Consider the following 55,892-nt stretch of genomic DNA (forward strand, 5'->3'; position numbering starts at 1 on the left):
CCCGATCCGGCGTCGGTGGGCCTCCAGGGCTGTTCGCTCGACGTATGCATCGGAGCGCCCCGGCGTACCCGGCCCGGATCTCGTCGAAGCCGGGGAAGCGCCCAGCCGGCCCGGGGCCGGTAGACGGCGCCCCGGCACAACGTGCCCAGCGCGACCACCCCGCAGAGCAACCGCAGCACGAGCTCCACCTCCACCAGACCGAGCCGCCCCGACGACCACCCGCCGCCAGGAAGACGCCGGCCAGCAGCAGGCCCTCGGCAGCGATCCGGTCCCGGCCCGTCGCCCCCTCCCTCTCAGTCTCGGCCGAGCGGGCTCGCCGGGGAGCATGCCCGCGTCTTGCCCGTCGACGAACCACCCACCAGCACCACAGCCCCGATACGGCCGCTCGCGGCCTGCTCCACCAGGGCAGCCAGTGCTTGGTCGTGTTCGCGCCGCACGTACCCGGGCAGCATCCGGCCTGCGGACTGTCCGGGCCCGGAGACGGTGGTGGCGAGGCTGGCCGGGTGGACCTCCAGGTCGTGCGGATCCCACTCACCGGAGCCGGCTGCGCCGGCGAGAGGGCCTGCGACACGGTCGTGCGCCCCAGCCCGGCACGTACCGCGAGAGCTGTCTGACTCAGCCGCATGTGGGTGGCGGTGCACGTCCGCCCAGGCCTTCCCCAGCGACCCCGACATGCGGTGTGCTTCGTCGACCACGACCAGGTCGAAGGGCTCCATCGCCAGGCCGTACGCCCCGCGGCAGGCTTCGGCGATGACGGGAGGGACGCGTACGTGCCGTACATCGTGACCGGGCCGCGGCCGTGCCACAGGCCCAGTTGCGGTGCCGACGTTGTGGCCCGCAGACCCAGCCGGTGCAGGTGCGCGCCGTCCTCGAGGGAGCAGACGGCGACCGCCGGCCCGTGATGGCCGGCGACCCGCCACTGGCGCGCGGTTTGGGTCAGCAGGTCCAGGGTCGGCAGCAGCACTAGGACCCGGCCGCCCCGTGCGATCCGGTGCGCGGCCGCGGCCGCCATGTGGGTCTTCCCGGTCCCGCAAGCCGCCACGACGGTGGCCCGCAGGCCCGCCCGAGGGAACTGCCGCCCGGGCCGAGGCTCCAGACCACGGACGATCGCCCGGCGGTGGTCGTGTTTGCCGTCCCCGGTGGTGGAGCGGGAAAGGGTCTCCGTTCAGCGCCCGACAGCTACTTGCACACGAGGCAGATCACACCAATGCCGATGAACAGCATCAGCGTGAACACGATGGATCTCACGTCGCTGCCGAGGCGGCCCGACGAGACGAAGCTCCAAGAAGTGGGGGAGAGCTGTCTTGTCTTACATGGGCGAGGTTGCTCCGGGTCGTGAGGGTGTCGGGGTGGTCTTCGCCCAGCACCCGCGTCTGGTCGGCTGGACTCGTACGGTCTGGTGGGGGGTGGTGGGTTGGTGGTCGATGAGGCTGAGCCGGTCGAGGGCGCGCAGGGTGCGGGTCGCGTCGGCGGGGGAGACGGCAGCTAGCTCCGGGCTGGCCTCGGCTGCAGCTCTGTGTGCGGCGAGGTGGTCCCGGACGGCTTGGCTGGTGAGGACGGTTTGGGGGATGCCGTTGGGGTCGAGGAGGGAGGCGAGGTGGAGCATGGGGCGGGCCAGGCCGATGGGTCGGAGGGTGTCGGCACGGTCGATGGACAGGGACCAGGCCGCGGCCAGACCCGTGGCTTGCTCGTCAGGCAGCGTGTCGGGGGCCAAGTGGTCGAGTGTGGTGGCGCGGTCGGCCAGCAGCACCCGGTACGAGGCCACACTCTCGCCCGCGTCAACGAGGTAGGCGACCGCCTGGGCCAGCGCCAAGGGCAGATGCCCGAGGTCGTGAGCAAGCGAAGCGAGCTGGTCAGCGGGCTCGACGCGGCCCTGGGCATCCAGCACGGCAGTGAGGTACGCGAAGGACTCCTCCGGGGTGAAGAGCCCGACGTCGATCCGACGCCGGCCCTCCCCGAACAGAGCCGCGTCCCGGCAACGGGTGGTGACCAGCACCCGCCCGCTCGAGCTCGCCGGCGGCCACAGGTGTCGGCGTACAAGTGAACGTTCACGTGTACGCCGACAGCCGGCGTCTTTCTGGCGGCGGGTTGGCGGGTGGGAGTGCTGGGCTTGGTGGAGGTGGAGCTTGTGTTGCGCTCGCTGAGTGGGGGTGGCCGCGTTGGTCACGTTGTATCGGGGCACTGTGTCCGGCCTGCGGCCGCCCCGCTCCAGTCCGGGCCTCCGGTGGCCCCGTCGGAGGGAGTCCGCCGGCACGCCGCCCGCGAAGCAGGGACCGACACCACCCCGTCCTGACGGGCTCGGGCCCGGTGCCGGATGGGCACCGGGCCCGGCCCGCTTCCTGGCACCTGCCGCTCGGGCCCGCGCTTCGGCCGGTCTCTGGCTCTGGCCCGCCCCGGTGTTGGCCTGGTCGGCGTTCGTTCAGGCCCCGGCCCCGGCCTCGGCCCGCCCCGCGGCCTCGGCCCGCCCCGCGGCCTCGGCCCGGTCCCGGCCTCGCCCCGCGGCCCCGGCCCGGTCCGCGGTGTGCCAGGCAGGCGAGGTTCGCGACGGTTGGGCCACCGACCTTTCAGCTGCTAGTGGACCTTGCCGCGTCTGCGATCGATGTGCCGGCGCGGTCGCCGGTGCCCGGCAGGTCCTTGGCGAGTCGGCCTGTGAGCGCGTTCACCGGGCATCGACCGGGTGAGGACGCCGAGTGTGAGCAGAGCGAGTGCCGGCAGCACGGCGACGATGATTCCCATCGGCAAGGCGTCGGTGGCGCCACCTGCGCCGGCCAGCGGAGCGAGTGCCCCGCCGATCATGAACTGGCTGAAGCCGAGTAGAGCGGCGGCCGAGCCGGCGTGTCCGCCGTGGTCGGCCAGGGCCTGGGCTGCGGCGTTCGGCATGACGAGGCCCACGCTGGAGACCAGGACGAACAGGCCGATCAGGAGCGCGGGCAGGGGTGCCCGTGTCAGCACGGCGCCCAGGACCGTGGTGCCACCGGCTGTCGCGCCCAGCAGACCGGCGAGCAGCAGCACGCGGGCGCCGGCCCGGGCCACCAGCCGGCCGCTGATCTGGGCGGCCGCGATGAGTCCGGCGGCGTTGACGGCGAACACGGCGCTGTACTGCTGCGGTGACAGGCCGTGGATGTCCTGCAGGACGAACGGCGAGCCGGAGATGTAGGCGAACATCGCCGCGAAGACCAGGCCGTTGGCCAGGACATACCCGGTGAAGACCCGGTCGCTGAGCAGCTGCCGGACGACGGCCGGCAGCGGTTGGCGTGACGTAGAGGACCGGGTCTCCGGCAGTCCTGCGGCGGAGGCCGCCAGCATCACGGCGCCGAGTACGGCCAGGGCCACGAAGATTCCAGGCCAGGCCGTGACGCGCAGTAGCTGGCCGCCGAGGATCGGCGCGAACACCGGTGCCAGGCCGGTGATCAAGGTCAGTGCGGAGAAGAGACGTGCGGTGCGGGTTCCGGAGGTTCGGTCGCGGACCATGGCGTTGGCGATGACGATGCCGAACGCCCCACCGATGCCCTGGACCAGGCGTAGGCCGACGAAGGTCCGGACGTCGGGCGCCACCGCGCAGAGCGCGCTGGCGATCGTGTAGAGGGCGAGGCCCGCCAGCAACGGACGCCGCCGGCCGTAGGTGTCGCTCAGCGGCCCGGCGATCAGCTGCCCGATGGCCAGCCCGGCCAGGCAGGCGGTGATGGTGAGCTGGGTGGCCGCGGTGCTGGCGCGCAGGTCGCCGGCGAGGTCCGGCAGTGCGGGCAGGTAGCCGTCGATGGACAGTGGTCCCAGGGCCACGAGCGCTGCGAGCAGGACGATGAATCGGGTCTGCCGGCCGGCGGCGTCGTCGCTCATGGCTCAGTACGCCACGGTGATGCGGCGGCGGATGGCGGTGCCGCTCTCGATCGTGTCGGCCAGGGCGATCGCGTAGTCGGCGTACGAGATGCGGCTGTTGCCGTCGTCGTCGGTGAGCAGGGTGTCCCCGGCGCTGCGGTAGGCCCCGGTCCGCTCGCCCGCTGCGATGACCGCGGCGGGCGACACGTACGTCCAATCGAGGTCGTGCACGCCGCGGTAGAGGTCGAGCGCTTCGGACTGGGCCTCGGCGTTGGCCTTCCACAGCGCGGGGAAGGCCGGGTCGTCCATGACCCGGGCGCCGGTCGGCGTGCGCAGGCTACCGGCACCGCCGATGGTGACCAGGCGGGTGACGCCGGCTCGGCGGAGTCCGTCGATCAGCGCACGGGCGGCACCGACGATCGTGGCGCGGTCGTTCTCCTGACCGATCCGGGGGCCGACGGCCGACAGTACGGCGTCGTGGGAGGCGGCGAGACCGGCGACCGCGGCGGCGTCCGTGACGTCACCGGTGGTCACGGTCAGGGCCTCGTGCCCCAGTCCGTCGATGTGGCCGGCTCGGGTGACCGCGGTGACGGTGTGGCCGCGACGCAGTAGTTCCTCGGTGGTGGGCCGGCCGATGTTGCCGCTGGCACCGAACAGGACGATCTTCATGTGGTGCTCCTTGTTTCTGATGGTCACAGGACGGGCTGGCCGTCGGCGACGATGGCCGCGGTGATGCCGCGCTCGTCGGCGGCGTGCTGGAAACGCTGCTCGATGTCGGGTTGTTCGGTGTAGAACGGCGGGTTGTGGAACAGGCCGTAGTGCATGGCGCAGACGGTGCCGGCGCCGAGTGCGACGGCGGCCTCGACGCCCTGCTCGGGGGTCATGGTCGCCGGGACGTTGGCCGCGTAGCCCTCGAAGTGGGCGATGACGCCGTTGACCGGGACGAACGCGACGTCGAACGGGCCGTGGTCGCGGGCGATCTGCCACCAGCTGCCGTGCCACTGGGTGTCGCCGCAGTGGATGACCCGCCGGCCGGCGCCTTCGACGACCCAGGCGACCTGGTCACAGTCGTTGCCGCGCCAGTCCAGCGAGGTCACCGGGGTGACGGTCAGCTCTCCGATGCGGCGTGAGCGGCCCAGGTCCTGGGCGACGGGGGTGATGCCCGCCTCGTGCAGCGCCGCCGCGCTCGGGGTGTGGCAGCCGATCGTGCCGGTGGCCGCGATCCGGGCGATCAGGTCGTGGTCGTAGTGGTCGGGGTGCAGGTGGGTGATGAGGGCGTGGGTGCCGGGCGGGGTGTCGACCGGGTCGACCGGCCGGTGCGGCGGCCCCATCACCGGCGCCAGCGGAGCGACGTTCTCGAGCGGGTCGATCAGCAGGCGGGTGTCGCCGAGACGGATCTCGACGCCGGCCCAGGCCAGCCGACGCACGGAAAGGGTGGAGGTCATGGGCAGCGACGCTAGACCGACGTTGTTGAGAAAGTCAACAAGAAAGTTTTGAATCTCAACAACGATGTAGGGTGGTGGCATGCGCACCTACGGGCAGTACTGCGGCATCGCGAAAGCACTGGACACCATCGGCGACCGATGGACCCTGCTGATCGTCCGTGAACTGCTCGCCCTGGGTCCTTGCCGGCACACCGACCTGCGCAACGGGCTGCCCGGGATCGCCAGCAACCTGCTGGTCGACCGGCTCCGCGAACTCGAGGAAGCCGGCCTGATCCACCGCGGGGCCGCCCCGCCGCCGGTGGCCACCACCCTGTTCTCCCTCACCGAGCGTGGCCGTGCGCTGGAGCCGGTGCTGCAGGAGCTGAGCCGGTGGGGCGTGCCGCTGTTGCGTGAGCCGGGCGGCAACGACACCTTCCGCACCCACTGGCTGGACTTGCCCGCCCGGGCACTGACCGACCACCGCCCCGACCAGCCGGCAATCGCCCTGCAACTGCACGCCGACGGCAACGAAGACCTGGTCATCGAAGTCAAGGACGGCTCCGTGCACACCCACGCCGGCCGGGTCGACCACCCCACCGCGTCACTGACCGGACCGCCGCACCTGCTGGCTGCGACTCTGCTCGGCGACCTCGATCTGAGCGCCGCAGTAGAGCAAGGCCTTCGGCTCAGCGGCGAACGCGAGGCAGTGCTGCGCATCCTGCCCCGCTGATCGACCGGCCGCTCGCGGGCCTGCGATCTCAAGCTCTACCGAGTCTGCGCCGGTCTCAAAACGGTCAGTTGTGAGAGTGCTGCGAGGCCCCCGGATCGAGTCCGGTTTGCCCGGGTCTCCGTTGCCTGGCTTTGTTCACGGGTAGCGGTTCCGGCTCAGTTTCCGTGGAGCGTGCACGCTGAGTGACGGTTGTCGAGCGGGCGAGCTCTGGGGAAGTTGCCCGGAATTGAGCCGTACCGGGTGTCGTATGGCTAACAGTTCGGCCCGTGGAAGAAGTGGTCCTCCGGCTGGAGGAGTTGCTGTTCCCGTCGATCGCCGATGTCGCGGTGCTGTCGGTCGACGTGAACGACGAGGCGGTGCGCATAGAGGCCCGAAGCACGGTTGCGGGGGCCGTCTGTCCCGACTGTGGGAGCTGGTCACGGCGGATTCACAGCTCCTACCTGCGCTTTCCCGCTGATGTGCCCAGCGGGGGCCGGCGGGTCGCGCTCTGTTTACGCGTCCGCAGGTTCATCTGCCCGGTCATCTCGTGCGGACGGCGGACCTTCGTGGAACAGCTGTCAGGGTTGACCCGTGGTTACGGGAGGCGGACCGAGCGGCTGCGGTCGACGTTGGCCTGCTCCCGGCCGGTCGGCTGGTTGCGCCGTCGGAGGAAGTCCGCCGGCACGCCGCCCGTGAAGCCGGTACCGACATCACCCCGCCCTGACCAACCCCGGCACCGCGCCGTCCCCGCACCGTCCTGGGGCGGGCGCGGGCCCGGTCCTGCTCTCGCGCCGGCTCTGCTTCGGGGATGGCACCGGCCCGGGCCCTGGGCCGGTACGGGTTCTGTACCGGCCCGGCGCGGCCCGAGCTGTGGCTGTGGCCCGTTCCCGAGTTGGCCCGGCCGGCCTCCGGTCCGGCCCCGGCTCTGCGCCGGTCTGGGTCCGGCTCGGGTGCTGGGTGGCCTGTGCCGATCTGGCGTGCGCGGGCAAGGCCCGGTGTGCGGCAGCGCCGGGGTTCTGGCGGTCCTTGCAACACTCGTGATCGCTGCTGCCGGTCCCGAGTCGAGCGCCCTGCTCGTTAGCCGGGGCGCTGATGATTACGTGCTCCGCTGGTCATGGGTGTTCTGACGAAGCTGCTCGGTGTGGTGGGTGAGGGTGTCGATGCGTTCGGCGAGGTGGGCGTCCTGGGGTCGTAGGTGTGCCCGGGTGGCGGCCAGGGGTTGCACCAGGCGGGCGGCGTCGTTGTCGGCGAGGGCCTGGTTCAGCTCGCCGACTGCGTGGTCGGCGCTGGCGGGGAGGCCGGTGAGGGCGGTGATCTGTCCGGCGAGGCTGCGCAGGTCGGCTGCGTTGTCGCGGGCCCAGGCGGTGACGGTGCGGTCTGCGGCGCGGGCGTCGCGGGTGGCTTGGACGCGTTCCTCGCCGGTGCTTCCGTCCGGGCCGGGGCGCAGGCGCAGGCGCAGGTAGCGGCGTTCGGCTGCCTGCCGGCTGGCGACGCCGAGGGGGCCGGCGAGGTCGGCCCAGCTGGCTCCTTGCCCGCGGGCGGTTTCGATCAGTCCGCTCTCCCAGCCGGCGAGCTGCTCGCGAACCACGCGCAGCATCAGCAGCGCGGCCAGCGCCGGGTGCGGGCCGGAGGCCGCGGCGGTCGGGGCTGCTGATGTGGGCTGCTGCGCCTGCTCCATTGACCGGTTGATCGCTTCCAGGGCCGCTGCGGCGGCGTGGAAGGACACGGGTGCGGGGGGTGTATCTGCTGGGGTCAAGGCACACTCCGTCGTCTTGTCATCCTCCAGATGACTCCTTGCTTGTCATCGTTTCGATGACATGTTCAACGGAGGCACGTTGAAGCGCATTGGCAGTTTCTGCCTGAACCAACTGGAGGTGTTTCGTGATGTTGATGCGCACCGACCCGTTCCGCGAGATGGACCGGATCGTCCAGCAGCTGTCGGGTACGTCGGGGACCTGGTCGAAGCCGTCGGTCATGCCGATGGACGCCTACCGTGACGGCGACGCGTACGTGATCGCCTTCGACCTGCCCGGGGTGAGCACCGAGGCGATCGACATCGATGTCGAGCGGAACATGCTGACCGTGAAGGCGGAGCGCCGCCCGGTCCTGAAGGCCGACTCGGTGAAGATGGAACTGGCCGAGCGGCCGCTGGGTGTCTTCTCCCGCCAGATCGTGCTGGCCGACACCCTCGACACCGAGCACATCGAGGCGGACTACGACGCGGGTGTCCTGACCCTGCGTATCCCGATCGCCGAGCGCGCCAAGCCGCGCAAGATCAGCATCCGCGCCGACGCCGGCCCCAAGCAGATCTCCGCCTGAGGTCTCCGCACCAGCGGCCAGCGGAGGGCGGGCACGAGCCGATCCCCCTCCGGCACCCGTCCTCCGCCCCGTTCTTTGACCTGCTTCACCCCTCTGTCCGGAGGTGATGTCGATGTCGATGCGCAGGGAGTCGTTCCTGGCCCATGTCCAGGATGGCTTTGTCGGCGAGAGGCGAGAGCAGATGTTGGTGGTGCCGGAGAGCACCCGGCCGGATCGGCGAAGCCCGCCTCATCACCCCGCTCCGCTCCATCGGCGGACACCGCCGCTACTCCCGCTATCAGCTGCGGATCGCCGCCCGGACGCGGGAGCTCGTCGACCAGGGCACCCCGATCGGGGCCGCCTGCCGGATCGTCATCCTCGAGGACCAGCTAGAAGAGGCTCAACGGCTCAACGGCTCAGCGCCGAATACCGCCGCGCCGCCGAAGAAGCGAGGCCACCGGCCGCCTCCTGAACCGGCCCGCTGCTGTCAGAGCCCGGTGCGGGGGCGCTGCCATGACGCGACAACTCTGGCCTGGTGGCGAGGGCCAGAAAGCCGGCCGCTCCTTCCGCCCACCGGTGCGGGTCAGAAATCTGACCCGCGCACCACTGCTCTGGCCTGCCGCCGGGCGGCCCACCCGCTCCTGCGGCGGTGGGTTCTCGTTCGGGTGACCTTCGGCTGTTGTACGTCCTCGCGGCTGCCCGGGCTGCCCGCCGACGGCTTCGGCGCCGCCGGCGGTCATGTCGGATCCCGGAAGGCTGTTGTCGACCTGGGTCGGTCTATCCAAAGGTGAAGGCGAAGGCTTGGAGACCTGGCGTGAGGCGGAGTTCGAGCTGGGCTTGGCGGGCTGTGGCGTCGTTGGTGAGTTGGTAGAGGGTGGGGGCTCCGTGGATCGGGAGGGTCGTGGTCTGTTTGCCGTCGATGAGGACGGTGACGGTGCCTTCGCCCGCGAGGACGAGGTTGGCGTTCTTGGCCCGGTAGGTGAAGGCGAGGCGGGCGTCGGGTCCGGCGGTGAACTGTTCGTAGGTGGTGGTCCAGGTGCCGGCGAGGGCAATCCGGTTCAGAGGGATACCGCCGGTGGGGAAGGCGTAGGTGGTGGCCTTGTCCTTGCTGAGTTCGGGGGTGCCGACGTACCCGTTGATGCGGCTGGTGCTGAGGTAGGTCTCGGGGGTGCGGTCGGCGGTGAGCTTGTCGTTGTCCTGGCCCGTGGAGGGAGGTAGCTGGACGGTGGGGTCGACTTGCTTCAGGAGGTCGCGGATGAGCGTCTCGGTCTGGGCGTAGCGGCCTTCACCGAAGGTGAAGTAGCGGACGGTGCCGTTGGCGTCGATGAGGTATTTGGCGGGCCAGAAGCGGTTGCGGTAGTTGTTCCAGGTGTCGAGGTTGTTGTCGAGGGCGACGGGGTAGGTGACGCCGAGCTTGCGGCTCTGGTCGGCGACGTTGCCGGGGTCTTTCTCGAAGGCGAATTCGGGTGAGTGGACGCCGATGACGGTCAGGCCCTTGTCGCGGTAGGCGCGGTCCCAGGCTTCGATGTGGGGCAGGCTGCGCTGGCAGTTGATGCAGGAGTAGGTCCAGAAGTCGATCAGAACCACTTTTCCGCGCAGGGCTGCGAGGTCCAGCGGTGCTCCGCCCGGGGTGTTGAGCCACTTGGTGATGCCTGCGAGGGGCGGGGCGGCCCCGCAGGAGCGGAGTTCGTTGATGCCGTCCTCGCAGCGGGCGAGGTCCTTGTTGGAGTCGTCGTAGAGGCCGGAGAGCGTCTGGCGGGCGGTGTCGTTGTCCTCGACCTGCTTCTGCGCGGCCGCCGTGTAGTTGGGCAGGGCCTTCTGCAGGGTGGTGGTGATGTCGAAGGCGAGGGCGAAGGCCAGCACGATCATCAGGAGGCCGGCGGTGATACGGAGCTTGCGGGCGCGGGTGCGGAAGGCGGCGATGCGTTCGGAGACGCGGCGGCCGGCGAGGGCGAAGGCGAGGAGGGGGATCGCGGTGCCGACGGCGAAGGAGAGGGTCAGTGCGATGATGTCGGCGTTGATCTCCCCGCGGGCCCCCGCGACGGTGATCGCGGCGAGGACCGGCCCGGCGCAGGGGACGTAGAGAAGTCCGAGTCCCAGTCCGAGGACGAAGGCGCTGCCTTCCTTGTTGACCTGGCGCTGGGGGATGCGCGCGAAGGGTTTCTCCAGCAGCCGCTCGACGGGCGGGAAGATCAGGCCGAGGCCGATGAGGACCAGGAGCGAGAGGCCGATGTAGCGCAGGATGTCCTGGGGCAGCCCGAGCGCTGAGATGATCGTGACCCCGAGCAGTGTGAAGAAGCTGAAGCTGAGGACCAACCCGGCGACGACGGCGTACGGGCGGCGGTTGCGGACACGGGGTGGGGCCGGGGCCGGGGCCTGGGGCAGGACCTCGACGGTCGCACCACCCTGGGACTGGGATCCGGCCTGCTTGTCCCACCCGGCGGCGGCGGTCGTACGGGGTGGGGGTGGTGGGTTGCCGGGGCCGCCGGCCAGGAAGACCACGGGAAGGACGGGCAGGATGCACGGCGAGACTGCGGTGATCAGCCCTCCGAGCAAGCCGATGAGGACGAGAGTGAGCATGTTGACCGCCTCTGCCGGTGGAACGCCGTCTGCGTCCTCTTGACAGGGGTTCGGATCACCGGCCGATCGGGATTGGCCTCTTGCCCCGGTAGCGGAGCGGGAGGGCCGCGGCCGCGGGATCCGTTGCCCCGGCGGGCACGGGTCGGAGCCGGCGTCCACCAATCCGGTCGCGAGCGCGCCACGAATCGACCGCAGGGGGTTATGTGAGGCGAGAGCGATGACTGACGAAGAGTTCGCAGAGCTCGTGGAGCGGGTACGTGCCGAGGCACGCAGGATCTCCTTCTCCGCTCCGCCCTCAGGCGACGACGCGGAGTACGCCTTCCATACCCAGCACGCGGAATTCGGGGCACCTGCCCACTGACGCGCCCATGCGTGAGGGGAGCGAGAGCGCGCGGCGACAGTGCTCCTCGCTGAGGGAAGAACCGCCGGTACAGGGCCGGTGACCGGGGGTGGCGGCTGCCGGATCTGATCCCGTGGTGCTGAGGAACCGGGACACTGGTGCGGACCAGCACCGGTGCGGCCGTCTTGGTCGTCACCTCTGCTGCCTGAACCAGGCAGCCTTCTTCACCACGGGTCTCCCGGCTGCCCCGGCGGGACGGATCTGTCAGCTGTGATGTGACAACTCAAGGCTGCCGGATTGGTGCGACATGTGAACTTCTTGAAGGGGCGTGGGTGTGGAGGTCAGATGCTGGCGACGGCGCGGGCGATGAGGCCGATCCCGACCAAGAGGACCAGGGTCGAGGTCGCGGCCGGTCCGATGCGTGCGAGGGCTTTCAGCCGGGCGGAGGCACGGCCCGCTGTGCGGGCACTGATCCGGTCGCGTAGCCGTACGAGGAGGAGCCCGGCGAGGGTGAGGGTGCTGGCCATGCCGAGGCCGTAGCCGATGACGAGGAGGATCCCGAAGGCGGTTCGGCCGAGTGCGACGGCTCCGAGGAGGACGACCAGGGCCGAGGGGCTGGGCACGAGACCGCCTGCGATGCCGACGCCGACCAGGGTCCAGCGCCGGCGCGGGGCAGGGGTGTAGTGGTGGTCGGCTTCGCCGTGACGGGTGTGGTGGTGGTCGTGCTGAGTATGAGGCGCCGTGCCGGTCTTGGTCAGTACGACGGTGGTGCCGATGGCCGGCGCGGTGCCGGGTGCGGGGCGTGAGGACGGCAGTGCGGGCGGTGGGGTGTGAGTGTGCCCACGGCCGGCGGCGTGAGAGTGGTCCCCGTGATCGTGCTGGTGATCGCCATGATCGTGATGCGCATGCCCGCGCGCGTGCCCGTGCCCGCGCGCGTGCCCGTGCCCGCGCGCGTGCCTGTGACCGCCATGGTCGTGATCGCCATGGTGGTGGTGTCCGTGGTGGCTGTGCTGGTGCCCTCGTCCGCGGAGGGCGGAGTGCAGGAGCTGGAGGCCGATGGCGGTGACGAGGAGGCCGCTTGCGAGGCCGAGCCAGGTCAGGACGGTTTCCCCGGCGAGGTGGGTGGCGAGGGGGAGGGCGAGACCGAGGGCGAGGACGCCGGCAGTGTGTGTGAGGGTGACGGTGGCGCCGACGGTGACGGCGTCGCGGCGGGTGCCACGGCGGCCGGCCAGGTAGGCGGCCATGATGGTTTTTCCGTGGCCGGGCATCGCGGCGTGGGAAGCGCCGAGGACGATGGCCAGGAGCAGGGCCAGGGATCCGACGGGGACGGTCAGTTCGCGGCTTCCCACGAGATCGTTGAAGAGGCTGGAGATCCGGTTCAGCAGCGCGGTGACGGGCCCGGCGCCGGGCAGGCCGGGCGGAATGATTCTGGCAGCGGGGCCTCGCCCTGGCGTGGTCCGCAGTTCGGCGGTGCGCTGGTCGAGTGGGCCGGAGAGCGGGTCCTGCGGGTAGTGGCGTAGTCGGTTGGTGGTGGAGGCTGCCGGGACGGTGGAGTGGGTGAGGGCGAGGCCTTCGCCGCGCGCGGTGATCTCGTGCCAGCCGATGCGCTGGACGTCGTAGTGCGTGGCGATACGGACGTCGGACGGCGAGGCGAGGTGCGCGGCGGCTGTGAGGCGGCAGGTGAGGCGGCTGGTGTTGAGCCCGGCCTCGCCGGTGTGGAAGGTCAGCCTGCTGGCGCGCTGCTTCCACCGCAAGCTCAGGTTGCCTGCCTCGGCGGCCAGTTGCCCGGCGAGTGTGGTGCATGCCGCGTCCGCGTATGCGTCCTGTTCGTCGGCGGTGAGGGTTGCGTTGTGGTCCCGGTCGATGAGTGGGCGCTCCTGCGCTGCGGCGATCTCGGCGCGGTCGACCACGATCTCGGCCTCGACGGCGTCGGGGTGCAGGGTCAGGTTGGTTGCGTAGTTGACGGTGAAGTTGCCCAGCGGGTGCGCGGCCGCGGGTGCGGCTGCGGCGAGGATGGCGAGGAGGGCGGCTCCGAGTGGGGCGGCCGCGGTGCGCCGGCGGGTGGTGGGGTTCATGGGGTGTCGTCGATTCGCCGGAGTGCCGCATGCGCCGCGGGGGCATGCAGCGGGTGGAAGGAGGGGTCGAGGGCCAGGGCCTTGGTGAGGTCCTGGCGGGCGGCGTCGTCGTTGCCGAGGGCCTGGTGGATTGCGCCGCGGTGGTAGAGGAACAGAGCGCTGCGGGTGCCGAGGGTGAGGGCCTGCTCGGCCTGCTCGAGGGCCTCGTCATCGCGTCCGGCGCGGTGGAGGGCCCATGCGTAGGCGTCGTGGACGGCGAGGAACGGCCGCTCGCGTACGGCTGCTGCGGCCGTGGTCACGGCGTGGCGGGGATCGCCGTGGTCTGCCTCGAAGAGGATCGCGTCGACATCGGCGGGATTACCCGCGGCCCGGCGGAGTGTCTCCTGGGCGCGCAGGACCGCGTACTGGGCCTCGGCCCGGTCCTGGTGGCCGAGGGACTGCTGGAGTTCACCGAGTCCGAGAAGGTACTGCGGGAGCGGTGCCACGGCGATGGCCGCGGTGTAGTCGGCGACCGCCTGCTCGCGGTCGTCGGTGGCCGCATGCGCACGGGCGCGGGCCTCGAGTAGGCCTGCGTCGCGCGGCGCGATGGTCAGGCCGGTCTGCGCCCGGCGCAGCGCGGTCGTCGGATCGCCGTTGTCCAGGGCGAGGGAGGAGAGGTGGGTCAGGGCGAATGCCCGCTCGCCCGGAGTACCGGCCGCCCGCAGCGAGCGCTCCATCAGTGTCGTGGCCCGGTCGGTGTCGCCGCGGAGCTCGAAGGTGTAGGAGGCGCGGGCCAGGGATGAGCTGTCCGGGCGGAGGTCAGCCATCTTCTGGACCGCTTCCTCTGCTTCCTCGTACTGGCCGAGCTGGGTGTGGGCGTCGGCCAGGACCCCGTAGGAGGCGGGAGTGGCCGGGCTGGTCGCGACTGCTTTGCGGGCCCACGCCAGGGCGTCCCGGAAGCGGTGGCGGGCCGCCGCGAGGGCGCCCATGCCGATCTCGGCGTGCAGGTTCTCGGCCGGCTGGAGGACGAGCGAACGGCGCAGGGCCGTCTCAGCCTGGGTGTAGGTGGCCTGGTCGGCGGTGGAGCGGGCCTCCTGGACGAGAGCCATGCCGAGGTCCGCCCAGCCCACGAGATCCTTCGGCAGGCGTTTGACGCGCTCGCGCAACGCCTCGACACCAGAGGCCGGGCCCGCGGAAGACGCAACGGGTACGACGGTGTCCGGTGCGCCGGACCCGGTCGGGGAGAGACCGACGGCGCCGCCGCTGAACATGACCACGCCCAGGGCGATGGTGACCGCGGTGGCACGCAGGTGTCTGCGGCGCCGGTCCGTAGGGGCAGGCGTCTGTTCGGGCCGGTGCACGGGTTCCTCCCCGGTGGAATGAGTGACGGGTGGTCCGGGCGGGACCGGAGGACCGACCTCGGCCCCGCCCGGAGTGGTGGGGTCAGCTGGACTTGCGGAGGCGGCGAAGTCGGAATCCGCCCGCACCGAGGAGCAGGGCGCCGAAGCCGCCGAGGGCCGCCGCGTTCTTGGCGCCGGAGCGCTCGGGAGCGTTGGGGCCGCTGTTGACGGACTTGGTGTGCGGGAGGGCGAGGTAGGGGAACGAGGCGCCGAAGGGCACCTCGTTGGCGTTGACCTTGTCGCCGTCGGCGAGGGCCGGGACGAGCTGGCCGCTCTGGGCGGCGCCCTCGACGGCCTGCAGGGAGATGTCGATGACGTCGTCCGTCAGGCGACGGCCGTTGGGGAAGCCCGCAAGGTCACCGGCAAGAACGCCGTACCGGTTGGGGTTGGCGGCCGGCGGCACGTTCATGTTCAGGCGCAGTTCCTCCGCGGGCACGATGCGGCGGGGCTTGGCGTCCTTGTTGAGGCTGTGCGCGTTGAGGTCGGCCTGGATGGGACCGCAGGCCTTGCAGATACCCGTCAGGTAGATCTCGAACAGGTCCTTGCGCGGGGCCGTGGGGGCCGGGACACCGTAGACCTGCTGGATCAACTTGGGCAGGGTCGGGTCCAGGACCTTGTCCACGACCGGCTGCACCGTGCGGTCCTGGTCGGGGTTGAGGGTGTTGAAGGCGTCCTTGTACTTCAGCGGGACGACGACCTCGTTGACGAGCGGGTTGCCCAGTCGCGAGACCTGCTTCCACTTGTCGCCGTGCTGCCCGTCGCGGGAGTCGAAGATCTGCACCCCCCGACGGTCCGTGGTGGACCACACCCCGATGACCGGGTTGCGCCCGGGGTTCCCCTTCAGCGCGAGCTGAGACTTGGGGATCTGCAGTGCGATGGAGTTGACGTTGTAGCCTGCGAGGGTGTCCTGGCCGCGCTCGGACAGGTTGCCGCCGTAGAGGAGGTCGAAGACCCGCAGGTCGGCGAAGAACGGGTCCTCGGCCTGCCCGGCGAAGGTCTTGCCACCGCCGGGGACGTTGAAGATCGCCTGGTTGCGCAGGGCGGCGTAGTCCGGCATGGACGCCGGCCCCACGCGGGAGGGGGCCGCGGGCACGTTCGAGAGCAGGACCTTGCTCTCGTGGCCATGGGAGAGCACCAGGTCGTAGACCTGCCGGAAGTTGAGATCCGGATCGGCGAGCGACGTCACCGGGCCGGTGTTGTAGAGGAACTGGTTGGCGGAGTCGCGGTAGCTGTTGTGGAACCGCCAGGTGTAGGTGAGGTCAGAGACGCCGTCACCGGTGTTGTCGATCTTGATGTTGTAGCGGAGGTCGTCACCGAACGCGTAGAAGTTCGGGCCGCCGTTGGGCTCCTCGAACGGGATCCAGTTCGCCAGGAACGTCACCGAGTCGGGGCGGTCGAGGCTGGTGTACGCGTACACGTCGGTGTTGTCCGCACGGGGGTCGCCCGCGATCAGCGGCGCCTCGCGGTGGCTGGAGGCCGAGCTGACCCCCGGAGCGAGGGTGAGGACGGCGAGGCTGGTCGCGAGCGCGCCGGCGCCCAGGACGAGGAGGGACTGGTCGAGCACACGCCGCGAACGAGGCCGTGCGGAGGTGGACTTCAAGGGTGTTCCTCTCGACTGCGGTCCCTGTCGCACCACGCACACGGCGCGGCCGCACAAGGACTGGGAGATGGGGTGACCACTGGGTCGGACAACGCGCCCGAAAGACATCAGCAGGAGCCGGGCCCGCCGACCCTGGCCAGCGCCGCTGCATTCCGGCCGCGCAGACGGAAGGAAACCATGTCCAGTCGGCAGTGCGTGACCCTAATTCCCGGCGCCCTGAATGCTGTCGCGTTGAAGCCGTCGTAAATGGCCTGACCACAGCCGCGCGGAGGGGTAGTGAGAGTCCAATTAATTTGTTGCAACACGCGGTAGAACTGCTAGGCCGATCGGGGAGTGTAGTGTTATTGCGACCCATGTGCAATAAGAATGCGTTGAAGGGCTGAAGGGGCGCTGAAATGCGTCAACGAAGGAGCGGGAGGCTTGGGAGGGGGACGTGAAGCGGCATGGTCATTGTGTGTAGCGAATGCGCTGGGCGGGATGGGCCGATCCGTAGATGGCCATGAAGGTCGTAAAGAATCGAATCGAAGAAACGTTTCCGTAATCTGTAAACGGAAATGGCGAAATGGGCTGCCATGCGGCTCTCGGTGGTGCTTGGAATTGGACCGGCCGCCGGCTTGCGATATCGCTCCTACGCTCCCCGTCCTCAGGTGTTTGCTCGCGTTGATCCGGAGTTGGCCACGCGGTTCGGCTGCTGGCTGCGATCAAGCGCTGTGCCGGATACGGGGTGGTGATCCTGCCGTTTCACCACCCCGCGAGTTCCCCTCCGGTCGGACATCAGAGGGACGGTCCACGGCGGGGAGACCCATCTGGACCGGAGGAGAACTAACCGGCGCGTCCCAGAGGTCCTGTTGGCGGTGCGGGACGAACCGGGGGCAGGGTCTTAGCTGTTGATGCAGGTGTTGCCGAAGGCCGGGTTGAGCAGGCCGATCACGCTGACACTGTTGCCGCAGGCGTTGACCGGGATGTGGATCGGGACCTGGATCAGGTTCCCCGACAGCACGCCGGGGGATCCGATGGCGGCGCCGGATGCTCCGGCGTCGGCTGATGCCGCGGACGCGCCGCCGACGACGGCCATACCCACGGCAAGGGCGAGACCTGCACTCTTCAGAAGACGGGACATCGGGCTCTCCTTCATGAACCAGCAGCGCTCACGCGCTGGCGGGCCCGCAGCAGGCCCGCACGGTCCCTTCGTTGGTCTCCCACGGGCCGGCTTGGCCTCGATGTCCGGCTTCCCTCGAAGGAGTGACCTCGTCTCCTGCACCTGGCCGAACTCGCTCCCGCACCGGGCGCGGCTGGCGGGCCCAGTCGATGCAGGTCGGCGAGTGCGGTCAGCTCCGTGGTGTCGAGCCGGGCGCGGCGTTCGCGCATGGGCCAGCCACAGGCGGGCGCAGGTGTCCGCGCCGTCCTGGGCGCCTGACCACCGTGCTGCAGCCGTGCAGGGTGCCGCCGGCTACGGCCCCTGGGCCGCACCAGTCCGCTTCGCCCTGAGCCGGCTGGCCAGGTCGCCGGGCATCTGACCGCCGCCGGCACGGATCAGCGCGGACCGGGCGGTCGACCCGGGCGGGGTGTTCCGGTCGACCACCCTGTTCGCGGGGCGGGGTGTTCCGACATCTGCTGCGGTTCGAGCGGATCTGGGTTCGAACCGGACGGGGGAGCAGCTTCGCAGCGGCCCGGCGGCCGGCTTGGAGGAGATCCACGGGCGGTGGGGACGGCTGGTTGCGGGAGGGGGTGTTCAGGGGGCGAGTCGGGCGAACTGCTTGTGGCTGTCGACGCCCTGGGGGCTGGGGCCCCACACACCGGCTCCAGCCGACTGGAGGTGGTCCAGGCCGTCGGAGCAGGAGCACAGCTGTGCGGTGCACCCGGGGGTGTCGTCGCCGGGGTAGAAGGCGAGGACGAGGGGTGTGCCGTGCTGCTCGCACAGGGTGTAGTCGCGGCGGTGGAAGGTTTCGCCGTTCAGGTGCCCGGCGGGCCGGTAGAAGTCGCCGAGGGGTTCCCCGATCTTCGGGTGGGGGCCATGGAACCTCGTTTCAAGGGGGTGGCGCCCACCGGCCCGGCTGCCGGGTCAGGCGGGAAGGGGCATCAGGAGCAGCGGGTCGGTGGTGGGCTGGGGGGAGCCTCCGGTGGGTTCGAGGGTGAGGCCGACGGCGCCTGCGTCGGCGGAATCGCCGGTGAGGATGACGGTGCCGTCGTGGTCGAGGAGTCCGGCCGGGCGCATGGTGCCGTCGTGGTCGAGCCACAACTGGTAGGTCTTGCCCGCCCCGGGTGCGGGCAGGTGCGCTGCGGAGAAGACGGCCCTGTTCTGCCGGTTGGAGGCGACCACGGTGGTCAGCGCACCGTTGGCAGCCTTGCCGTGGACGGTGCGGGCATCGGGGGCGGCCAGGACAGCCCCGACCGCGTCGAGTTCCTGCCGGGCCTGGTGGGCCTGCTGCTTCATCTCCTGCCCGTGCTGTGTCTGCCAGACGGCTACGCCGCCGAGGACGGCCGCTGCAACGCTGGCGGCCAGCGCCAGCGGCACAGCCCGCCGGCGAACCATGCCGCTGAGAGCGGGCGCCGCGGCGGGGGCGGGCACGCGCGGCGGAAGCTGGCGGACCCCGTCGATGGCGGCCAGGACCTGCCCCTTGACGGCAGCGGGTGGCGGCTGGGAGGCAGCTGCAGCCAGGCGGGCGGCGGTCGCCTCGAACTCGGCGGCTTCCTGCCGGCAAGCCTCGCAGGCTTGAAGGTGGGCGTCGAAGGCCTGGCGTTCGCCGTCCTCGAGCGCGCCCAGCGTGTAGGCGGCGGCGAGAGTGTGGGCGTCGGTGGCGTGGTGTCTCACGTGGTCACCCCCATGCAGTCGCGGAGCCGGATGAGCCCGTCGCGCATGCGTGTCTTGATGGTGGGAAGAGGAGTGCGCAGGGCTTCGGCGACCTCACGGTAGGTCAGCCCCCGGTAGTAGGCCAGAGTGACGGCCTGACGCTGGAGTTCGGTCAGACCGCGCAGGCAGCGGCGGACCTGCTCGGACTCCAGGCGGGTCTCCACCTGTTCGGCGACCTCGTCGAAGGCCGTGGTGTGTTCGCGGGTGGCCTGGGCGTGCTCGCGGTCGGCGGCCGCTTGGGCGGAGCGGACCCGGTCCACGGCCCGCCGGTGGGCGATCGTGGCCGCCCACGTCTGCACGCTGCCGGCATCGGGCTGGTAGCGGGCGGCCTGCCGCCACAGGTCGATCATGACCTCCTGAGCGACCTCCTCGGACTGCGCCCGGTCACGCACGACCTTTACCACGATCCCGAACACTAGGGGCGCCAGAGCGTCGTAGAGGGCGGAGAAGGCCTGTTTGTCTCCGTGGGCGACCTTCTGCATGACATCGCTCAGATGGCCGCGGGCGAGGTCCGCGGGGCGGCCGGTCGGGAAGGGGATCGGTTGAATCACCTGCGGGGCTCCGGCCGTGGAGAGAAGGCGAAGCGACGGCCTGGGCGGGCCGTTGGGGAGTATGGCGTCCATTGCATGCCGGTCCTTGTCCTCGCTCGTGCCGGGCCGGACCGCCCCCAAGGGACGGTCCGGCCCGGCGGAACCTGGGCGTGTGTCGTCTCTTCTTCGTAGCCGACCGGCCTGCGGATGGGAGGCTGCTCCGTCACCCTCACACGCCGGGATTGACCGTTGGAGGGAAGCCGGGACCTTCGGGCAAGCCGGATGGGCGGGCGGCGGCGCAGAGCCGGTGTAAGGGACCCCGCAAGCGTTCACGGGGCTTTCTCACCGGCCTCGCGCCACCCACGCGCGGCTGCCCACCTTTGACGGAGGCACCTGAAGACATGGTCGATGTACGACGAGGTCCGGCCGTGGTACTGGCGGCCGGGGCGTCAGCGACGTCCGCCGACGCAGGCACGCAGGACGTCGTTTGCTCGCCTGGCTTAGGCTCGGACAACCTGAACCAGGTGCCCCTCCACATCCCGGTCAACGCCTGCGGCAACACCGTCAGCGTCGTCGGACTGCACAACCCGTCCTTCACCAACACCTGCATCAACGCCTGACCACCGGCGGGGGCGAGAGCCCCGGTCAGGCGACCTCACGGCGGGGAGGCGCCGTCCGGTGACCCGACCTGATGCGGGACGCAACGCGGCCTGGGTACACGTCGCACGCGCCCGCTGCCCGGAGGGTCGGCTGCGGGCGGCTGTCGGCACAGCCACCGCAGCACCCCACTACGAGAGCGCGGCCTACCAGATGAGGACCGCGATGACCTGCTTGCCGAGGCCCGTGTGGCTGACTACGAGGTCCGCGCCGAGAGCCCGGACGATCTCCAGCCCGCGGCCGCCCGGCTTGATCCGCAGCCCGCCGCGCGCACCGCGGTGCCTGTACAGGCCCGGGGTGCCGTCGCTGACAGCGATGCACGCCCGCTCCGGGTCCAGGCCGATCGTGAGCGCGTAGGGGCCCTGGGCGTGCAGAACCGCGTTGGTGACCAGCTCCGACACGATCAGCAGGAGATCCTCGGCGACCGTGCGTGGGCAGACTGAGGGCTGACGGGCCAGTAGCTCGGCCACGGCCCGCCGAGCGTGCCCGGCTGCCTGCGCACCCGGCGACAGTGCAAGGTGCAGCCCCGCCTGACACCCGCAGGACCCGATGACGCTATCCATGATCATTCCTCGTGACGGGCGGCACCCGCGTCCGCGGGCGGCGCAGAACGCCGGAACGGCAGTGGGACCCCGGTAGTCCCCGGAACCCACGACGGCCCTGCCGGTGCTACCACTTGCCGTGGCAGTTCCAACGGCTCACGTAGTGGTCGGGAACCCAGCGCTGCTTCCCGTAGCCCTTGCCCCACCAGACGTTGTGCCACTTCCCGTGGTGGTCCCGGTAGCCCTCATGCAGCTGCCCTGGTGCCCAGTAGCCCTTGACCCACTTCCTGGCCCGCTGCCCGCTCGCCCTTCGCCCAGCGGCACCACTGGTGGCAGTCCCACCGCTCGTGCCGGTGGCGGGATCTCCGCGCACCGCCGCAGCCACACTGGCCGGTGTGGCGCTCGCCGCGGCGGCCGAGCCCAGCACGGACGCTTCGGCCACCAGCCGTCGCACGTTCACGGATGCGGTCATCGCACTCACCTCCTTGAAGCCGGTAGATCCTGCTGTGCAGCGGCCCCTGCCGGTGCCTCACGCAAGGCATTCGGGGCCGACAACCACCCGGATTGCATCTATCGGCCAGGTCCCCGCGCCTGGTGGCCCACCCGCCTGTCCGGCGACCGCACCCCCACAGGCCCTGGAATCGGCCCCGCCCCGTACTGACCCCGGCCGGCGCGGGGCCCGTGCGCAGACGCGGTGAAGGCAACATCGCCGCAGGGTTCACTCGTTCGGAGGCGAGACCAATCCACCGGATGAGGGCCGCCGAATGGGGGGTGTGAGCAGCTTTCGCAGCATCCTCTCCCGTGCCGACCTTGCCGGCGTTCTGGCCGCGTTCACGGCTCTGGCCGTGGCCGAGCTGGTCGCCGGACTGGTGCGCCCGGCGGCCGGTCCGGTGACGGTCGTAGGAGGAGCGGTGATCGACCGGACGCCCGCCACGGTGAAGGACTTCGCGATTCGCACGCTCGGCGAGAACGACAGGATCGTCCTGCAGCTCGGGATCCTTGCGACTCTCGCCGTCCTCGTGATCGGTCTGGGCATCGTTGCTCTCTCGCACCGGCGAGCCGGCGCCGCCGGCGTCCTCCTGTTCGGGATCGTCGGCAGCGCAGCCGCCCTCAGCCGCCCCGACTCCACCGGCATCGGCGACGCCCTTCCCCCCTTCGCCCGCCTTACCACCGGCACGCTTACCATCGCCGGGTCGCCTGGGCCCAGCACCGCGGCATCACGCGCGTCGAGGTCCGCATCGACGACGGCCTCTGGCAGGACGCCGACCTCGCCCCCAGGCCACCGTGGACGCCTGGCGTCAGTGGTCCCACCCCTGGAAGACCGCACCAGGCGGACACACCATCACCGTCCGCGCCACCGACGGCAGCGGACAGGTGCAGACCGAACAGCGCACCTGCACCATCCCCGACGGAGCGAGCGCTGGCACAGCGTCTTCGTCACCGTCCCTTGAGCCACCCGGTTCGGCCTCACGGCCGAGTGCTGGGCAGCACGACCACCAGTGTCAACAACCCCCAGACAGATCCTTCAAGGAGAAATCGATCATGAACAGCATGAAGATCCGCCGCACCGCGATCGCCGTAGCCGCAGCCGCGCTTCTGCCCTTCGCCCTGGCCGCCTGTTCCGATTCCGACAGCGACACCAAGGCCGCTCCGACCGCGGCCGCAGGCGACGCGGCGCAGACGGCCGCCGTCACCCCCTCGGGCGACTCCATGACCGGCGACCAGCCCTTTGGCCCGGCCTGCGCAGGCGTCCCGAAGGACGGTGCGGGTTCCTTCGACGGCATGGCCAAGGACCCGGTCGCCACGGCCGCCTCCAACAACCCCGCCCTGTCCACCCTCGTCGCAGCCGTCAAGCAGGCCGGCCTGGTCGACACCCTCAACAACGCCAAGGACATCACCGTATTCGCGCCCACGAACGACGCCTTCGCTAAGATCCCGAAGGCCGACCTCGACAAGGTCCTCGCCGACAAGGCCACCCTCACCAAGATCCTCACCTACCACGTCGTCGCCCAGAAGCTCACCCCCAAGCAGCTGGAGAACGGCTCCTTCGAAACCCTTGAAAAGGGCATGGTGACCACAAAGGGCTCCGGCGAGGCGTACAAGGTCAACGACACCTCGAACGTGGTCTGCGGCAACGTGAAGACCGCCAACGCCAACGTCTACATCGTCGACACCGTCCTGATGCCGAAGTAGCCATCGGCTGGAGCACTCGTCTGTCAACGACCGGTGGCCTCGCCTCCTTCCCGAAGAGGGCGGCCACCGGTCGTGGGGCGTAACTGAACGGCGTTGTATCTAGAAGGCGACAGACTCGGAGGCGGCCCTGGGGCGGCTGGCCGGTGACGAACATCAGGTAAGTCCGTCTGCAATGTGGTGAGGCGGACGAGCCGTTGGTAGCAGCAGATGGCGGTGGCGAGGCCCAGGCGTGCCCTGGAGTTGCAGGAGTGGCGTTCGTAGCAGTGGCTGAGATGGCGGTGGCCGGTGAGTTAGGGCATCGTGCGCTCGATCACCCAGCGGCGGCGACCGAGTCGCTCCGAGGACCCGATGCCCCGTACGGGCGGTCCGGTCGCCGTTGCGCTGCTCCCCGAGTCATGTCCGCAGCTCGGGGATCTCGTAGGCCTTGTCCGCGTGGAGCTTGCGGGGCTTGAGGCGAGGACCCCGGTGGGGGCGTGTCTCGTCTGGTTACCCATGATCATGGACTTGAGAGCGTGGCAGGATCCTGGGTGAACGCCAGGCTGGCGAAGGCTCGCCGGCCAGAATCCTCTGCCCGCGCCGACGTATGAAGGGGCCACAGGCGGAGTGCCGTCGGATACCCCTGAGCATGTTGCTGGCCCGTTGCCTGGATGCTGCTGGTCTCAGGCGGAGTTGTCTGGTCAGACGACTTTCGCGGTGATGAGCAGGGTGCCCAGGTTGCCGTCGGGCGAGGGGATGACGTCGGTTTGGACGTCGGTGAATCCGTGGCGCTTGAGTGCGTCTGTCCACTATTTGGGGGGGATGTATTGCCACCGCAGCACCGTCAGTGCGCTCTCGCGGCCTTCCAGCCATGTGCCACCCATTTTCTGCGCGCCGTACTGGCCGGCGATGGGCTCGCGGTGGGAGAAGGCGAAGAGGCCGGTGGAGGTGAGGCGGCGGGCGATGCGGGGGAGTAGTTCGTCGGGGTCTGTGAACCACACAGCACCCCACGTCGAGTAGATCGCTTCCCACAGTCGCATGTCCTGGTCGAGGAAGGCGCAGGCCTCGGCGTGGACGAACTCCAGGCCGGGGGTGTCATGCCAGAAGTCGCGGGCGCGGTCTACCTGGACGGCGGAGAAGTCGACACCCCGGGCCGGCTTGGCGCCGGCTCTGCTTCGGGACGGTGCCGGGCCGGGTCCTGGGCTGGTACGGGTTGTTTATCGGCCCAGGGCCGGAGCGGTACGGCCCGTGCGCCGGTTCGGTCCCGGGACCGCGCCGCCGTGGCCCGTGCTCTGGCCCGTCCCCGAGTTGGCCCGGTCGTCGTCCGGCCCGGCCCCGGCCCTGCGCAGCTCCGGCTCTACCGTGCGGAATGCGCAGGTCGGGTGGGGGCTTCACCAGCTGGACGGGGGTATCACCGCGCCGGCCACGGTGGCGGTCTAGCTGGGGATGCTGCTGCGCGGAAGCGTCGGGGTGGGTGTGGGGCACCAGGGTCTGGTGGAGGCCGGGTTCGTCCTGCGGTCTCTGGGCGGGCCGGCCCGGGTGGTGGCGTGCGCGGGCCGGCCGGCGCTTGGGGGAAGGCGGCTACCAGGTGATGGTGCGGGCGTAGCGGACGGGGGTGGGGCGGAGGGTGAAGAGGTGGCGGGTGCCGGTGAGGTCGAGGACGTGGAGGGCTTGGTGGGGGAGGCCGGCGAGGTGGAGGGTGCCGCCTTCGGTGTCGGCGCGGTGTTGCAGGTGTAGGAAGAGCTCCGCTGGAGTCCATGAAGGCCAGGCCGCTGAGGTCGAGGGTCAGGGTCTGTCCGGCCAGTGGTATCGGGTCGGTGACGGCGTGGACCTGGGCGCGGGTGTCGATGTCGAGTTCCCCGGCGATGGTCACAAGGACCTGTCCGGGGCGGGTGGCGACGTGGATGGTCAGGGCGGGGGACATGGTTCTCCGCCGTTCGTGGAGGGAGCCCGAAACGGTCGGCTCCCCGTTCTCGGGGCGGAGGGGGCCGTCAGGTGCGCGGCATCTTGCCGCGGCGTAGCCGAATAAGACCACCCGCACCTGCCGGTGACCACGTGCTGTGATCGTGTGGTGGCGCGAGGTCTCTCACCAGACCAGGCTGGTTAAGCCCTGCGTCTGCCCCGCCCTGTGATCACTACGCGCCCGGGACTCCGCCGCCCCGTCTCGACAGGCTGGGTGCCCGCTATCCCGCTGCCGTCGGGGTCCAGGCCGTGGCCGAGCGGTCTGCGTGCTCGGCCGGGAGCCGCATCTCCGTGCCGCCCTGTCCACGGTCAGCGGCCGACCCGCCGATACGCTCCCTGAAGACGGCCGCCTGGAGCACGACTTCGGGATCGACAGCCTCGCCCTGGCCGAACTGGTCACCATCCTCGAAGGCCGGCTGGCCATCACCATCCCGGACGAGGAGACCGGCCGCCTGGACACGATCGCGGACCTCCGCAGGCTCCTTGACCGACTCGCCCCGACCGGAACGGAACCCGCCGTGACCCCACGCACCATCGACCCCAAGCAGCGCGGCTTCCTGATCGTCAACTCCCACCCCACCGGCGCCGCCGCCACCGTCGAGCAGATGTGGGAGCAGATCCCCCCGCGCCCCGACGGCAACGCCCCCGTCGTGCTGCTCCTGGGCCACAGCGCCGGCTACGGGCTGGCCACCCTCTTGACCGGGCTTCGCCAGCACGGCATCCGCGGCGTCGGCGTCGCCTACGAGGCCGCCGCCACCGACCGGCGCTCCGCGAGCGCCGGCTGGTACCGCACCGCGGCCACGGCCCGCCTCGCCCACGCGGCCGGCCACGACTTCCACTTCATCAACGCCGACGCATTCACCACGGCGGCCAAGGACGAGGTCCTGAACCTGGTCGAGGACCGGTACGGCAAGGTCGACTACCTGATCTACAGCCTCGCCGCCCCCCGCCGCACCGACCCGGACACCGGCGAGGTCCACCACTCCGTCATCAAGCCGCTCCACACCCCCTACACCGCCCCCGCGCTCGCCTTCACCGACGACCTGCCGCACGTCACCGGCATGCACCTGGAGCCGGCCACCGACGCCGAGAAGGCCGCCACCGAAGCCGTCATGGGCGGCGACGACTGGCGCCTGTGGGTCAACGCCCTGACCGACCGCAAGCTCTTGGCCGAGGGCTTCACCACCGTCGCCCTGACCTACATCGGCTCCGACATCACCGCGCCCGTCTACCGCCACGGCACCATCGGCGCCGCCAAGGAACACCTGGAGCGCACTGCCCACGAGCTCGACACCCAGCTGATCGGCACCGGCCAGGCCTTCACCGCGGTGGCGGGCGCCGCCGTCACCCAGGCCTCCAGCGCCATCCCCGCCATCGCTCTGTACACGACCTTCCTGCGCAGCATCCTCGGCGAGCAGGGCTTCCGCTCCACGCACCAGCAGGCGCAGGACCTGTGGGACCAGCTCACCGGCACCACCCCGCTGCACCTCGACGACGCCGGCCGCATCCGCCTCGATCAGTGGGAACTCGACGACCAGGTCCAGGCCCAGGTCCGCGACCTGTGGACCAATCCCGAGGACGGACTCCAGCTCGCCCAGGCTGGCGCGCATTGGTTCATGAGCCAGATCCGCGCCCTCTACGGGTGGGGAATCGACGGCGTCGACTACACCCAGCCCGTCGAGACCGAAGTACCCTGGCCCACCACCGCGCCTTAAGGACCGAGTACCGAGAACGGCTCGCCCCCCTCGGGGCGGGCCGTCGGCTTGTCGGGAGACCCGAGTCGACTTGTCAGGCGGGGCGCCTTGCGCCGACGGCCGAAGCTGCCAAGCTCGAACGACGGGGCTGGCCGCACGCCCGACCCGGTGCCAGGCGGCGAGGAGCACGTGGTGGCAGGGACGGCGGTCGAGCGGTACGTCGAGCAGGTGGCCAACGCGACGAGCTACGCGTGTCTCCACTTCACCGACACTCGTAACCGGCCGGTTCTGCTGCGGGCGGTGTCCGGCCCGTACCCCTGGCAGTGGCCGGGCGGAACCATGGAACATGGTGAGACCCCCTGGCAGTGCGCCCTGCGGGAATGCCAGGAGGAGACCGGTATCGCCTTCAGCGGGCCGCGGCGGCTCCTGGCCGTCTCCTTCGCCCTCCCCGGCCCGGCCTGGCCGCGGAGCAACGTGGGCTTCATCTTCGACGGCGGGACGCTGACCGACCAGCAGCTCGACGCCATCACGCTCGACCCCCGGGAGCACAGCGACCTGGCGTCGCACCCGCTCCCCGATTGGGAACCCCTGATGGACGCCGAGTCGATGAGGTTGCTCCGGGCAGCGGATGCAGCCCGGCGTACCGAGACCGTCACTTACCTCGAGTGACTCGACTCGTGCCGGGCATCGTGGTGCAGCACACTCGCTCCTACGGCCTTCGTATGAGTGCGGTTCTGTGACGGAACGCATGCTCATGCGGGGGCCGTCCGCCTGCCCGGCAAATCCCCGGGTGGGTGAACCTGTACTACTCGCCGTTCGAGAGAGTGAAGGCAGGTGGGATGCGCAGTGGGCTCAGTTGGCCCGCTCGCGCCATTGCATGCAGTTGCCCTGCACCTCGGCGATGCTCGGGTGGCGCACGGCGTCCAGCTCGTCATCGGCGAGAAGGTCGGCGATCAGGGCCGGGCTGCCGAAGACCTCGGTGGCGCTCAGGTCCCAGTCGGTCAGGACGAACCAGGACCCCTCCAGGGGCCACCAGTGCGCGGGGAACTGGGTGCCTGCGGTTCGGTCTGGCCACGAGCAGGCATCGTGGTGGCCAAGTGCCTCATCCAGCCGGCCCCGGCGGGCCGGGATGGGACAGCCGATGTCCTCGATCGCGGCCTGGGCCCAGTAGCACTCCGTGCGCAAACCGTCGGGGCTATGGCGGGCCAGGACCTCGACCAGGCGGGCCAGACTAGCGCGGTCGATTTCTCCCACGTCTGGGCCTTCAAAGTCTTCGGGCAGGTCCAGCCCCTCGAACACCCTGAAGGACGGGGTGAACTGCCAGTCCTCCAGACGCTTGCCGACCCACGTCAGCACGTCGTCCCACCGGACCCACTGTCCGCCCACCGTGACGGCATGCAGGATCCAGCAGCGATCCGGGAAACCCTCCTGGGGCTCGTAACCCAAGACGACCCCATCCCCGTCCAGGACCGGGCGCATGCCGCCCAGCGAGTCGTCGTCCGACACCAGCTCCAACACGGAATCCCTCAACACTTCGATCATGCATGTGGCGTTCTGTAACCGATCGAGGTTAAACGACAAGCTAAAGGGCTGGCCCCGTACGCGCCGCCCCGGTGGGGCGCGGGGCGTAGGGGGCCAGCTTGCGTTACATGGCGGCGGCGTAGCTTTCTCCGATGGGCTGGAGGGGGACGCCGTGGTCGTTGAGGTCGGCGACCACGTGGGACCAGTCGAGTGCCGGCTTGCCGTCGGTGCCCTGGTGGTTCGGGCCAGCGGGCCGGGTGGGCCCGACGTCTTGTTCGGTGCGTGCGGGTGTCGGTCCGGTGCGCACGGTGATGGCGGGTGGGCGAGTGAGGAGCAGTCCGCCGGTGGGCGGGACGACGGCGATCTCGTGCTGCGTGGTGGTGGTGGGCTCCAGGGGCGGGTTGCCGCTCAGGAGGAGGCTCAGGAGCACGGTGGCGGACTGGTCGGTGAGGATCTGGGCGGCCTTCTGGAGCCGGTGTTGCTGGTTGGCGGGCAGGGAGAGGGCCAGTGCTTCGGCGCGTCCGAAGCTGAGAGGCACGGCGACGCACACTTCACGGGTGGAGTACTCCTGCCAGTCGAACTGCGGGGACCTCGGGCCGTGCTTGTCGATGGTGTCGAAGAGCAGGCGGGGGTCGGTGATGGTGTGTGAGGTGAGGCGGACCGGGCGCCGGCGGGCGAGGTGGTCCATCCGGTCTTCGAAGGGAAGCTGCTGCAGGAGGCTTTTGCCGACCGCGCTGGCGTGGGCGGCGAAGCGGAAGTCGACCCACTCGTAGACGCGGGGGGCTTCGGGGCCGTCGGAGCAGCGGGAGATGCTGACCTCGCCGTCGTCGTAGCTGCTGACGTAGACCGCGGCGCCGACCGCGTCGCGCAGCGCAGCGAGGGTGCGCTGCAGCGCGTTGTCGGCCGAGCCGCCCGAGGTTTGCGCGAGGGCCAGCAGGTCGCCTCCGGGGGTGTAGCCGCCGTCGGGCAGGCCGTCGGCCATGCCCTGCTGGCACAACCAGGGCAGCATCTGCTCGACGGCCTCCTTCGGGAGGCGAGCCCGCTTGGAGAGCTGCGCGGGGCTTAGGGCCACGGAGGAGGCGTGCAGGACGTGCAGGATCCGAAGCGCCCGCTCTACTGCCTTCCACCGTGCCGGAGCCGATCCCTGGCTGGGCACCTGCCGGGAGGCCACGGTCAGCTGTGGCGCGCGCAGGGGAGAGGAGGAGAACTGGGCACTGCGTGCGGGTGCGGCACCTGCCATGAGGGCGGCGCGGACTTCGCCGGCGAACTCGTTGTCCTGAACGGGGTGGCCGTGGCCGGGGAAGGCGGCCGGGTTGTCCCGCAACGCCCGGGCATCGCCGTGGCCGAGGCGGGCTGCGGAGTGTACGAGCTGGATGATGTCGTAGTAGCCGTGGCGGCCGAGCACGCGGGCGGTGAGCGCCGCGAGGCGGAATAGCGCGCCGGGGTGCCCGTGCTCGGCAGCCTCTCCGAGCCATGCTTCTGCGGCGGCCGTGTCGCCTTGGCGAAGCGCCTTGGAGCCGAGCCGGTAGTGGCTGTTCACGTCCTGGTGTGAAGGCCCGTCGTCGGCGTTCCCGGCGGTGGCCCAGCTGCCGTCGGGCCGGTCCCAGTAGTCGGCCGGTCCGCGAAGGCGCGACATCAGCGCGGCGAGCCGGTCGGCGTTCTCGGGTTCGGTGGAGTGGACTGCGTCCCCTGTTACGTCACTCACTGGAGTACCTTTCCCCGCGCTGCCGCCGCGTGCGCTCCTCTTTGAGACGAATCCGCCTCTTTAGTTCCTGGCGCAATTCCGGGATGCCCCGGGCGCGCTGGGACTGGACCTGCCCGCGCGAGATGCCGAGGTCCAAAGCGATCGCTGTGTCGTCGGCCCCGCGGCTTTGAAGTTCCAGCACGTCCCGGCGCTGCGTGCGGGGCATCCGCCCGATCGCGGGGATCACCTCCTCCTCGAGCAGGCGGGCGTCTTCCTGCGCGATCCGTTCTGCCCGCGCCCACGGCTGGTCCTCCGCGCCCACGAGGCTAGGGTCCCGGGGCGTGGGGATGGGCTTGCTGCTCCTGAGGTGGTCGGTGAGGAGGTTGCGCACCGTCGTCAGGCAGTAGGGCAGCGGATCCCGGTGCGCCAGGGACGGGTCGGTCAGCCACTGGATGGCCGTGCGGTAGAAGGCCTCCTCGGCCGCCCACTCGTGCCAGGTCGGAGGCAGCCACGGGCATTTGCCGCGCAGCCAGCGCAGCGCGGCGCGGATGCACCGCGGGTGGGCCCTCAGCAGGACCTGGGCCACCGCCTCGCCGTGGCCGTCGCCGGCCGGATCGCCGCTCACCACGGGCGGTGCTCCTTGCTCGGGCCTGCCGCCGCGGGAACAGGCCCAAGGTCCCAGGCGGTCAGCACCGCTCCGTCCGGAGCCTCGTACCGGATGACCCGCCACGTCGCGCAGGTGCACGAAGGGGGGTCGAGTGCCGGCGGCCGGCTGGGCGGCCTGCGGCAGGCCAGGCGCCACAGAGCGCGCAACGCGCCGGCGGTGCTGCTGAGCGCCGGGGCGTATGCGAGCCATTCCGGGAGCGTCATCACAGGCTCCAGATCGTCGTAGGTTCACCGGCGCACTCGGCGCCTTCACCTGTGTCCTACGGAGATTCGGCCCTGGAACTAACGCATGATCGGAACTGCCCTGCATTGACCGATCATCGGACAAGATGTGATCGGTCGAGTTCCGCGCGAGCGCTGCACGCCGACCGGCGGCCGGCCGTGGCGGCTTGTGACCGTCGAGAGAGGGCTTGCTAGGCACGGTGCCTGAAGTCGCCGTGCTCGCCGACGCCCGGCTCGGGCGCCGACACCGTCATCGTGATCTTGTACTCGACCGCACTGTCGTCCCCCTCGACCCGGGCCCATACAAGAGCGTGGATCTCCAGCAAGGGAGCCCGCCGGGCGACCGCGGCCGCAGCCTCCAGAGCGTCGGCTGGAGTGTCACCCGTGCACACGACCGCGCCGAACGCGGACACCTCCACATCGCTGCACGCCGCCTCGCCCCCGGAGGCCAACCCGACGACAACGGCGCTGGCCTGGTGCAGGGTCCGGACGAGGTCCCGCCCGAACGACGGCCCGGCCGGGACCTGAGGCTGGAGCGCCGTCAGCATTGAGGCGCGCATGGGTGCGGGAAGGGCGGTGTGCTGGTCGTCGGTCATGCCGGACCTCCAGGTGGGATGGGCTGGGCTGGGATGCCAGGTCGCTGGCACTGCTGCGGCTGCCGGGCCTCAGTTGTGGCGGTCGACGGGCAGCGGCCAGCCGGCGGGCACGCGGTGTCGGACGCCGTCTGTGAAGTGCAGGGTGATGTACGGGCTCGCGGGGGTACCGAACAGGGCGACCGCACGCTCCACGACGTGGACCTGGTCGTCCACGGCGACGACGTCGCCCGCGACGACAGTGCAGGCAGCTCGTGAAGCCCGCCCCCGCATGGCCGCTGGAAGCTCCACATCAGGCGTGCCGCCGCCGGCATACGGGCTGCTCGTCATGAAGCCGCCCTCCTGGATCGGGAAGGAGCAGCGCCCAGACACTGGAGAACGTCGGCGAGCTCTTCGGCCCGTACGAGGGGAGGCGGGTCCTCGCGCGGCGGGCTGACCCAGTGAGCCGACGGACTCCCGTGCGGCGGCCCCCACGGGACGACGAGTTCGGCACCCGTGGACAGCACCCGTACCCCCGGCACGCCTGCGGCGAGGTGTCCGGTGCCGGGCGGGACCATCACGTACAGGACGTCCTGGATGTGGTCGGCGAGGACCGGGTACCCGCGGCGCGGGCTGATCCGCAGGACGGCGAGCGCGTCCAGGCCCCGCTCCAACGGGCTGATCGCGAGCGCGTCCCAAGCCCGCCCGCACGGCACCCAGCCGGAACCACACGGGGCCGTACGCCACCGCTCCCGACGCTCGTCGGTCACGGCCGCCTGCGTGTGCCAGGTGGGGCTGGAGCTCTTCGCCATGACACCCTCCCGATCCCTCCTGCGTGTCCCACCTCCACGCAATCAGCCCACGGGTACCGCCTGCGACGCGTGAACGATGAAAGAGCGATGCAACTCGGCACCGGGCCGGTGCAGATGCAGCAAGGAGCGGGCAAGAACCAGTCGGGGCGCGGTACGGTCGCAGCCCTCCCGCCCCGCCCCGGCGGACGCCACAACTCGGAGCCCGGCATGGCCGACCGTCACCCCAACCGGGACTTACGCGCGCTGCGCGAGGCCGAGTTCCAGATGTCCCGCCCCGAACTGGCCAAGGCCCTGAACGAGCAGGCGAAGAAGCTGGGCGAGAACATCGGCTGCACCGCGCGCCTGATCGCCGCCTGGGAAGACGGCGACGTCGCCTGCCCTCGCGCCGTCTACCGGCGGGTCCTGACCGCCTACACCGGCCGGACAATGCACCAGCTCGGGTTCGCTGGCGCCGGCCCCCGACCAGCCGAGCCCCCACAGGCGCCCGGCGGCGACGGGGCGGGAGAGGGGAGTGGATCGGTGAACCGCAGGTCGTTCCTCCGCGACGGCGCGGGCGTGGCTCTGACCCTGCCCACCACCGGCGGCAGCACCGGCCGGATCGGCGCCGTCGAGGTCCGCGCCGTCACCGGCGCGGTCGCCGCCTTGTACGGGCACGACCACGACCACGGATCCGGCCCTCTGCGCCAGGCCGCCAACGAGGCCCTGCACACCGCCTACTCCTGGCTCCAGGCCGGCACGTATACCGACCGCACCGGCACCAAGCTCCGCTCCGCCACCGGCAACCTGTCCATCGCCGCCGGCTGGCTCTCCTACGACTCCGGCCGCACCGCCGACGCCCACTCCCTCTACGGCGAAGCCCTCGCCGCCGCCCGCATCGCCGACGACCGGGCCCTCGAAGCCCATGCCTTCGGCTGCCTGTCCCTCCTTGCCAAAGCCCAGGGCCGCCCCCGAGAAGCCGTCGCGAACGCCCAGGGCGCCCAAGCCGCCGCCCGACACCTGGGCTCACCGCGCCTGCTGGCCCTCTTCCACGTCCGCGAAGCCGGCGGTTGGGCCCTGATGGGCGACCGGCCAGCCACCGACGCAGCCATCGTCCGTGCGCACCACCACTACGCCGCCGGACCCAGTGACGCCGACCCGGGGTGGCTGGAGTTCTTCACCCCGGCCGAACTCGCCGGCCTCGAAGCCCTCGCCCGCGCCGATCTCGGCCAGCACGAACGTGCCGCCGCCGGCGCCGAGCAGGCCGTCCTCCTCCACGGCACCGCCTTCGCCCGAAACCGGGCCTTGTACACCGCCGACATCGCGATCCAACATGCAGTAGGACACCGGCCCGAGCCCGAAGCAGCCGCCGAAGCCGCCGGCCGCGTCCTTGCGTTCCTGCCCGAAGTCCGCTCCGACCGCCTGCTCCAGTCCCTCCACGGCGTCGCCGGAGCACTCCAGCGCCACGCACGCGTCCCGGCCGTCGCCGACTGGATCGAGCAGTACCGCACCATCACCACCACCCAGGGAGGACGGACGTGACCACCCACACCGACGACGTCGCCATCCGCACCTACGGCCCCGGCCACGTCCCCGCCCTGCTCGACACCCTCGCCGACATCTGGGCCGACGCCCACCCCGAACTCGTCGACACCCCCGGCGCCACCACCGACGGCCTCTCCACCGATGCCCTACGCCGCCAGATCACAGGCCACGCCCGCCGCGAAGGCTTCGTCCTCGTCACCGCCTACGCCCACGGCAGCCCCGTCGGCTTCGCCTACGCCTTCCCCGCCACCCCCGAATACTGGTACGGCCCCGACCTCCTGCCCGCCATCCCCGAGCACATCCGGGCCGGCCGTCTCATGGGACTGTGCGAACTCGCCGTCACCCCGACCTGGCAGGGTCGAGGGATCGGCACCCGCCTGCACCACCAGCTGGTGACCGCCATCGCACCCCAGTGGTCCTCCCTCCTAGTCCACCCCGACAACCCCCGCGGCCGCGCCCTCTACGACCGCCTCGGCTACGCCTACGCCGGCCCCTACCGCAATGAGCCCGGTGGGCCCGTCTACGACCTGCTCGTGCTCCGCGTCGGTACGGAGCACCACCCGGCCGCCTGAGCGCTCTCACCCGGGGTCGCGATAGCCGCCGTCCTTCGCCCTCCGGGCCACATCCGCGTACACGCGCACCTCCACGTCCCGCTCACCGGGAGTCCTCTTCAGCCGACAGGGTCCGCTCGACAGGAACAGGTCCGCGATCCGCTGCGCTGCCTCGACCGCAGCCTTCTCGCTGCCGCGGATCTCGATCGTGATGAGGCCTTCGTCGTCCATGACCGGCGAACCCCTACTCGGGTCGCCTGGTTTCGCCCGTGGACGGGCTCCACTCCATAGAGTGCCCTGGCAGTGATCCCGTGGACTGCCCGGTCGCCGGGAGAGGAGGGCCAGCCCTCGCGCTCTGTCCTGACCGAAGGAGTACGTGACGATGCCCGCGATCCTGGGTGGACGCCCGCAGTGCACTGCGTTGGCGATGTCCGGGCGGCGCTGCAACGCCGTGGCGAACACCGGCGACACGTGTAAGATCCACGCGGAGCGCGCCCGGCGCGGTGCCTACCAGCCGGACAGGCAGTACCGCCCGGGGATCATCTACGCTCTGACCGACCGCTGGACCGGGGGCGTCCGCTACATCGGGCAGACGAACCGGCCGCCCGCTGAACGGCTCGCCCAACACCTGCACGCTCCTCCAAACCAGGCTTTCCGGCGGTGGCTCACCGCATGCGACCAACAGGTCGATGTCAAGGTTCTCCGTGACGGCGTGCCCGCCTCCGAGATGGACGCCGCGGAGTACACGGCAATCCGGGCCCACTTCGAAGCAGGCTGCGACCTCCTGAACGAGGCCGGGGTGACCCGGCCCTTCACCGGATACCGGGTCCGAGGCTCGGCGCCCGGCCCCCGAGCGCCCCACCGGTTGGTCGGCTCGTAGACCACGGTTGTCGTTGGTACTCGCTGGTCCAGCTGTGCTTCACCGACGATGCCATCAGTGAGGCGTTCGGGTGAGATCGCGGTCCAGCATCACGGTCTCCAGGCCCCGTCTCCCTACCGGTGTGGTTGAATCCGCAGCGGTGGGCCCGGCGGGGCCCCAGTCCCTGTGCGCGACCCGACATCGGGCACACCGTGGGAGAGCCAACTCGGCTGGCACCGCCTCATGATCCGTACCAACTCGTGGGACCTCGTACTGCGTGCGCTGTGTCGGGCCGGCTGTGCGCTGTGAGGGGCTCCGAGTCATGAAGGCCACCGTCGTCGAACGCCGTGCCGAGCTGCTACGCCTGTACACCGGGCTGGGCTGGAAGACCGCGCTCGCGCGAGTCGAGGCTGCCGCTCCCGGCTCTGTGCTCATCCCGGAGCCGGATGCCGACCAACTCGCTCTGGAGGCAGGGGTGATGGCCGCTCTGGCCTGGCGGCAAATCACTACGCTCCACCCTTGGGGCATTGAGTACGTCGACCCGCGCTCCGACCGCCTTCTCATTCGCTTCGAGCCCGACGTGGTCGGGCGGGGCGACGTCGAGGAGACCCAGGTCCTCGACCTTGCCACGGTGCTGCTGCCGCGTGCTGACGAGTACGGGGAGATTAAGGGGGTGCCTGGGGCTCGAACCCACGTCGAGAACGGGAAGGTGGTGTTGCGCCTGCTCGGCACGACTGCCTCCGCCGTGCTGCTGGGCCTCGACCCCAAGGAGTGGCTAAAGGCGGTCGAGACCCAGGACCAGCGGATGAGCACGTGGGGAATGACGCCGTGCCACCAAGGGCGGGCTCAGAGCCTGCACCCGGCCGAGCGCCCCTACCGGCAGCCGGCCCGCCGCGGCCCTGGGGCCTCGGACTGGCTGACCAGCGGCCTGCTGCGTCGGTCCGGGCTGATCCGTTCCCTGGGAGTTCCGCTGTCGGTGACCGGCTGGCTCAACTCCCGCGCACGTGACGGCGGTGAGCGCTGGATCATCGACCCCACCTTCGGTGAAGGCCACGGCCCTGCCGGCCACCGTCGGCTGGCGGCGCTGCTGTCAGCACCGGGCTGGGGCCTGCCCGTCACCGTCACGGACGAAGTCTGCAACTGCCACCTACCGCCCGGATACAGCGACCAGTGCACCACCACCGTCGCTTCCCTGCAGCCGGAGCGGCCGGGGACATTGGAGCTGCGCACGATCCACCGTCGCGGGGATCGCCTGAGGCGGATCCAACGGGACCAGACCGCCCTCTATGCCGCCCACAAGAAGCTCACTCGCTCCGTACCGGCCAGCGTGCACCGCTGGCTCGATTCCGTCAGGTCGCCAACGTCCGGCGGGTCCCGCTGAGCGTCGGTGGCACGGCGGAGACCGGGTGGAAGTACTGGCAGGGCGAACGCCCCCCGTACCCCGCGGCCAGCCACTCGGGGCGTGGATCCGGCTCGTTTTCCCACCACAGACCAGCGGCGTCCTGGAAGTGGACCGTGAGCGTCCGCTCGGTCGCTTCATGTGGAAGGAACCCTTCGTGCTCGTCCCCGACCGTCCTCCCCCCGCTCCACGGTGAACGTGCTGTCCCGCGCGATGTCGGGGCCGGTGGGCCTCGCGAGGGCGAGGTCGAAGGCGTGCCGTCCATCGGAGCGGCGAAGCGGATGCCATCCGAGCCCCGGCCTCTCTCACGAACCCGGGGCTCGGGGTTGCTCCCGCTACACGGCCGGGGCCGGCTCGTAGACCACCGTGGTCACCGGGCACTGGGCGGCCAGTTCCATGAGCGCCTGGTGCTCTGCGGTGTCGACGGCCAGGTCCCAGCGGAGCTTGGTGCCCACCCACGTTGCCGCGTAGGTGCACCGGTAGGCGGCGTTCGGCGGCATCCACTCGGCGGGGTCCTTGTCGGCCTTGGACCGGTTCGAGGCGGCGGAGACGGCGATGAGGGTGTCAGGGGAGTCCTGGTCGTTCGCGTACGCCTCCCGCCGTGCAGCCGTCCACGGGGCGGGCTCGGAGTCGTAGACCTCGGCCAACGGGACGAAATGATCGACATCCAGTCGCGCCGCGTCGGTGACCACCGTGTCGTCGTAGGCGCTGCGCCAGGTCCCGCCGGTCAGCTTGCACCCGGCTGCCACCTGCGGCGCTTCGACGGCTTCGGCCAGGATGACTTCCTTGCGGGTGTCGCAGCCGTCGCTCGGGTTCAGGCCGCGGTTCCAGTGCTTGTAGAGGGTGCGCTGGTAGCCCTCCCGGTGCTCGCGCGCAACGGGCAGCCGGTCGATCGCCTCCACCAACGGCAACGGCGCACGAACCCCTGCCGGACCACCGGCAACGGGCGCGGCGGCCCGCTGGCCGGACGGGACGGCATAGGCGGCCGGGGCCACGACGGCTGGCAGGACGGCGAGGGCGAAGGCGGGCAAGGCGCGCACCAGCAAGTTCTTGATCACAGAGGCTGGTGTACGGCTCACAGAAACGTCCGGGCAGCCGCCCGGGCTGCAAGTCACCCGTCCGGGCGGCCCGATTCACCGCTGAAACGCGCCTGCAACGGTCGTGCGTCGGCCGCTCAGGGTGTCCGGAGCCAGGCCGGATCGTTGTCCGACCATGATCTACACGCGATGGAAGCAGGCCGCTCGCCTCTGGGTCCCGGCCGTGACGGCGGCCGCGGCGGTGCTGCTCGCCGGATCGGGGGCCCCGGCCGCGCCGACCGTCGCGCAAGGCCCGCTGGCGCAGCGGGCCACCGGTCCACGCGATCGTGTGGAGGCCTTCCTGGTGGCCTACAGCACCACTTGGTGGAGCGCCAACGGCCCCCGCTCCCGCCGGGCGCGCTCCTACCTGACACCGAGTCTGATCCGCCGCCTCGAGACCTGGTCGCAGGCGAACTGGGCCGACCCGGTCTACCAGGCCCAGGACAGGCCGCGGTCCTGGGCGGTGCGCCTCACCGGCCGCCGGGACGGCCGGGCGAGCGTGGTCGTCACCCAGCACTGGGGAGGCAGCGCGGACACGAAGATCAGGTACACGCTCCGACTGAGTGACCTCATGATCGTCGACCTGGCAGGCCAGCCACACTGAATTCGCTCCCTCCCGGGGCCTTGCCTCAAATCCCGGCTGGCGGTTGGAAGTCTCGGAAGGGACATCCGGCTTCCCCCGGGGCAGGTGCCGGATCGGTCGGTTCGGCTATGGCACTGTTTGCCCCTGGAGCTCGAGAATGCCGCCGTCGAGCTGAATCAGACCAATACCGGCAACGCTGGTGGGTGCGCTGAAGCGGGCCTCCGGGATTCTCACCGCGCTGTTGGTGAGCAAGCTGCCCAATTCGGTAACCGTGAGGCCGGTGGCCCATCGCAGGCATCGGTCGGCGTTGCTTCGGCGAGCCGGCGTGAGGTGGGCGCGGTGGCGGGGAGAGGACCACAGCAGGTTGGCGCGGACGAGTAGAGCACTGCGCAGGGCGGTGGTGGCGGTGGGCGCCCAGTGATGGGCCATCACCGATTCCCCCTGCGTCAAGGAGGCCTTGGTCCAGGCCTGCATGGGGTTCACATCGGGCACCCCAAGGCTGGTATTCCCCTGCGCTTCGCCCTCCAGCGCGTCCCGCATGTGCTGGTGAGAGGGTTCGCCGGTCCTCTCGCGAAGCTCGATCCTTCCGTGAGTGGGCAGGTGGTGGAGCAACAACCCCTTGCTCGTCACTCGCTCAAGGCGGAGGCCAGGAATACCGGACACCTCGAATGAGCCGTCCTGAAACGTTCTGATGTAGGGCAGGAGGTAGCTGCACACACGGGCGGCTGCCCTGACTCGAAGAACCAGTCGGTCGGGTTGGGGAGCCACCCAGCCGACGTAGGCCAGAAGGTCGGGGAACGTCCGCGCACCGCGAAGATCGAACGGATGTTCCGACCCGCGACTGAAGAAGCAGTCGAACAGGAGCGCTTGCAGTTGCTGTTGGCCAAGGGCGCCGGCGTCCAGACAGATCCTGCCGTTGCGCCGTCGCATCCGGCGGAGGTAGTTCGCGGGGATCGCGAGAAGCTCCTCGCACTCAGCGAGGGCGGCTTTGTCATGGCTGTAGGGCATGGTGCTCCGTTGCGGCGCGTCCCGGACCACAGCCGGACGAAGTGACCGTTGCCAGAGCATCGGACCTGAGCGGACGGCGAGTGCTGAACGACTGGGTATCGCACCCTTGGGGGCGTCGGGGCTGTCCGGGCAGCGCCGCAAACCACCAGCCGGTCGTTTCGTCGGCTGCTCGCGCAGGATAGCGCAGCGCGACGCGTGGGTACGGGACGCCCGGATGGGCTGCCTGTGGAACCGAGGTGCGCCGGCGAGGCGCGGCGGTGTCTGCGGGGCAATCGGCCGTCATTGGTGGCCTACCGCTTTCGCGTGGCACAAGTCCCCCGGCCGGCCTGCACGGGGAGCGCGCAGTTGACGGTCCTCGAGGTGCTGCGGGGCACAGGCAGGCGCGCCTGTGCCCCGCACCTCGGCGGCCGACTACTCCGGGCGGGGGTCCGGCTCGGAGGGGCCGTTGATCAGCCTGGTCGGCAGCGCCTGGCCGTCGCGTTCCCACCACAGGCCCGCAGCGTCCTGGAAGTGGACGAGGAGCGTCGCCTCGGTCGCTTCGCGCGGAAAGAAGCCTTCGTGCTCGACCCAGACCATCTTCCCCAGCTCCACGGTGAACGTGCCGCCCGGCGCGATGTTGGTACCGATAGGCCCTGCACCCTCAGCCCACAGGGATCCAGGTATGCGCTGGCCCTCGTAGAGGGCGGTGGCCCGGATGACGCGTACCTCCCTCAGTGGCTGTTCGCTGGCGTTCGTGACAGCGGCTTCGGACTCCCGCAGCTCGGATGCGACGAGGAGAGCCTGCGCCGCCGCACGGTCGTAGTCGGCGACCCCGTTCTCGAAGAACGCCCGGATCGACGCGCAGAAGGCTTGCAGCTCCGGCGTCGGCTTCTGGTACCACCCCTTATCGAAGACCTTCTGCAACCAGACGGACTTCTTCGCCTTGGGTACCTGACGTACCCAGGACTCCAGCTCGCCACAGGGCACGATGAACAGGCCCAGGTCGGCCGCTGAGTCCAGGACCCGTTGCGCGGCGACATGAGGTTGGCCCTGGAGGCCGCTGAGGCCGGTCCCCTTGAGGGCCTCCCAGCCCGTGACCCCCTTCAAGGACTTCATCAGGCCCTCGGCCATGGGGCCCACGAGTGCGTCATCACCGCTGTGGCCCTCGAACGCCTCCTTTACCTGCGTCAGGAATCCGTCGAGAGTGGGAACCACCCGCGTTCCCTTCGCGAAGGCGTTGACCGCCTGGACGTCGCTCAGGAGTGGATCCGCGAACCCTCCAAGGCGCTTGAACGCCCTTCCCAGCTCGCCGTACGTCCGCATGATGTCGAAGTCGGCGATCACCGCCGTGTGGATCCCGCAGTTCCGCAAGGCTTGTGCCGTTGGCGTCAGCGCTGACAGCCCGCTGGTGTGGAGGAACAACGTGTTCTCGTGGGCGCGCGCCGCGGTGATGTCGAAGGTAGCTGCGTAGAACTGGCAGTCCCCGGCGGCCTCGCACAGGACGACCTGGTCGTAGAAGAGGCCGGAGGCCAGGTTCGAGTACCGCAGCAGAGGTGTGTTCACCAGGGCTTGGACGGCCTCGGTGGCGAGCTCTCGGGCCCGCGGTGTGCCCGATGCCCGGTCCAGCCGGACGATGGAGAGAGGTCTACGCTCCCGAGCCTCCAAGACGCCCGCCAGAAAGTCGGCGCTGTGGGTAGCTACGAACAGCTGCACCTGACCTTCCATACCCGCGAGTAGTCGGCCGAGGAGACGAGCCTGGGGTGGGTGAAGGAATGCTTCCGGTTCATCGATGATCACGATGGGTGTCGGCCGCACCGTGGCGTTGAGCAAGACCTGGACGAAGCTCCGGTACCCGTCTCCCTGCGTCGAGATGACAGGGCGTTCGCGGTACGCGGAGATGACTTCGTGAGCTGCACCGGGAAGGACGTCGGGTACGTCTGGCCGGCCGACCCGCAGCCTGACCATGGTGTCGTAACGGTCCACGCAGACACCTTCACCGAAGGCATTCTCGACGAGGTCGGAGAGCGCCCGCTCGGCAGCCCTGTCCTCGTAGAGGTACTGCAGCGTCGACAGAGGTGGCTGGGCGAAGTCCCATAGAGAGTCCTCATCCCTGACAGCCAGACGACTGTCGGTCCATTGCGCGTCGCACAGGAAGGACATGAGGGGCGCTGGGTTGGTGGACCACATCTGCCGCACGGCGTCCTGACGGATCGTTGAGCCGTCAGGGGCGCGGTAGGCATCGGCAGATGAGGTAGACGGCCGCCACGTGCGGTAGCCGCGGTCGCGCAGCCATTCCAGAAGCGCGTCGCTGCTTCCTGAGGGCTTTGAGATGACGTGCTGGATCCACTTGCTGTTGGGCACGGCGGGGTTGGCAAGCTGCTGGGCGAGCTCGCGTAGGAAGAGCGATTTGCCGCTGTTGTTGGGGCCGATGAACAGCGTCATCCCGTTCTGTGGCGGCGTCAGTTTCATGCCTCCGATGAGCATGATCTCGGAGACGGCGAAGGTGATCGCCATGGTGACCCCCGGCGTGATGCGCACGTCGCTTCCGCCGCGACGCTGGTGATCCGGAAGGGTAGCGACCGGCCGCCGGCACCGCTGGACTTTCTCCTCACGCCGGGGGCCGAGCTTCAAGCGTGGGGTGGTCGTCGCTTCGTGTGGGGTGGTGTGGGGGTGGGGGTTGGTGGTGCGGGGGGTGGTGGGTGGGGTTGTGGTTGGTGGGTGTGGTGTGGGGGTGGGGTGGTGGTGTGGGGGTTGGTTTTCTTGGTGGGGTCGCTGGTTGGGGTGGTTGTGGGCTGCTGGTGGGGCGGTTTCGGGGTGGGTGGGTGTGGTGGGCTGGGAGGATTTTCCAGGCATTAGAAATTGGCAGCCAGTTAGTGCGGAATGGAACATTACGCACTAACTGATCTTGTGGCGGTTCCGGGTCTGGGGGCCGTTTTCCGGTGTCCTGGCGTGGTCGAGACGGGGTGGTGGGGTGATGGCTGGTGAGGGTGGCCGCCGACGTGAGCGGGAGACGGGGGAGCGGCGGTCGGAGCGGGTGAGCGTGGCCTTCACACCGGCCGAGTTGGCGGTCGTCCGCGCGGCCGCCGGGTGTGAGGGCATGTCGGCGGCGGGGTGGGTGGGGCAGCAGGTGATGGCGGTCGCGCAGCAGGTGCTGGTGCCGGTCTCCGCGGCCCGGGCCGACGTCCTGCGTGAGCTCGTCACGGCGCGGGCGGGCCTGCGGGAGATCGCGGTCCGTCTGGATGCTCTGGGCGCGGCCGGCGAGGCCGGCGCATCTGGTGCGGAGGGCGGCGACGGCGCGGCCGGTGCGGGGCTGGGGGAGGTCTTGGCCGGCGCGCGTGCGGCGGTGGTGCGGGTGGACGTAGCGACGGTGGCGGTGATGCGGGAGCGGCGGGCCCGGACGTGATGCCGAAGAAGCCCGACACGGGCGACGACATGTACACGTTGCTGGAGTACCTCTTCGGTCCGGGCAAGCGCGACGAGCACACCGACCCCACCTGATCACGGCCTGGGACCCGGATGTGCCGTGCCCGGTCCGGCGGCCGGAGTGGATCGGCCTGGGGGAGTTGGCGGACCTCTTGGACGCACCCGTGGAGGCCTTGCGCGGCGTGCGCCCGCCCCTGCACGTGTGGCACGTCTCGGTACGCAACCATGCCGGCGACCGGGTCCTGTCGGACGCGGAGTGGGGCGAGGTGGCGGCGGCGATGGTGGATGCTGCGGGCATCGCCCCGGCAGGGGATGAGCAGGCCTGCCGGTGGATCGCGGTGCGCCACGCACCCGACCACATCCACCTGGTCGCGACCCTGGCCCGGGCGGACGGCCGCCAGCCCCGCCTGCGCGGGGACATCTTGGCGATGCACGCCGCCGCCCGCGGCTTCGAGGCCCGCTGGGGTTTGACCCCGATGTCGCCGCAGGACCGCACCGCGGTGCGCCGCCCGTCGACGGGGGAGTTGGCGAAGGCGGACCGGCGCGGCCTGCTGGAGACCGCCCGGCAGTCCCTGCAGCGCACCGTGCGCGCCGCGGCCGCCCTCGCCCGGGACGACGCCGATTTCCTCGACCGGCTGCGGGATGCGGGCCTTCGCGTGCGCGAGCGCTGCGACGAGGCCGGCATCCTGCTCGGGTACGCGGTCGCGCTCCCCGGCGACCGCGCGGATGCCGGGTTGCGGCCGGTCTGGTTCTCCGGGAGTTCCCTGGCCTACGACCTGTCCCTGCCCCGCGTCCGGGAGCGCTTCGAGCGTTGATGGCGCTCTTTGAATCTGGCGCATCCACGGTGGTGAGGGGGTGTGCGCGCCCGGGGCGGACGAGGCAACGCCACCGCCCCGGGCACCCGTTCATGCGCTGAAGGGCACCCTCGACGCTACGCCGGGCCCGGCCGCCGACACTGTGTTGGCCCGTTCGGGCGTGTCGGCGCTCTCGAGGTGTCGTGGAGCACGGTGGCCGGCGCAGGTGCTCCCGGTCACCCGCGGCGGGTTTCCTGCTGCGTAGCTGTCCGGGTGACGTCCAGCACCTCGGCCGGCGTCGTGCTGATGGCCATGGCTGGGCTGTGTGGCTCATGTCCTGGTGGCGCGGGGCGTGGCGGCACGGTAGAAGCGCCTGCCGTGTTGATCATCGGATCACCGTCACTGCCCGTTGGCGGCTCTGCCCTGCCCGGAAGAGGAACCCCCTGATGTCCCGTAGACACCTGCTTGCCGCGATGGTCGCCGCGCTCGCGACTGGCACGCTGCTGGCCCCGCTCCCGGCGTTCGCCGACCCGGCTTCGGTGACGTTCTCCCAGCCGTACGTGCCGACGATCGCGCCCGGTGCGACGGGGCGGGCCACGATCGTGGCGGCGAATGGGCCGGGTGTCGCGAACATCGCGGCGTTCCGGATCACCGCACCGCAGAGCACGACGTTCGCGGAGGCCCGCTACTACTTCAACGACGGGCCGGGGACGATTGCGTGTACCGCCTCGAACGGGGATCGGCTGCTGACGTGCATTCCCCCGGCTGGCGATGGGGGACGGTTCTTCCCGGAGAACTCGCGGACGCGGTTGTCGGTGGTGGTGCGTGTGGACGCGGACGCGCCTGCGGCGACGACGCTGGAGGGTGGCCGGTGGGTCGTGGAGACCGGGTACCCGGCCTCTCCTGCGCTGTTCGCGGTGAACACCCCGGTTGCGCCAGTCACCGGCCCCAAGGGAGACAAGGGCGACACCGGGGCTACCGGTGCTGCCGGGGCGAATGGCACCAAGGGCGACAAGGGTGACCCCGGAGCAGCCGGAGCCACCGGCCCGGCCGGTGCCCAGGGCCTGAAGGGTGACCCGGGCCAGGCAGGCGCTCAGGGTGCGACTGGTCCCGCCGGTGCCAAGGGAGACGCCGGAGCGACCGGCCCTGTCGGCGCGCAGGGCGCCAAGGGTGACCCCGGTGCGGCCGGAGCTACCGGCCCGGCCGGAACCAGGGGCGACCGAGGAGAGCAGGGTCCCGCTGGTGCCAAGGGAGACACCGGTCCTGCTGGTGCTACCGGAGCGCAGGGCCCGGCCGGTCCTGCCGGTCCCCAAGGCCTCAAGGGCGACCCGGGCCAGGCAGGCGCTCAGGGTGCAACTGGTCCCGCCGGTGCCAAGGGAGACACCGGAGCGACTGGCCCCGTCGGCGCGCAGGGCGCCAAGGGTGACCCGGGCACGGCCGGAGCTACCGGCCCGGCCGGAACCAAGGGCGACCGAGGAGAACCGGGTCCCGCCGGTGCCAAGGGAGACACCGGCCCCGCCGGTGCCGCCGGAGCACAGGGCCCCGCCGGTCAGAACGGCGCCCAAGGCCTGAAGGGTGAGACCGGCACCGCTGGCGTGCCGGGACCCCGGGGCGAGCGCGGCGAGACCGGCGTTCAGGGAGCCCAAGGCCCGCAGGGCGAACGCGGCGCGACCGGCGCGACAGGCGCCGCCGGGCCCAAGGGCGACCGGGGCGAGACCGGTGTGGCCGGGACTCCGGGTGCCAAGGGCGACACCGGTCCGGCCGGAGCCCGCGGAGTACAGGGCGAGGTCGGGGCCCAGGGGCCGAAGGGCGAGACGGGCGTACCTGGGGCTCAGGGTGAGGCCGGAGTTCGGGGACCCCAGGGCGAACGCGGTGCAACCGGCGCGACAGGCACGCCGGGCGCCAAGGGTGACCCGGGTGCGGCCGGAGCACGCGGTGAGACCGGCGCCCAGGGACCCGCTGGCACGCAGGGCCCCAAGGGCGATACCGGCAGCGAGGGTGCGGCCGGTCCTGCGGGACCGCGTGGTGAGCAGGGCGCGGCAGGTCCGCAGGGCATTGCCGGGCCTCGTGGTGACGACGGCCCGTCCGGGCCCGCCGGTCAGCCCGGAGCCAAGGGCGAGCAGGGCGAGAGCGGCCGGGTCGGCCCGCAGGGCCAGCGCGGCGAGAAGGGCGCGGATGGCCCCGCCGGACCACAGGGTCCCGCCGGTCCGCAGGGTCCCGCCGGTCCGCAGGGTCCCGCCGGGCCGCAGGGCGCGGCCGGGACACGAGGCCCTGCTGGAGCCAAGGGCGACGACGGCGAGCAGGGCGTGACGGGCCCGGCCGGTCCCGCCGGTCAGCCCGGGGCCAAGGGCGAGCAGGGCGACCCCGGCGTGAAGGGTGACCGAGGCGATCGGGGCGATGCTGGGCCCGAGGGCCCAGCCGGGGTGCAGGGCCCGGTCGGACCCAAGGGCGAGCAGGGGCAGCCCGGCCTGCGGGGCGAGCAGGGCGACATGGGACCAGGTGCTACGGGCCCGGCCGGTGCGAAGGGCGAACCGGGTGCCACGGGCCCAGCTGGTGCCAAGGGCGAACCGGGAACGCCCGGAGCCCGAGGCGAGCGCGGGGAGCGCGGCGAGGACGGCGCCCAGGGGCCCGCAGGCCCGCGCGGCGAGAAGGGTGAGCCTGGCGCGCGCGGCGAGAAGGGCGACGCCGGGTCGTGCCAATCGTGCGGCCACCATCACCACAAGGCGAAGGTCATCTCCCACGGGCCGCTGCCGATCCACTCCGGCCCGCACCGCACCAACAAGACCGTCGGCGAGCTCAAGCCTGGCACGGTCGTCCCGCTCACCTGCAAGGTCAAGGGCGAGCAGGTCGGCGACAACAACCTCTGGTACCGGCTCGCAGACGGACGCGGCTGGATCGCCGCCCGCTACGCCAAGAACCTCGGCGACATCCCGTTCTGCGCCTGACCTCCCATTGACGCGGCCAGTCCCGGTCCCGAGCCGGGGCGGGCCGCGTCGCGTCCGGAAGGTGAGGACAAGCACCGGGCCGGCGAAGGTGCTCAGCAGCATGCCGCCGGCCCGCGTGCTCAGCATCACCTCGTCGGCCCGCGTGCTGTCGGGCACCTGCCGCGGCGAATCAGCCGAGTGGCAGGCACAGCTGCGGGTCCACCCTGTCGACTTCTGAGGCAGTCTGCCCCTTTGCGGCTGCTGTGGACCCCAAACCCAGAGGTAACCAGGCTCTCCGTGCCCGTGCTGATCCTCTGGTGACGGCGGGCCTCTATCCGCCGTCGGCCTGGCTTCCGGCGATTTCCACGAGGTCACGTCCCTCTTCGTCAATCCAGAACCGTGGCCCGTTGAGGTTCCCGGGGCGCACCCCAGAGACCCGTTCAAAGATCTCCTTCGCCAGGCTCGTTGGGGAGTACTGACCCGGCTCGAACTCCCACTTCAGAGGCTCGTTGCGGTCCTCGACCCACACGGCCCGGCCGCGTTTTGGGTCCTCGTCAAGCCAGGCTTTCAGGGCCCCTTCAGGCACAAGACCGTTTCCGCCGTACGGGCGGAACGTGAGGGGCGTGTCGACGGGAATCAGGCCGTTGTCGATGATCTTGTGGACAGCGCGGGGCCCCATGCTGCGCTGCGATGCACGATGCGCTGCCTCTGCCTTCTCTGCTCGGGCTGGCCGGATGGTGAAATCCTCCAGCCCTGGGACCGGGTACAGCGTCGACAGCGTCAGCACCGCCGAAGCCGGCTGGTCCGGGGCGGGCTGCTCGGCGCGCCACACCCGGAACTGGACCAGCTTGAGATCGACACCCATGTCATTGAGCCAGACCGCGGCAGCCGTCACCTGCGTGGGGAACGCCCCCGCGACCAACATGATCCTCGGCTGTTTCAGCAACAGCGGATCCAGTTCGCCGTCGCAGTGCTGTTCGAGCCGCTGGAGAGCATCCTCACCGCTGACACTCTCGCCCCGCCGGCTCAAGAATCGTGCATACATGCGGGCGAGATCATCCTCGGTGACGCGGGAAACCATCGCCGCGTAGTTGATGGCCTGCAGGTGGGCCTCGGTGGATGCCTTGGCCCGCTTCAGCTCGATGACGACGAGGCGGCCCCCCTCATCCAGTGCCAACAGGTCGAGCCGGTCACGGACAGGGGTACCAGCTGGCGCGGACCACTGGTCGTACTCCTCCGTGATGATCAACAGGCCGTCCTCCAGCAACGAAGGGTCCTTGAGGATCCACTGCTGAAGGTCCTGACGCTCCCGTAGTCCCAGCGCTCCCAGATTCGTCTCCTCGGCGTTGGCAGGCATGCCTTCCCGCACAATCAGCACCCGCTCACCTGTCACCTGTGCTCCTCTGTCACGCCACCACTTGCTTGATCGTTGCAGATAGGCCCGCACGCCGCGTTCCGGGACACCTTGGAAGCTCTGTGTTGAACGACGTTCTACGCGACGAGGGCGAGACTGCGGCGTTGACCCTCGCGGTGTGCGCGACTCTGATGAACCGCACTTGGAGACGGCCGCGGACGCTGCGGGCGAGGACCGGGTGGCGGCCTGGTTCACCGACGCCGACGTCGAGGAGGTCACCACGTTCACGGCCAGGGCGACGGGCGCCGCGGTGCGCTCCCTGGCCGTCCCCGGCCGTACAGCGCTCGCGGTCCCGGGCGGCGTGCGGATCGCGGACCGGTTCGCCACCGCCTCCGGGTGGCAGTACCTGACCTTGGCGTGGCCGGCCGGCCCGCGCGGTGCTGCAGCCGGCTCGGGCGGCGGCGTGGTCCGCCACGGCGTCCCCTACGCCGCTCCTGGCTCGGAGCGCCGGTGCCGCGTGCGCGGGTGCGGTGGGGTGGTGCTGGTGGACTGGTGCCCGGAGCACGGCACCGCGGCGGCGCCGGCGTTGGAGTGGCACCCCGCCGGGGGCATCCGCTGCGAGGCGCTGGCCGGCCGCCGGGCCGGCGCGCCGAGCGCACATACACGCTGACGTCGGTGCAGCGGCCGGGAGTTGCCGCCACCAGACCCTCCTGTGCACCCCTGACCACTCCGGCGCCCCGGTGCTGCTCCAGACCCGCCGCGGTTCGCTGGTCTAGGAGCTATGGCTGGACCTGGTGGCCTCTGTCGGGCAGCTGCCCGAGGTCCTGGTCCTGGACGGCGAGCTGCTGGTCTGGGACGCTGAGCAGGGCCGGTTGTCGTTCGAGGGGTTGCAGCGCCGCGCGGCGACCGGCGCGGCATCGCCGGCGGTTTGGCCGCGGCCTGGCTGGCGTTCTTCGTGATCTTCGATAGCCCCTACGCCTGACCCTCTCCTTGAGGAGTTGGGGCGGCTGAGTGCGTGGCCAAGTCGCTGGGGGTGCCGTGTGCGGGGCGGAGGGGGCCGCGACGGGGCGTGGTGCCCGGTGGCCGAGGTGTGTCCGGGCCTTGCCGACGATGCTTGCTGGTGAGGTGGTTCATGAGGGCTGGTGGTCGTTGTGGCGGCCGTGGGGTGGGTGTCTTCGCCGGTCCGGGTCGTGGTTGCGGATCAGTTGTAGTAGTGGGCCACGTTGTCCACGGCGGGTCGGGTGTGCCCGGCGGGGCCGGCGGCGAAGGCCCGTAGGACGTTCTCCGTCACGATCCGGGTGAATGCCCCGGCGCGTCCGTCCAGTCCGTGTCGCTCCTTCCCGCCGGCCGGGCCCTGGGCGTCGAGGGCCTCCACCCATCGCATGGTGCCTGTGGCGAAGAGTCCGGCGCCCGCGGGCAGTGAGGCGTACACGGTGTTGGCGGTGCTCGCCCGGCCTTTGCAGATCACGGGGGAGTGCGCCAGGATCTCGACCGGCCGAGGAGTGGGGTACCGCAGGTCGATCCGGTCGTACTCCACGCCCACCAGGTGCGCGAAGGATTCCCCGGCGACCGCGCCGGTGCGCGCCAGGAGCCAGTGGTCGGGCCGGGCCACCACGTACGGGGCGTCCACCGGGTAGCCGTCGTAGAGGACTCCCAGCAGTGCGCTCTCGGGCTCGGGCATCGGTGTGCGGCGGAACTCGTGCGTCGGCGGCTGGCCCTGCCGGAAGCCGGGGTCGCGGACATAGTCCTGCTTGTGGCAGACCATCAGCCGGTCCGGGCCGACGGCAGAGCCCTCGAAGCGGACGCGTCGGTAGCAGCAGTTGGCCCCGAAGACGGCGAGGTTCGTGCCGCGGTCGCGGGCCGCGGCCACGTGCCGGCGCTGCTCGGGGCTCCAGTACTCGTCGTGCCCGGGGGAGAGCACCGCCCGCGCTCCGCGCAGCAGTTCCGGTTCGCGCGCCAGGTTGGGACCGGTCGCGTACGCCAGCGGCAGTCCGATCCGCTCGGCCAGCCGCAGCAGGGGCTCCTCGTAGCGGGGGAACTGCCCGGCGCCGTGCGCGCTGCGGTACGGCCGGTCGAAGCTCACGGCGAGCGATCGCGAGGCGTTCTCGCCGTCGGGGCCCTGGTAGAGGTCCGCGTCTCCCCAGCGGTTGTACGCGTGCCAGGTGCCGACTGCGTTGACGAACACCGACCGTCCCGCGGTCGAGACCGACCGCACGGTCAGCGGAACGTACCGCTGCGCGGGCTCGCGCGCGCCCACCGCGTCCAGCCGGAGCAGGTAGCAGCCCTCCGGCCAGCCCGCCGTGCACACCTCGGCTGTCCGCACCCAGTCCGCACGCGCCGCCCGGGTCTCCGGGTCGGTCCGCGCCGGCGGCTGGAGCAGCCCGGGCAGCTCTTGCGAACGCCACACCAGGCGGGCCCCCGCGCCCCCGTACCAGCCGATCCGGAACGCCGACACGGTGAAGCGGGGCGCGGTCGTGGACACGCGCAATCCGACCGTCCCCCCGGCCGGCACCGAGCACTGTTCGGCGAAGCCCTCCAGCGCGCGGGCCCTGCCAGGGGTAGTGATCCGCCAGCCAGGTGCGCCGGGCAGCCGGTTCTCCGCACGGACGTCGTGACAGGGTCCGGGGGCGTACCGCGCAGGTGCGGCGGCGCTAGCCCCGGCTTCGGAACGGGCACCCCCGCCGAGGGCTAGCGCGGCCGCGGTGCCCAGTACCTGGCGCCGCCCGAGCCCGGCCCGGCCCGTCCATCCGGGCCACAGGGTTCGCGCCGGCGGTAGGTGCTCGGGCTGGTGCGCGTCACCGGTACGCTCCACGGCACCTCCTCGGCTCGGCGCCGGTCACGATAACCCCGCCCGGACCCGATCGCGGATGACCCCCGTCTCCGGCGTGTCGGGACCCTGCGCCGTTCGTCCTGGAGCTGCTGGCCAAGAACGACAAGGTCGTGGTGGAGCGGGACGACCTGGGGGAGGAGGTGGCCATGACCGCCTCAGAGCTGCGGCTCGTCGCGGCGGACAGCGAGCCCGTGTCGTGGGGTGGTGGAGTCCTCGATGCGTTCTCGGGTGAACCGAAACGGATCAGTCGCCTGAGGTGCCTTTGAGGTGCCTCTCGTGGTGGTGGGCCCCGTGCGGGTGGGAGGTTGGCTTGGTCGCCGAGCTGCAGTTGAGGCCGTGTCCGTGTACCGGTGCTCGGGCGGTGGAGGGTGGGTGGCCCCGGGAGGTGCTCCAGGGAGGCCGTCTGGTGGTTGGTTGCGGCGGGCTGGCGGTCCGGAGCCCGGAGCCCGGTGGTGTCGGGTCTCTCTCATCGGTGCCAGGCCGGTGGTCGTTTCTCGGTGAACGCGGTGGCGCCCTCGGTGGCGTTGGTGGTGGTGAAGACGGGGGTGCTGAGGGGGTTTTGGACGGTGTAGGCGGTGTGGTCGTCGAGGCCGCGGGTGTCCTGGACGATCTGCTTGGTGATGTGGACGGCGTCGCGTGAGTGGGTCTGGATGCGCTCGGCCAGGGTGAGGGCTGCTTCGAGGGCCTCGCCTTGGGGAGTGAGGTGGTTGACGAGTCCGTACCGTGCCGCGTCTGGCGCGGTGAGCGGGGCCGCGGTCAGGAGCATCTCCATGGCCACGTGGTAGGGGATGCGGCCGGGTAGGCGGATGGCGCCGCCTTCGGCGGCGATCAGTCCGCGGGCGACTTCGGGCAGGGCGAAGAAGGCGGTGTCGGCGGCGGTGATCAGGTCGCAGGCGAGGGCGAGTTCGAAGCCGCCGGCCACGGCTGCTCCCTCGACGGCGGCGATGAGGGGCTTGCGTCCGCGGGCGCGGGTCAGGCCGGCCAGGCCACGGTCGGCGACGAGCGGTACGCCTTCGGCGGGGAAGGCCTTGAGGTCCATGCCGGAGCAGAAGTGGCCGCCCGCCCCGGTGAGGATGCCGACGTCCAGACAGGGGTCTTCCTCGAGCCTGGTCAGGGCGGTGTCCATCGCATGGGCCAGTGCCCGGTCGATGGCGTTGCGGACGTGGGGCCTGTTGAGGGTGACGAGGAGGACGCCGGGGCGGGGCTCGGCGGTCCGGACGGGGTCGTGGCTGTCCATCGGGGACTCCTGGTGGGGTGGGCGGATCCTGCGGACGAACGGGGGGGCTCGGCTGGGGGAGGTCAGGTGCGGACCACGGGCAGTGCGGCCAGTCCGCGCATCACCCTGGTCGGACGCCAGGGCAGTTCGTCGGCCGGCTTGGCCAGGGAGATGGGGCCCAGGCGCTGGAGCAGCAGGGGGAGGGCGAGGCTGCCTTCGAGGCGGGCGAGGGCGGCGCCGATGCAGAAATGGGGTCCGTAGCCGAAGGCGAGGTGGTCGTTGGGCGTGCGGGTCAGCTCGAGCCGGTCCGGGTCGGGGAAGGCGGTGCCGTCGCGGTTGGCGGAGCCGATCAGTAGGCTGACGATGTCGCCCGCCTCGATCCGCCGCCCGTGGAGCGTGATCGTTTCTGCCGCGCAGCGGAAGGTGGCGTCGCGTACCGGCGAGTCGTAGCGCAGGAGCTCCTCGACGGCGGTGGCGACCAGGCGCGGGTCGGGTTCGGGCGCGGTGAGCCGGGCGGCCTGGCCGGGGTGGTGGAGCAGGGCGAGGGTGCCGTTCCCGATGAGGTTCATGGTGGTGTCGTGTCCCACCAGCAGCAGGAGGTAGGCGGTGGAGCGCAGTTCCTCCTCGCTCATCGCCCCGCTCTCGTCGCTCGCCTGCACGAGGGCGCCCAGCAGGTCGCTGCCCCCGATCGGGGAGCCGGCGCGCTTGTCCCGGATCAGTACGTCCAGCAGCGCGTGCAGGGCGTCGTCCACCCTGGCCGGGTCGGCGCCGGGATCTGGGGCGATGGTGGCCATCAGGGTGTCCCTGGTCCTGGCGTCGTCCAGTTCCTGGGGGACGCCGAGGATCGCGCAGATCATCCGGAAGGTCAGGGGAGCTGCGAAGTCCGCGATCACGTCGACGTGGGAGCGGCGCTCGAGCCGGTCCAGCAGATGCGTGGCGGTCTGCGTGATGAGCGGTTCCAACCCGGCGATGCGCCGGGGGATGAACGCCGTGTTGACCAGGGTCCGCAGCCGTGTGTGGTCGGGAGGGTCGGCGTGGACCAGGTGCCGGTTCAACCCGGCGGGCCCCGCGACGTAGCCGGGCACTCGGTCGGGGTCTTTGCTCAGCCGGGCGTCCGTCAGCAGGGCCCGCACGTCCGCGTACCGTGAGACCTGCCAGACGGCGGGCCGACCGGGCCGGCGCTCGGGATGAACGGGCGCGTGCTGCCGCAGCCACGCGAAGTAGGGGTAGGGGTCCCGTACCCGTGCGGCCAGCAGGGCGGGCGGCGGGGACGGTACGGCGGGGGACGGCACTGTGGCTCCCTGCTCTCAAGCCGATCTCGACACCACCGCAACGAGCGACGACCAGGGAAAGATGTGGCACCCACCGGTATGCCGTCGGACGTTCCCGCTGCCCGCCCCGGGCCGCGCTCCCGGATGCGGTGTCGGTGAGTGCGGAGCGTGCGGGCGCTGTGGGGGCCGTCGACCGACGTCGCGTCTTCCGGTACGGGCTGCGGTACGGCTTCATGAAACGGCCTCGGTCGGGTGAGGTTGCGCGGTGCTGGGGAGGGGAGCCGGTATCCGTCTGGGCATGATCACTTCTCGCGGGTGGTACCGCTCGGCCGCGATCGTGCTCGGCGTGGCTACGGTCCTCCTCCCTGCCACGTCGTCCTCCGCCCAGGGGGCGGTGGGTTTCCACCGTCTTCCGCCCGACCCACTGCCTGCCGACGAGGCGCTGCGCGTTCTCGATGATCACCTCGTCGTGGCCGAGCCTGAGTCGGCCGCCGGGTACGGCCGGTCGCAGTTCCCGCACTGGGCGAACCAGGGGGGTGGCTGCGACACCCGCGAGACGGTCCTCGCGCGCGACGGCAGGGGTGTGGAGGCCGATTCCGACTGCCGTCCCGTGGCCGGCTCCTGGTACAGCCTCTATGACGGCGCGGAGGTCCCGCAGGCCAGCGGGATCGACATCGACCACATGGTGCCGCTGTTCAACGCCTGGATCAGCGGCGCCAGCCACTGGAGCCAAGGGCAGCGCAAGCAGTTCGCCAACGACCTGGACCACCCGCAGCTGTACGCGGTCTCGGCCCGGACCCACCGGGACAAGGGCACCAAGAGCCCTGACCAGTGGGCGCCGCCGAACCGCGACAGCTGGTGCGAGTACGGCCGGGCCTGGATCGACGTCAAAGCCGCCTACAGCCTGACGATCACCCAAGCCGAGAAGAACGCCCTGCGCACCCTGGTCAACACCTGCGACTGACCCCTCCCTCCGAAGCCCCGGCCCCGCGTCCCGCTGCCGGGCCCTCGGCGTCCGTGGGTGCGCTCTCTGCCGCCACCCACGGACGCCAGCCACACCCCGGTACGGTGCCCCACCCCGCCGGCAAGCTCCTCGCCCCGCGCCTCGGCAGGCTTACGCCCGTTTCTTCCTGCTCCACCCACTGGGCGAGGGCCTGGACGCCGGCATGGAAGCCGGCTGCGCTCGCCTGGGGCGGTTGGCCGTGTTCGTCCTCGTGGTGGCCGTGGCCGGCATGTACGGGGTCAGCGCTGGGAGGGGGTCTTGGCGTTGTTCACGGTCTGCTGGGTGTCGTGGCCGGTGACGTCGAAGAGGCCGGTGTAGATGACGGTGGGTGCCTGTCCCAGGGCGAGGGCGTACTTGCCCGCGGGCAGGTCCACGGGGACGTTCCACGCGTACTGGCCGGAAGCCCCGTCGACGGTCATGCTGATGTTCTGGACGACCTGCAGGGCGCCTGGATCGCCCTGCATCAGGTTCAGCACCCGCTCGGCGGCGGTGCCTCCGTTCCAGATCACCATGAAAGGGGCTCCGGCTTTCACCGTCATGCCAGGCAGGGGCTGGGTGAAGGACGCGAAGACGGCCCGCTGCGCGGCGCTGGCGTGCTGCGGTTGCCCGGCCAGGCCGGTGGAGGGCAGCAGCGCGAGCACCAGGACAGCGGCCAGCGCCAGATACCTGCGCCGCATTGTGTGGAGGGGGAGAGAGGTCATGGCCTGCTCAACGCCGCGGCGTGCTTCCGGTCACCGGTGCCGGGCCTCCGTTCGGGGTGCCCTCTCCGGCGCATCGCGTGGGCGCCGGCCACACCCTGGTACGTGCTCCATCCCCGCCCGGGGAGTTCCTCGACGTGCCCGCGTCGCGGCATCTCGGCATCGTCTCCTTCCTGATGGGGGATCAGCGTCGGCGCCTGAGGCCTGGCAAGTTCCGACCTCAGGAGGCCGGAAGCCTGATCGCAGATTGTGGCTTGCCGATTACTTTGCGTAGTGTGTCTGTTGATCTTGTCTGTTGATCTTGTCTGTGGTGGCGGGGGTGGCTTCGCGGGGCTGGGGGTCTGTCTCTGCCGGGAGTGTGGAGGCGTGATGACTGGCACGGTTGTGGTTGATTTCGGTTCGGGTTGGGTGAAGGCGGGGGTGGCTGGGAAGGACGAGCCGGGCGCGGTCTTCCCGAACGTGGTGGGTGTGCCCAGGGTCGCCCAGGCGGGCGTGGGGCAGAGGGATTTCTACGTCGGCGACGAGGCGGCGGCGAAGCGTGGTGTGCTGGCGCTCGGCCGGCCGGTGCCGCGAGGTGGTGTGGAGGACTGGGAGGCGGCGGCCCGGGTGTGGGGTCACACCGTGGAGCGTGAGCTGCGGTTCGTTCCGGCTGACTGCCGGGTGTTGGTGGCCGAGTCGCCGTTCGCCTCACCCGAGGAGCGGGAGCGCACGGCGCGGGTCCTGTTCGAGGAGTTGGGTGTGCGGGCGGCTGCGTTCGTGCCCGCGCCGGTCCTGGCGCTGCGTTCGGCGGGGGTGCGCACCGGTGTGGTGGTGGACCTGGGTGACGGGGTGGTGAGCGTGTCCGCGGTGCACGACGGGCGGCTGCTGCCCGGCACCCGGCACGCCGGCTTCGGCGGCCGGGACCTGACCGGGTATCTGAGCGACCGGCTCATGCAGGCGGGGCACAGCTTGAGGACGGGTGCCGAGTTGGAGGTCGTGCGGGACATCAGGGAAAGGCTCTGCTACGTCGCCGAAGACCTGACCGCCGAGATGCAGAAGGCCGAGGCGGGCGCGGTCTCCGCGTCCTACGAGCTGCCCGACGCGCAGCTCCTCCCCCTGGGCTCGGAGCTTTTCGACGTCCCCGAAGCCCTCTTCGCCCCCGACCGCCTGGGCCTGGCGGAGCCGGGACTGCACGAGCTGGTCCACCAGGCGCTGACCGTCGTCGACGCCCCGGTGCGCGCCGCGCTGGCCGGCGCTGTCCGGCTGGGTGGTGGGCTTGCCCAGATGTCGGGCTTGGCGCCCCGTCTGGCGGCCGAGGCAG

At 71.0% G+C, this 55,892-nt stretch carries 51 protein-coding genes and 3 pseudogenes (1 of these 54 running past the window's edge); 21 read left to right on the forward strand and 33 right to left on the reverse strand.

What is annotated here, in order from left to right; all coding sequences use genetic code 11:
* Positions 1 to 635: 635 nt before the first annotated feature.
* The 5 genes and pseudogenes from AB0O40_RS14505 to AB0O40_RS14525 form a co-directional block, all read right to left on the reverse strand.
* Positions 636 to 1,012 (reverse strand): annotated as a pseudogene (locus AB0O40_RS14505) (DEAD/DEAH box helicase); the annotation flags it as partial.
* A gap of 297 nt (positions 1,013 to 1,309) precedes the next feature.
* Entirely contained in the window at positions 1,310 to 1,813 is a 504-nt protein-coding gene (locus AB0O40_RS14510; RefSeq protein WP_365040151.1) for a hypothetical protein, read from the reverse strand.
* A gap of 758 nt (positions 1,814 to 2,571) precedes the next feature.
* Positions 2,572 to 3,837: a multidrug effflux MFS transporter gene (locus AB0O40_RS14515; RefSeq protein ID WP_365040153.1), complete on the reverse strand. Its 1,266-nt coding sequence runs from the start codon at positions 3,835 to 3,837 to the stop codon at positions 2,572 to 2,574.
* Between the two features lie 3 nt (positions 3,838 to 3,840).
* Positions 3,841 to 4,485, reverse strand: coding sequence for an NAD(P)H-binding protein (locus AB0O40_RS14520; protein WP_365040155.1), 645 nt, complete (start codon positions 4,483 to 4,485; stop codon positions 3,841 to 3,843).
* Between the two features lie 23 nt (positions 4,486 to 4,508).
* The gene (locus AB0O40_RS14525; protein WP_365040158.1) at positions 4,509 to 5,261 is read right to left on the reverse strand and encodes an MBL fold metallo-hydrolase; all 753 of its coding nucleotides are present in this window, start codon (positions 5,259 to 5,261) and stop codon (positions 4,509 to 4,511) included.
* 79 nt (positions 5,262 to 5,340) lie between these two features.
* Between AB0O40_RS14525 and AB0O40_RS14530 the strand changes: the two genes are divergently transcribed.
* Both AB0O40_RS14530 and AB0O40_RS14535 read left to right on the forward strand, forming a co-directional pair.
* Positions 5,341 to 5,970, forward strand: a complete 630-nt coding sequence (locus AB0O40_RS14530) for a winged helix-turn-helix transcriptional regulator (RefSeq protein WP_365040161.1) — start codon at positions 5,341 to 5,343, stop codon at positions 5,968 to 5,970.
* Positions 5,971 to 6,326: 356 nt separating this feature from the next.
* Positions 6,327 to 7,076 (forward strand): transposase family protein, encoded by a 750-nt coding sequence (locus AB0O40_RS14535; protein ID WP_365040327.1) that lies wholly within the window; start codon positions 6,327 to 6,329, stop codon positions 7,074 to 7,076.
* Here the strand turns inward: AB0O40_RS14535 and AB0O40_RS14540 are convergent.
* A complete protein-coding gene (locus tag AB0O40_RS14540) occupies positions 7,046 to 7,627 on the reverse strand; it encodes an HSP18 transcriptional regulator (protein ID WP_365040164.1) in 582 nt (193 codons plus the stop codon). The genes AB0O40_RS14535 and AB0O40_RS14540 overlap by 31 nt on opposite strands.
* A gap of 206 nt (positions 7,628 to 7,833) precedes the next feature.
* On the opposite strand from AB0O40_RS14540, the gene AB0O40_RS14545 reads away from it, so the two are divergent.
* Together AB0O40_RS14545 and AB0O40_RS14550 are read left to right on the forward strand one after the other, a co-directional pair.
* Positions 7,834 to 8,268 carry an Hsp20/alpha crystallin family protein gene (locus AB0O40_RS14545; RefSeq protein WP_365040165.1) on the forward strand — a complete coding sequence of 145 codons (435 nt, stop codon included), beginning with the start codon at positions 7,834 to 7,836 and terminating at the stop codon, positions 8,266 to 8,268.
* Between the two features lie 152 nt (positions 8,269 to 8,420).
* A pseudogene (locus AB0O40_RS14550) lies at positions 8,421 to 8,719 on the forward strand (hypothetical protein).
* Between the two features lie 305 nt (positions 8,720 to 9,024).
* On the opposite strand, the gene AB0O40_RS14555 reads toward AB0O40_RS14550, so the two are convergent.
* From AB0O40_RS14555 to sigK, 8 genes are all read right to left on the reverse strand, one after another.
* Complete coding sequence (locus AB0O40_RS14555) at positions 9,025 to 10,827, reverse strand: cytochrome c biogenesis protein DipZ (RefSeq protein WP_365040168.1); 1,803 nt, start codon at positions 10,825 to 10,827, stop codon at positions 9,025 to 9,027.
* Positions 10,828 to 11,508: 681 nt separating this feature from the next.
* A complete protein-coding gene (locus tag AB0O40_RS14560) occupies positions 11,509 to 13,242 on the reverse strand; it encodes a nickel transporter (RefSeq protein ID WP_365040171.1) in 1,734 nt (577 codons plus the stop codon).
* Positions 13,239 to 14,582, reverse strand: coding sequence for a tetratricopeptide repeat protein (locus AB0O40_RS14565; RefSeq protein WP_365040174.1), 1,344 nt, complete (start codon positions 14,580 to 14,582; stop codon positions 13,239 to 13,241). The genes AB0O40_RS14560 and AB0O40_RS14565 overlap by 4 nt, the downstream gene beginning before the upstream one ends.
* An 82-nt stretch (positions 14,583 to 14,664) precedes the next feature.
* Complete coding sequence (locus tag AB0O40_RS14570; RefSeq protein WP_365040176.1) at positions 14,665 to 16,221, reverse strand: DUF4331 domain-containing protein; 1,557 nt, start codon at positions 16,219 to 16,221, stop codon at positions 14,665 to 14,667.
* An 880-nt stretch (positions 16,222 to 17,101) separates the two neighbouring features.
* Entirely contained in the window at positions 17,102 to 17,341 is a 240-nt protein-coding gene (locus AB0O40_RS14575; protein WP_365040179.1) for a chaplin, read from the reverse strand.
* Positions 17,342 to 17,953: 612 nt separating this feature from the next.
* Positions 17,954 to 18,220 (reverse strand): redoxin domain-containing protein, encoded by a 267-nt coding sequence (locus tag AB0O40_RS14580; RefSeq protein WP_365040329.1) that lies wholly within the window; start codon positions 18,218 to 18,220, stop codon positions 17,954 to 17,956.
* A gap of 63 nt (positions 18,221 to 18,283) precedes the next feature.
* Positions 18,284 to 19,033, reverse strand: coding sequence for an anti-sigma factor (locus tag AB0O40_RS14585; RefSeq protein ID WP_365040181.1), 750 nt, complete (start codon positions 19,031 to 19,033; stop codon positions 18,284 to 18,286).
* A complete protein-coding gene (gene sigK / locus AB0O40_RS14590; RefSeq protein ID WP_365040332.1) occupies positions 19,030 to 19,554 on the reverse strand; it encodes an ECF RNA polymerase sigma factor SigK in 525 nt (174 codons plus the stop codon). The genes AB0O40_RS14585 and sigK overlap by 4 nt, the downstream gene beginning before the upstream one ends.
* Positions 19,555 to 20,003: 449 nt before the next feature.
* On the opposite strand from sigK, the gene AB0O40_RS14595 reads away from it, so the two are divergent.
* Positions 20,004 to 20,222 (forward strand): chaplin, encoded by a 219-nt coding sequence (locus AB0O40_RS14595; protein WP_365040184.1) that lies wholly within the window; start codon positions 20,004 to 20,006, stop codon positions 20,220 to 20,222.
* Positions 20,223 to 20,405: 183 nt separating this feature from the next.
* On the opposite strand, the gene AB0O40_RS14600 is transcribed toward AB0O40_RS14595, so the two are convergent.
* Both AB0O40_RS14600 and AB0O40_RS14605 read right to left on the reverse strand, forming a co-directional pair.
* The gene (locus AB0O40_RS14600) at positions 20,406 to 20,828 is read right to left on the reverse strand and encodes an ATP-binding protein (RefSeq protein ID WP_365040187.1); all 423 of its coding nucleotides are present in this window, start codon (positions 20,826 to 20,828) and stop codon (positions 20,406 to 20,408) included.
* A 100-nt stretch (positions 20,829 to 20,928) separates the two neighbouring features.
* Positions 20,929 to 21,273 carry a hypothetical protein gene (locus AB0O40_RS14605; RefSeq protein ID WP_365040190.1) on the reverse strand — a complete coding sequence of 115 codons (345 nt, stop codon included), beginning with the start codon at positions 21,271 to 21,273 and terminating at the stop codon, positions 20,929 to 20,931.
* Positions 21,274 to 21,574: 301 nt separating this feature from the next.
* On the opposite strand from AB0O40_RS14605, the gene AB0O40_RS14610 reads away from it, so the two are divergent.
* On the forward strand, positions 21,575 to 22,252 hold the full coding sequence (locus AB0O40_RS14610; protein ID WP_365040193.1) for a hypothetical protein: 678 nt from the start codon (positions 21,575 to 21,577) through the stop codon (positions 22,250 to 22,252).
* Positions 22,253 to 22,343: 91 nt separating this feature from the next.
* A complete protein-coding gene (locus AB0O40_RS14615; RefSeq protein WP_365040196.1) occupies positions 22,344 to 22,994 on the forward strand; it encodes a fasciclin domain-containing protein in 651 nt (216 codons plus the stop codon).
* Between the two features lie 173 nt (positions 22,995 to 23,167).
* Here AB0O40_RS14615 and AB0O40_RS14620 read toward each other — a convergent pair.
* Positions 23,168 to 23,503 (reverse strand): annotated as a pseudogene (locus AB0O40_RS14620) (IS5/IS1182 family transposase); the annotation flags it as partial.
* 276 nt (positions 23,504 to 23,779) lie between these two features.
* Positions 23,780 to 24,010 carry a hypothetical protein gene (locus tag AB0O40_RS14625; protein ID WP_365040199.1) on the reverse strand — a complete coding sequence of 77 codons (231 nt, stop codon included), beginning with the start codon at positions 24,008 to 24,010 and terminating at the stop codon, positions 23,780 to 23,782.
* A 1,188-nt stretch (positions 24,011 to 25,198) separates the two neighbouring features.
* Between AB0O40_RS14625 and fabV the strand changes: the two genes are divergently transcribed.
* Both fabV and AB0O40_RS14635 read left to right on the forward strand, forming a co-directional pair.
* A complete protein-coding gene (fabV, locus tag AB0O40_RS14630; protein WP_365040202.1) occupies positions 25,199 to 26,647 on the forward strand; it encodes an enoyl-[acyl-carrier-protein] reductase FabV in 1,449 nt (482 codons plus the stop codon).
* 171 nt (positions 26,648 to 26,818) lie between these two features.
* The gene (locus AB0O40_RS14635) at positions 26,819 to 27,295 is read left to right on the forward strand and encodes an NUDIX hydrolase (protein WP_365040205.1); all 477 of its coding nucleotides are present in this window, start codon (positions 26,819 to 26,821) and stop codon (positions 27,293 to 27,295) included.
* A gap of 183 nt (positions 27,296 to 27,478) precedes the next feature.
* On the opposite strand, the gene AB0O40_RS14640 is transcribed toward AB0O40_RS14635, so the two are convergent.
* The 6 genes from AB0O40_RS14640 to AB0O40_RS14665 all read right to left on the reverse strand — a co-directional run bounded on the left by AB0O40_RS14640 (position 27,479) and on the right by AB0O40_RS14665 (position 32,103).
* Entirely contained in the window at positions 27,479 to 28,168 is a 690-nt protein-coding gene (locus AB0O40_RS14640; RefSeq protein ID WP_365040207.1) for a hypothetical protein, read from the reverse strand.
* A gap of 103 nt (positions 28,169 to 28,271) precedes the next feature.
* Positions 28,272 to 29,852 (reverse strand): IclR family transcriptional regulator C-terminal domain-containing protein, encoded by a 1,581-nt coding sequence (locus AB0O40_RS14645; protein WP_365040210.1) that lies wholly within the window; start codon positions 29,850 to 29,852, stop codon positions 28,272 to 28,274.
* Complete coding sequence (locus AB0O40_RS14650; RefSeq protein ID WP_365040213.1) at positions 29,845 to 30,456, reverse strand: hypothetical protein; 612 nt, start codon at positions 30,454 to 30,456, stop codon at positions 29,845 to 29,847. The genes AB0O40_RS14645 and AB0O40_RS14650 overlap by 8 nt, the downstream gene beginning before the upstream one ends.
* Before the next feature lie 454 nt (positions 30,457 to 30,910).
* On the reverse strand, positions 30,911 to 31,315 hold the full coding sequence (locus AB0O40_RS14655; protein WP_365040215.1) for a hypothetical protein: 405 nt from the start codon (positions 31,313 to 31,315) through the stop codon (positions 30,911 to 30,913).
* A 69-nt stretch (positions 31,316 to 31,384) separates the two neighbouring features.
* Entirely contained in the window at positions 31,385 to 31,642 is a 258-nt protein-coding gene (locus tag AB0O40_RS14660; protein ID WP_365040218.1) for a hypothetical protein, read from the reverse strand.
* Entirely contained in the window at positions 31,639 to 32,103 is a 465-nt protein-coding gene (locus AB0O40_RS14665; protein ID WP_365040221.1) for a hypothetical protein, read from the reverse strand. Before AB0O40_RS14665 ends, AB0O40_RS14660 begins: the two co-directional genes overlap by 4 nt.
* Positions 32,104 to 32,190: 87 nt before the next feature.
* Between AB0O40_RS14665 and AB0O40_RS14670 the strand changes: the two genes are divergently transcribed.
* Complete coding sequence (locus AB0O40_RS14670; protein ID WP_365040224.1) at positions 32,191 to 33,621, forward strand: hypothetical protein; 1,431 nt, start codon at positions 32,191 to 32,193, stop codon at positions 33,619 to 33,621.
* Positions 33,618 to 34,196 carry a GNAT family N-acetyltransferase gene (locus tag AB0O40_RS14675; protein ID WP_365040227.1) on the forward strand — a complete coding sequence of 193 codons (579 nt, stop codon included), beginning with the start codon at positions 33,618 to 33,620 and terminating at the stop codon, positions 34,194 to 34,196. Before AB0O40_RS14670 ends, AB0O40_RS14675 begins: the two co-directional genes overlap by 4 nt.
* Before the next feature lie 6 nt (positions 34,197 to 34,202).
* On the opposite strand, the gene AB0O40_RS14680 is transcribed toward AB0O40_RS14675, so the two are convergent.
* Entirely contained in the window at positions 34,203 to 34,406 is a 204-nt protein-coding gene (locus AB0O40_RS14680; protein ID WP_365040230.1) for a DUF6207 family protein, read from the reverse strand.
* A gap of 151 nt (positions 34,407 to 34,557) precedes the next feature.
* On the opposite strand from AB0O40_RS14680, the gene AB0O40_RS14685 reads away from it, so the two are divergent.
* Both AB0O40_RS14685 and AB0O40_RS14690 read left to right on the forward strand, forming a co-directional pair.
* Positions 34,558 to 35,055: a hypothetical protein gene (locus AB0O40_RS14685; protein WP_365040233.1), complete on the forward strand. Its 498-nt coding sequence runs from the start codon at positions 34,558 to 34,560 to the stop codon at positions 35,053 to 35,055.
* Between the two features lie 301 nt (positions 35,056 to 35,356).
* Positions 35,357 to 36,415, forward strand: coding sequence for a hypothetical protein (locus AB0O40_RS14690; protein ID WP_365040236.1), 1,059 nt, complete (start codon positions 35,357 to 35,359; stop codon positions 36,413 to 36,415).
* 353 nt (positions 36,416 to 36,768) lie between these two features.
* Here AB0O40_RS14690 and AB0O40_RS14695 read toward each other — a convergent pair whose 3' ends face one another.
* Positions 36,769 to 37,491, reverse strand: a complete 723-nt coding sequence (locus tag AB0O40_RS14695; protein ID WP_365040239.1) for an HNH endonuclease family protein — start codon at positions 37,489 to 37,491, stop codon at positions 36,769 to 36,771.
* A 154-nt stretch (positions 37,492 to 37,645) separates the two neighbouring features.
* On the opposite strand from AB0O40_RS14695, the gene AB0O40_RS14700 reads away from it, so the two are divergent.
* A complete protein-coding gene (locus AB0O40_RS14700; protein WP_365040242.1) occupies positions 37,646 to 38,113 on the forward strand; it encodes a hypothetical protein in 468 nt (155 codons plus the stop codon).
* Between the two features lie 105 nt (positions 38,114 to 38,218).
* On the opposite strand, the gene AB0O40_RS14705 is transcribed toward AB0O40_RS14700, so the two are convergent.
* Positions 38,219 to 39,100: a hypothetical protein gene (locus tag AB0O40_RS14705; protein WP_365040245.1), complete on the reverse strand. Its 882-nt coding sequence runs from the start codon at positions 39,098 to 39,100 to the stop codon at positions 38,219 to 38,221.
* 411 nt (positions 39,101 to 39,511) lie between these two features.
* Positions 39,512 to 41,593 carry an AAA family ATPase gene (locus AB0O40_RS14710; RefSeq protein ID WP_365040248.1) on the reverse strand — a complete coding sequence of 694 codons (2,082 nt, stop codon included), beginning with the start codon at positions 41,591 to 41,593 and terminating at the stop codon, positions 39,512 to 39,514.
* 526 nt (positions 41,594 to 42,119) lie between these two features.
* Between AB0O40_RS14710 and AB0O40_RS14715 the strand changes: the two genes are divergently transcribed.
* From AB0O40_RS14715 to AB0O40_RS14730, 4 genes are all read left to right on the forward strand, one after another.
* Positions 42,120 to 42,482 (forward strand): hypothetical protein, encoded by a 363-nt coding sequence (locus AB0O40_RS14715; protein ID WP_365040251.1) that lies wholly within the window; start codon positions 42,120 to 42,122, stop codon positions 42,480 to 42,482.
* Positions 42,483 to 42,654: 172 nt separating this feature from the next.
* A complete protein-coding gene (locus AB0O40_RS14720) occupies positions 42,655 to 43,317 on the forward strand; it encodes a hypothetical protein (protein WP_365040254.1) in 663 nt (220 codons plus the stop codon).
* A gap of 425 nt (positions 43,318 to 43,742) precedes the next feature.
* Positions 43,743 to 46,241 carry a hypothetical protein gene (locus AB0O40_RS14725; protein ID WP_365040257.1) on the forward strand — a complete coding sequence of 833 codons (2,499 nt, stop codon included), beginning with the start codon at positions 43,743 to 43,745 and terminating at the stop codon, positions 46,239 to 46,241.
* A 61-nt stretch (positions 46,242 to 46,302) separates the two neighbouring features.
* Positions 46,303 to 46,458, forward strand: coding sequence for a hypothetical protein (locus AB0O40_RS14730; RefSeq protein WP_365040259.1), 156 nt, complete (start codon positions 46,303 to 46,305; stop codon positions 46,456 to 46,458).
* A gap of 93 nt (positions 46,459 to 46,551) precedes the next feature.
* Here the strand turns inward: AB0O40_RS14730 and AB0O40_RS14735 are convergent, their stop codons facing one another.
* Positions 46,552 to 47,613, reverse strand: coding sequence for an endonuclease NucS domain-containing protein (locus AB0O40_RS14735; protein ID WP_365040262.1), 1,062 nt, complete (start codon positions 47,611 to 47,613; stop codon positions 46,552 to 46,554).
* Positions 47,614 to 47,752: 139 nt separating this feature from the next.
* Here AB0O40_RS14735 and AB0O40_RS14740 point away from each other — a divergent pair, with 139 nt between their 5' ends.
* Entirely contained in the window at positions 47,753 to 48,244 is a 492-nt protein-coding gene (locus tag AB0O40_RS14740; RefSeq protein WP_365040265.1) for a hypothetical protein, read from the forward strand.
* A 531-nt stretch (positions 48,245 to 48,775) separates the two neighbouring features.
* Here AB0O40_RS14740 and AB0O40_RS14745 read toward each other — a convergent pair.
* The 3 genes from AB0O40_RS14745 to AB0O40_RS14755 form a co-directional block, all read right to left on the reverse strand.
* Positions 48,776 to 50,056 (reverse strand): N,N-dimethylformamidase beta subunit family domain-containing protein, encoded by a 1,281-nt coding sequence (locus AB0O40_RS14745; protein WP_365040267.1) that lies wholly within the window; start codon positions 50,054 to 50,056, stop codon positions 48,776 to 48,778.
* Between the two features lie 814 nt (positions 50,057 to 50,870).
* A complete protein-coding gene (locus AB0O40_RS14750; protein WP_365040270.1) occupies positions 50,871 to 51,641 on the reverse strand; it encodes a crotonase/enoyl-CoA hydratase family protein in 771 nt (256 codons plus the stop codon).
* Positions 51,642 to 51,703: 62 nt separating this feature from the next.
* Positions 51,704 to 52,912 carry a cytochrome P450 gene (locus AB0O40_RS14755; RefSeq protein WP_365040273.1) on the reverse strand — a complete coding sequence of 403 codons (1,209 nt, stop codon included), beginning with the start codon at positions 52,910 to 52,912 and terminating at the stop codon, positions 51,704 to 51,706.
* Between the two features lie 448 nt (positions 52,913 to 53,360).
* Between AB0O40_RS14755 and AB0O40_RS14760 the strand changes: the two genes are divergently transcribed.
* A complete protein-coding gene (locus AB0O40_RS14760; protein ID WP_365040276.1) occupies positions 53,361 to 53,855 on the forward strand; it encodes a DUF1524 domain-containing protein in 495 nt (164 codons plus the stop codon).
* 278 nt (positions 53,856 to 54,133) lie between these two features.
* Here AB0O40_RS14760 and AB0O40_RS14765 read toward each other — a convergent pair whose 3' ends face one another.
* Positions 54,134 to 54,595: a GPI anchored serine-threonine rich family protein gene (locus tag AB0O40_RS14765; protein ID WP_365040279.1), complete on the reverse strand. Its 462-nt coding sequence runs from the start codon at positions 54,593 to 54,595 to the stop codon at positions 54,134 to 54,136.
* A 366-nt stretch (positions 54,596 to 54,961) separates the two neighbouring features.
* Here AB0O40_RS14765 and AB0O40_RS14770 point away from each other — a divergent pair, with 366 nt between their 5' ends.
* On the forward strand, positions 54,962 to 55,892 hold the 5' portion of the coding sequence (locus tag AB0O40_RS14770; protein ID WP_365040282.1) for an actin family protein. Its footprint extends 176 nt past the window's final position; 931 of the gene's 1,107 nt are visible here — the first part of the coding sequence; it begins with the start codon at positions 54,962 to 54,964; the stop codon falls past the right edge of the window.

It is taken from the genome of Streptomyces sp. NPDC089919 (assembly GCF_040684615.1).
In the GTDB taxonomy this organism is placed as follows: domain Bacteria; phylum Actinomycetota; class Actinomycetes; order Streptomycetales; family Streptomycetaceae; genus Streptomyces.

Excerpts from the sequence above, each read along its gene's own strand:
- AB0O40_RS14710 (WP_365040248.1), bottom strand. The coding sequence starts at position 41,593 with ATGGCGATCACCTTCGCCGTCTCCGAGATCATGCTCATCGGAGGCATG.
- AB0O40_RS14690 (WP_365040236.1), top strand. The coding sequence starts at position 35,357 with ATGAAGGCCACCGTCGTCGAACGCCGTGCCGAGCTGCTACGCCTGTAC.
- AB0O40_RS14555 (WP_365040168.1), bottom strand. The coding sequence starts at position 10,827 with ATGCTCACTCTCGTCCTCATCGGCTTGCTCGGAGGGCTGATCACCGCA.
- AB0O40_RS14725 (WP_365040257.1), top strand. The coding sequence starts at position 43,743 with ATGTCCCGTAGACACCTGCTTGCCGCGATGGTCGCCGCGCTCGCGACT.
- AB0O40_RS14560 (WP_365040171.1), bottom strand. The coding sequence starts at position 13,242 with ATGAACCCCACCACCCGCCGGCGCACCGCGGCCGCCCCACTCGGAGCC.
- AB0O40_RS14515 (WP_365040153.1), bottom strand. The coding sequence starts at position 3,837 with ATGAGCGACGACGCCGCCGGCCGGCAGACCCGATTCATCGTCCTGCTC.
- AB0O40_RS14595 (WP_365040184.1), top strand. The coding sequence starts at position 20,004 with ATGGTCGATGTACGACGAGGTCCGGCCGTGGTACTGGCGGCCGGGGCG.
- AB0O40_RS14640 (WP_365040207.1), bottom strand. The coding sequence starts at position 28,168 with ATGATCGAAGTGTTGAGGGATTCCGTGTTGGAGCTGGTGTCGGACGAC.
- AB0O40_RS14765 (WP_365040279.1), bottom strand. The coding sequence starts at position 54,595 with ATGACCTCTCTCCCCCTCCACACAATGCGGCGCAGGTATCTGGCGCTG.
- sigK (WP_365040332.1), bottom strand. The coding sequence starts at position 19,554 with ATGCAGAAGGTCGCCCACGGAGACAAACAGGCCTTCTCCGCCCTCTAC.
- AB0O40_RS14600 (WP_365040187.1), bottom strand. The coding sequence starts at position 20,828 with ATGATCATGGATAGCGTCATCGGGTCCTGCGGGTGTCAGGCGGGGCTG.
- AB0O40_RS14625 (WP_365040199.1), bottom strand. The coding sequence starts at position 24,010 with ATGCGACTGTGGGAAGCGATCTACTCGACGTGGGGTGCTGTGTGGTTC.
- AB0O40_RS14750 (WP_365040270.1), bottom strand. The coding sequence starts at position 51,641 with ATGGACAGCCACGACCCCGTCCGGACCGCCGAGCCCCGCCCCGGCGTC.
- AB0O40_RS14660 (WP_365040218.1), bottom strand. The coding sequence starts at position 31,642 with ATGACGAGCAGCCCGTATGCCGGCGGCGGCACGCCTGATGTGGAGCTT.
- AB0O40_RS14520 (WP_365040155.1), bottom strand. The coding sequence starts at position 4,485 with ATGAAGATCGTCCTGTTCGGTGCCAGCGGCAACATCGGCCGGCCCACC.
- AB0O40_RS14530 (WP_365040161.1), top strand. The coding sequence starts at position 5,341 with ATGCGCACCTACGGGCAGTACTGCGGCATCGCGAAAGCACTGGACACC.
- AB0O40_RS14540 (WP_365040164.1), bottom strand. The coding sequence starts at position 7,627 with ATGGAGCAGGCGCAGCAGCCCACATCAGCAGCCCCGACCGCCGCGGCC.
- AB0O40_RS14680 (WP_365040230.1), bottom strand. The coding sequence starts at position 34,406 with ATGGACGACGAAGGCCTCATCACGATCGAGATCCGCGGCAGCGAGAAG.
- AB0O40_RS14685 (WP_365040233.1), top strand. The coding sequence starts at position 34,558 with ATGCCCGCGATCCTGGGTGGACGCCCGCAGTGCACTGCGTTGGCGATG.
- AB0O40_RS14575 (WP_365040179.1), bottom strand. The coding sequence starts at position 17,341 with ATGTCCCGTCTTCTGAAGAGTGCAGGTCTCGCCCTTGCCGTGGGTATG.
- AB0O40_RS14655 (WP_365040215.1), bottom strand. The coding sequence starts at position 31,315 with ATGACCGACGACCAGCACACCGCCCTTCCCGCACCCATGCGCGCCTCA.
- AB0O40_RS14545 (WP_365040165.1), top strand. The coding sequence starts at position 7,834 with ATGTTGATGCGCACCGACCCGTTCCGCGAGATGGACCGGATCGTCCAG.
- AB0O40_RS14700 (WP_365040242.1), top strand. The coding sequence starts at position 37,646 with ATGATCTACACGCGATGGAAGCAGGCCGCTCGCCTCTGGGTCCCGGCC.
- AB0O40_RS14525 (WP_365040158.1), bottom strand. The coding sequence starts at position 5,261 with ATGACCTCCACCCTTTCCGTGCGTCGGCTGGCCTGGGCCGGCGTCGAG.
- AB0O40_RS14665 (WP_365040221.1), bottom strand. The coding sequence starts at position 32,103 with ATGGCGAAGAGCTCCAGCCCCACCTGGCACACGCAGGCGGCCGTGACC.
- AB0O40_RS14615 (WP_365040196.1), top strand. The coding sequence starts at position 22,344 with ATGAACAGCATGAAGATCCGCCGCACCGCGATCGCCGTAGCCGCAGCC.
- AB0O40_RS14670 (WP_365040224.1), top strand. The coding sequence starts at position 32,191 with ATGCAACTCGGCACCGGGCCGGTGCAGATGCAGCAAGGAGCGGGCAAG.
- AB0O40_RS14705 (WP_365040245.1), bottom strand. The coding sequence starts at position 39,100 with ATGCCCTACAGCCATGACAAAGCCGCCCTCGCTGAGTGCGAGGAGCTT.
- AB0O40_RS14605 (WP_365040190.1), bottom strand. The coding sequence starts at position 21,273 with ATGACCGCATCCGTGAACGTGCGACGGCTGGTGGCCGAAGCGTCCGTG.